Below are 57,671 nucleotides of genomic sequence, written 5' to 3' on the forward strand. Positions count from 1 at the left end.
CAGGGGCAGGGGCAGGGCATCGTGCGGACTGACCCGGTCAGGAGACAACGCGCGGTACGGCACCTCGTGGCCCGCATGATCGTGCTCGATCCAGGAAACAGGCCCCTCCCCACGCCACGAGGCCACTACAACCAGGATCCGGCGCGATCACGCGAGCCTGGAACCCCGCCGCGCCCCGATGTCACCTCACGCAGCGATGATCCACTGGGGAGGGGGGGGTCAGGCGCCGTCTGCCGGCTTTGCGGCGTCGCCAGCCTGGGCGTGGCGTTCCCGTAGGCGCTGTCGGATCTCCTCCGGGGTGTACGCGCGTCGACGCCGTTCGGCCCGCGCGATGACCACGCCGGAGGCCGCCACGCCAGCGAGGCCGGCCAGCCCGAGGATTTTCCACCACCGCAATCCTTGCCGCATCGGCCTAGGCTAGTCCCTCATGAGCATCAGCCTGGATGAGGCCGTCGAGCTGACCCGCACCGGCGACGTGTGGGTGTTCCGGGGGCGCAGCGTGCCGGACCGGGCGATCCAGTTCACCACCAACAGCCCGGTCAACCATGTCGGGATGGCGGTGGTGCTTGACGACATGCCCCCGTTGATGTGGCACGCGGAGTTGGGCAGGTCGTTGCCGGATCTGTGGTCGGGCACCCACCAGCGCGGCGTCCAACTGCATGACCTGCGGGACGCGGTCTGCGTCTGGGCCAACCGTTACGGCCAACGGGCCTGGCTGCGGCAGCTCGACCCGCCGGCCGACGGGGAGATGGAGCGGGCGGTGCTGCGGACGATCGCGCGGTTGGACGGCACGCCGTTTCCGTCGACGGCCCAGTTGGCGTGGCGCTGGGTGCGTGGCCGGGTGCCGTCGCTGCCCCGGCTGGGTCGACCGGCACTTCGGCCGGCCACGGCAACCCGGGCCACGGCAACCCGGGCCACGGCAACCCCGGCCACGCAAACCCCGGCCACGCAAACCCCGGCCACGGCTAGCCCGAGCGCGTCTGCGGGGGAGCGGGACCGGGCGCTGGAGACGGCGTACTGCGCCGAGGTGGTGGCGGTGACCTACGAGGCGATGGGGTTGCTGCCGGCGGGCCGGCGTCCGAACTGGTACGACCCGGGGCGGTTCTGGAGCGGGGACGACCTGGGGCTGGGCGGGGATGCCCGACTGGGTGCCGAGATCGAGGTGCGGGTGCCGCCGCGCTGAGGTGTGCGCCGACCGACCGGGATCGTCGGTTGGGTCGAACCGTTTTCCGTGGCTTGCCGGCCGGTCGGCCCGATCCGTACCCGCTGGGTTTGCGGTGGGGGCGGTGCTGGCTACGCTGTCGCGTCGGTGGGGACGAGGGGAGACCTGATGGCGGTGCGGCCGGACGGTGCGGCAGGGTCACGAGCGGCGCGGGTGTTGGCATCGATGCCGTGGATCGTGGTGCTGCTCGGTGTGTGTGCGCTGGTGGTGCTCCTGGTGATCGCGTTGCTGTCGTTCCGGACCAGGGAGCGGGACGCTCCGCCGCAGGCCGCGCCTTCGGTGTTCCTGCCGACGGTGCCCGCCGCCGCGTCGGCCACCGGTGGGCCGACTCCGGCCGCGGTGGAGCGCCGCTCGGTGTCGCCGCGGCCGTCGCGCAGTAGTCGGGCGCCGTCGCCCCGGGCCACGGTGACCAGTTCACCGACGCCGCCGCGAACGAGCGCTCCGGCGGCACCGGCCTCGCCCGCGGGCGGCACGGTCAGTGCCCGGTACCAGGTCGGCACGAACGGCTGGGACGGCGACGCGGCCGTGCTGTCGATCGCGAACGAGTCGAGTCGGTCGATGGACTGGCTGGTGGAGTTGACGTTCGACGACGACCTGTGGGCTCTGCGGGTCGCTGACGACTCGGGTGTTTCGGTGCGCGGTCGTGGGAACGGCCAGTTCGTGGTGCGCGGCACCAGTTCGCTGGCCTCGGGTGACTCCCGGACGCTGCGGTTGCGCGTCGGCTGGGGTGAGTCGGCGCAGCGGCCGCTGCGGTGCACGATCAACGGGGTCGACTGCCGGTTCGGCTGAGCCGGGTCGGGCCGGGGGTGCGGCGGGGCGTGTCGTCGGCGCTTTCGGCTCCGGCCGCCGATCGCTAGGCTGCCCGGACGGTGCGCTGAGGGAGGTACATGTCCGGCATGCGTCGTGCCCCGCGACTGTCGCACGGTCCGGCTGCGATCGTGTCGTCGCCCTGGATCGTGGTGGGCGCTGGTGTCCTCGTGATGGTGGTCCTGCTCTTCGTGGCCCTCGGCGCGTACCGGGGGCGTAGTCCCGCGCCGGACCGCGCGCCGGTGCCGCCGGTGTTGCCGCTGCCCACGGGGGTGGGTGCGTCGAGCGCTCCCGGCCCGGCGTCGTCGCCTCCGCCGGTGCGGCCGGGGTTGTCCGGGCGGGCGAGCGGGCTGCCGTCGAGCGCCACGGCCGGGTCGCGGTCACCGTCGGTCGGCGCGCCGGGGGGTGGGCCGGTGGTGACGCTGGCGCCGAGTCGGGCTCCGCAGGGGCAGCCGGCGATGAGCGGGCGGTACCGGGTGGTGCAGAGCTTCGACGGGGGTTTCATCGGCGAGGTGTCGATGGTCAACCGGTCGGCCGAGAGTCGTGGTTGGACGGTCAGGTTGGGGTTCTCCGGTGGGCGGTTGGTGACCGCCTGGGTGGAGGGCGTGCCACAGGGGACGCTTCGTCAGTCCGGGGACGGTTTCACGTACGTCAGTGGGGTGGATGTGCGGCCCGGTGGTTCGGTGTCGTTGCGGTTCCACATGGAGCGGACCTCCAGCACCCCGCGGGAGTGCACTGTCGACGGGGTGCGCTGCGGCGGGTTCTGACCGAGGCGAGCACGGCTCTTCCGCAAGGATGCTGCTGTGTTACGACCGTGTTTGCAAGGCATTGCAGAATGTTTCGGCAAGGGTTAGCGTGCGGCCAATCAGCGACCAGAGGAAGGCGTCGATGAAACCCCCGCCGATACCGCGCACCGCCCTGCTGGCCCTCGTCCCCCTGCTCACCCTCACTCTCGTCGGCGCTCCGGTCGCCACGTTCCCGGCCGCCGCCGCTCCCCGGTCGTCCGACAGCGCCCCGCCCGCCGTGGGCGGTGCGGCGCAGTGGCGTGCCGAACCCACCGCCGAGGCGCTGCTGAAGGCGGGCGGCAACTCGGCGCGGGCCGAGCAGTTCTACTTCGTGCTGCCGGACCGGTTCGCCAACGGTGACCCCCGCAACGACCGGGGCGGCCTGGCCGGTGACCGGTTGCGGACCGGGCTCGACCCGACCGACAAGGGCTTCTACCACGGCGGTGACCTCAAGGGCGTCATCGACAAGCTTGACTACATCCAGGGGATGGGCACCACCGCCATCTGGCTCGCCCCGGTCTTCAAGAACCGGCCGGTGCAGGGTGCCGGCAACGACATCTCGGCCGGCTACCACGGCTACTGGATCACCGACTTCACCCAGGTGGACCCGCACTTCGGCACCAACGAGGAGATGAAGCGGCTGGTCACGCTCGCCCACCGGCGCGGCATCAAGATCTACCTCGATGTGATCGTCAACCACACCGCCGACGTCATCAAGTACGCCGAGGACAAGTACGCGTACGTGGACAAGGCGACCTCGCCGTACACCGACGCGCAGGGGCGGGCGTTCGAGGACCGCAACTACGCCGACGGCAGTCGCGCGTTCCCGCAGGTGAACGAGGCGTCCGGACCGTACACCCCGGTCTTTGCCGAGCCGGGTGACGCGAGCGTCAAGGTCCCGGCGTGGCTGAACGACGCGACCATGTACCACAACCGGGGTGACTCGACCTTCGCGGGCGAGAACAGCGAGTACGGCGACTTCTTCGGCCTCGACGACCTGTGGACCGAGCGTCCCGAGGTGGTCCGGGGGATGACCAAGGCGTACGGGGACTGGATCGGCGCGCTCGGCGTCGACGGGTTCCGGTTGGACACGGTGAAGCACGTCAACATGGAGTTCTGGCCGCAGTTCAGCCAGGGCATCGAGCGGGCTGCCGAGAAGGCCGGCAAGAAGGACTTCTTCATGTTCGGTGAGGTGTACAGCGCCGACCCGGAGATCAGCTCCCGCTATGTGCGGCAGGGTGGGCTGCCGGCCACCCTCGACTTCGCCTTCCAGGAGGCCGCGCGCGGCTACACCGCCGGTGCCGGCTCGGCGAAGGCGCTCGCCGACGTGTACGCCCGCGACGACCTCTACGCCGCCCGGGACACCGATGCCGGCCGGTCGCCCACCTTCCTCGGCAACCACGACATGGGCCGGATCGGATCGTTCATCGCCGGTGGCGGCACCGACCCGGCCAGCCACCTGCGCCGCGACCAGCTCGCGCACCAGTTGATGTTCCTGACGCGCGGCCAACCGGTGATCTACTCCGGCGACGAGCAGGGCTTCACCGGCCCCGGTGGGGACAAGGACGCCCGGCAGGACATGTTCGCGTCGAAGGTGCCCGACTACCTCGACGACGACCTGCTCGGCACCGACCGCACCCACGCCAGCGACCAGTTCGACACCGGTCACCCGCTGTACCGGACCATCGCCGAACTGGGCCGGCTGCGCCAGGCGCATCCGGCTCTGCGCGACGGCGTGCAGGTCACCCGGTACGCCGCCGATGGGCCGGGGGTGTTCGCCGCGTCCCGGATCGCCCCCGCCGACCGCACCGAGTACGTGGTGGCGGTGAACAACGCCGACACCGCGCAGACTGTCACGGTGGACACCTGGTCGGCCGGCGCCACCTTCACCGGCATCTACGGCGGCACGGGCGGCGAACAGGCCGGCGGCGACGGGAGGCTGACAGTGACAGTGCCGCCGCTGTCGGCGGTGGTGTACCGGGCCGGCACCCCCATCGCGCAGGCGGCCGGCACGCCCACCATCACCATCACCGCCCCCGCCCCGGACGCGCCGGTCGCCACCCGGGCCGCGGTCACCGCCCAGGTGACAGGTGACCCCCTCGCCACCGTCACCGTCGCCGCCCGGGTCGCGGGTGGCCGGTGGACGTTGCTGGGCAGCGCCGACCACGCGCCGTACACCGTGCAGCACGACCTGACCGGCCTGGCCGGCGGCACCCGCGTCGAGTACAAGGCGGTGGTCCGCGACGGTCGGGGCCGTACCGCGACCGCCCGGTCCACCGCCACCGTGGGGACGCCCCCGCTGGGCGGGTCCCGGGAGTGGGCGGTGGTGCACTACCAGCGCCCCGCAGGCGGATACGACGCCTGGGGGCTGTACGCCTGGGGTGACCTCGACCCGGCGTACGTCACCGAGTGGCCCAAGGGGCAGCCGTTCGCGGGGGAGGACGCGTACGGCCGATTCGCGTGGGTGAAACTCAAGCCGGGCGCGACGTCGGTGAACTTCCTGGTTGTCGACAAGGCTGGCACGAAGGACGTCGCCCAGGACCGCAGCATCGACGTCACGTCCACCGGGGAGATCTGGCTGAAACAGGGAGACCCGGCGATCTACCCGAGCCGGCAGGCGGCCACCGGTGAGCCGGACCCGCCGGTCGAGGAGGGCACCGCCGTGATCCACTACCGGCGGGCCGACAACACCTACGACGGCTGGGGCCTGCACGTGTGGGACGGCGCGGCCAACCCGACCGAGTGGTCGACGCCGCTGCGGCCGACGTCGGTCGACGCGTTCGGGGCGATGTTCCGGGTGCCGCTGGCGGCCGGTGCGACCGGGCTGAACTACATCATCCACCAGGGCGACACCAAGGACCTGCCCGACGATCAGCGGCTCGACCTCGCCGGCGCGGGCCGGGAGGTGTGGCTGCTCGCCGCCACGCCGGGCCGGTTGCTGCCGACGACGGCCACCAGCGTCAACGGGGACACCGACATCAGTAAGCAGAGGGCACACTGGATCGACCGGTCCACCGTCGCGTGGCAGACCCCGCCGACCGACGGCAGGACGTACGCGCTCGTCGTCGCGCCCGAGGGTGGGGTCGGCGTGGTCGACGGGGAGCTGACCGGGACGTACACCACGTTGTCGCTGCGGGCGCAGCGCAACGGGCTCACCGAGGCTCAGCGCGCGCGGTTCCCGCACCTGTGGTCGTACCGCAGCTTCACGCTGGACCGGGGCGACCTGGCGAAGGTCCCAGCGGCGCTGCGGGGGCAGGTGCTGGTGACCGAGCGGGACGCGGCGGGTGCCCTGCTCGCGGCGACGGGTGTGCAGATCCCCGGGGTGCTCGACGACGTGTACTCCCGGGCCACCGACGCCGCCCTCGGCCCGACGTTCGTCGGCCGGACGCCGAGCGTCGCGCTGTGGGCGCCGACCGCCCGGACCGTGCGGTTGCAGTTGTTCGACTCGCCCACCGCGTCGCCCCGGACCGTGCCGATGCACCGCGACGACCGCACCGGCGTCTGGTCGGCGCGCGGCACCTCCGCCTGGGTCGGCAGGTACTACCGGTACGAGGTGCGGGCGTGGCAGCCCGCCGCGCAGAAGATGGTCACCGCCGTGGTGACCGACCCGTACTCGGTGGCCCTGGCGGCGAACTCCACCCACAGCCAGCTCGTCGACCTGAACGACCCGGCGCTGGCCCCGGCGGGCTGGCGGACGCTGCGCAAACCGGCTCCGGTGCCCCCGGCGAGGGCGCAGATCAGCGAGCTGTCGGTGCGGGACTTCTCCATCGCCGACGAGACCGTGCCGGCCGAGCGGCGGGGGACGTTCCTCGCCTTCACCGACCCGGCGACCGCCGGGATGACCCACCTGAAGGCGCTCGGCGACGCCGGTGTCACCCACCTGCACCTGCTGCCGGCGTTCGACTTCGCCACCATCCCGGAGCGGCGGGCCGACCAGCGTCAGCCCGCCTGCGACCTGGCCGCGCTGCCGCCGGACTCCGCGGAGCAGCAGAAGTGCGTGGCGGCGGTCGCCGACACCGACGGCTACAACTGGGGGTACGACCCGTTGCACTACACCGTGCCGGAGGGCGGCTACGCCGTCGACCCGGCCGGTGCGGCGCGGACCACCGAGTTCCGGCGGATGGTCGCCGGGGTGAACGGCGTCGGGCTGCGGGTGGTCATGGACGTGGTCTACAACCACACGTCGGCGGCCGGCACCGACGCGACGTCGGTGCTCGACCAGATCGTGCCCGGCTACTACCACCGGCTGCTGGAGGACGGCGCTGTGGCCAACTCCACCTGCTGCGCCAACACGGCCCCGGAGCACGCCATGATGGGCAAGCTGGTCGTCGACTCGCTTGTCACCTGGGCGCGGCAGTACCGGGTGGACGGTTTCCGGTTCGACCTGATGGGTCACCACCCGAAGGCGAACATCCTGGCCGTCCGCAGCGCCCTGGACCGGCTCACCGTCGCCCGCGACGGTGTGGACGGCAAGGCGATCATGCTCTACGGCGAGGGGTGGAACTTCGGCGAGGTCGCCAACGACGCCCGGTTCGTCCAGGCCACCCAGGCCAACATGGCCGGCACCGGCATCGGCACCTTCAACGACAGGCTGCGCGACGCGGTGCGCGGCGGCGGGCCGTTCGACGCCAACCCCCGCGTGCAGGGCTTCGCCTCCGGGCTCTACACCGACCCGAACGGCGACGAGATCAACGGGTCACCGGCCGAACAGAAGGCCCGGCTGCTGCACGCCCACGACCTGATCAAGGTGGGTCTGACCGGCAACCTGCGCGGGTACCGGTTCACCGACACCGCCGGGCGGCAGGTCACCGGGGCGCAGGTGGACTACAACGGCTCCCCGGCCGGCTACACCGCCGCGCCGGGGGAGGCCGTCACCTACGTCGACGCGCACGACAACGAGATCCTGTACGACGCGCTGGCGTACAAACTGCCGCAGGCCACCTCGGCGGCGGACCGTTCCCGGATGCAGGTGCTGGCACTGGGCACTGTGGTGCTGGGACAGGGCACCGGGTTCGTCACCGCCGGCAGCGAGCGGCTGCGGTCGAAGTCGCTGGACCGCAACTCGTTCAACTCCGGTGACTGGTTCAACCAGATCCGCTGGGGCTGCGAGCGGGGCAACGGGTTCGGGGCCGGTCTGCCGCCCGCGCCCGACAACGAGGACAAGTGGCCGTACGCGAAGCCCCTGCTGGCGGACCCGGCGTTGGTGCCGGACTGCGCGGCGATCACCACCACGGACGCCCGGTACGCCGAGCTGCTGCGCATCCGGGCGTCGTCGCCGGTGTTCGGGCTGGACACCGCCGAGCAGGTGCAGCGGCGGGTGGCGTTCCCGCTGTCCGGGGAGCAGGAGACGCCGGGCGTGCTGACCATGACGCTGGACGCCCGCGGGCTGGGCGGGTCGTGGAAGTCGGTGACAGTGGTCTTCAACGGCACCCCGTCCACGGCGAAGCAGACGGTGACCGACCTGCGCGGTGCGGACGTGGCCCTGCACCCGGTGCTTGTCGACTCGGCCGATCCGGTGCTGCGTACCGCCTCGTTCGACCGGGCGGCCGGCACGTTCAGCGTCCCGGCGCGCAGCGTGGCGGTGTTCGTGCAGAGGTAGTGACGTGAACCGGCCCCCTTCCGCGTGGTGCGGAAGGGGGCCGGTCCGTCGTGCTGTCGCTACACCGTCGTCACCCGAGGGCGATCAGGCGAAGCAGTTCTCGATGGCGCCGCCCGGAATGGCCAGGCAGTTGGTCGGGCGGTTCGCGGTGATGGCGGACTTGTCGTCCACGTTCACCGGACCGAAGAAGCTGAAGACACCGCCCGGCTCGAAGGTGGAGAAGTTGTGGGCGACCTTCGTCTTCGACAGGTTGATCTCGCCGAAGATGTTGAAGATGCCGCCGCCGACCCCGATCGGGCCGATGGCCCGGTTGCCGACGACCTCGCTGTCGCGCAGCGTGGTGATGCTGCCCGCGTTGAAGAGCCCGCCGCCGAAGAAGCCTGCGGTGTTGTCCTTGATGCTGCTCTGCTCGAACGTGACAGCGCTGTCGAAGGCGATGGCCACACCACCACCGACACCGGCGGTGCTGTTCTTCTCGATCGAGACGTGGTGCAGGTTGAGCTGGCTGTCCGCCGCCGCGAGGCCGCCGCCGGCGAGGACCGCGGTGTTCGAGGCGAACTTCGTCTCGTACGCCGTGGTGTTGCCCTCGATGTCGAGGTAGCCGCCGCCGAAGCCCAGCGTCTCGTTGTCGGTGATCTCGGCCTTCTTGAGCTCGACCGTTCCGCCGTCGACGTCGTCGGTGAAGATCTCCGCGGCGCCGTTGGAGATACCGCCACCACCGATGACGGCGGTGTTGTCGGCGATCTTCGAGTCCTCGACGCTGAGCAGGCCGGCGTTGAAGACACCGCCACCGAAGAAGAAGGAGGTGTTACGGGTGACGGTGCTGTGCCAGATCTTCGTGGTGCCGAAGTTGGCCACACCACCGCCGTTGCCGCCGGACTGGTTGAGGACGACCTCGGAGTCCAGGATCTCGGCGGTGCCGCCCGGCTGGACCAGGATGCCGCCACCGTCGTTCTCGTCCGGTTCCTCGACGAGCGGCGTGACGACGCCCGGCGTGACCTTCGGGGTGACCTTCGGCGCGGCCTTCAGGCCCGCCTTCGGGTTGGCCTGTCGGGTGCTGAGCGCCTGGGCCAGCGGGGTGCCGGCCTTCACCTGCGCGGCGATCGTCTCGGAGTCCGAGTAGGCCGCCCAGACCGCCGCCGGCTCGACGGCGTTGTACAGCTCGAGGGTCTGCCCGCCCTTGATGGTCAGGCCCTTGATCGTGAGGTGACCGCCGGGGCCGACGTTGAGGATGCGGAAGTAGTCCGCAGTGGCTTCCCGGGAGATCGTGGTGTGCTCACCCTTGAGGGTGATGTTCTCGGTGATCACCGGGAGGCCGTTGCCCTCGTAGTCGTTGCGGCTCAGGTTGTAGGTGCAGCCCTTGGCCAGCTCCAGCACACCGCCGTGCTTGTTGTTGGCGAACACGATCGCCTGGATCAGCTTGTCGGTGTCGCAGGGCACCTCCTTCCCGCGCTCGCGGTCCTTGTCCCGGTCCTTGTCCTTGTCCCGGTCCTTGTTGTTGTCCCGGTCCTTGTTGTTGTCGTGGTCCCGGTTCTTGTCGTTGTCCCGGTCGCGCCCCTCGTCACCCCGGTGGTCGCCGTCCTTGCTGACCTGTGCGGTGTTCCAGTTCAGGCCGACCGCTCCGGCGCTGCCCGCGACGCCCACCGCCGCGAGACTGATCACGCCCGTCAAACCGGCCACGCCACTGGCGAGCCAGAGCTTGCGGCGGCGCTTGGCCGTCGCCCGCCCGGAGGCTTCGTTGTTCGTTAGGTAGTTGGACATCGGAGCTCTCTGCCCTCTCCTCGTACCAGACAGGGTCGCCGCCGTCAGACGGGCGTCCCCTGCTACAAATCGGTTGTAGCTCCCAAAAACACCGTATGAGAAGGTTCCTCGCCTCGCGGGCTTATCCGAAAGAACCCCACATTAGGTTCATGTTGCGTCTGGAGAGGCCGGGACACCCCGCCGGGTCGACAGCCGCCCAGGACGGTCGTAGACCCCTCTTGACCTGCCAAAACGGGTACGCCCCTCCGAGCCGGCGACGGCACGGAGGGGCGTACCTCTCTATGTGGTTCAGCCCCACCCGGTCAGGCGAAGCAGTCCGAAACGTTGAAGCAGTTGTCCGGACGGTTGGCAGTGACCGCGGACTTGTCGTCAAGCGTCACGGTGCCGCCGATGCTGTTGAAGATGCCCCCCGGCGAGAGGGTGGAGAAGTTGTGCGCCACCGTCGTCCGGTGGAGCCTGACCTCGCTTCCCTCGCCGTTGACGATGCCGCCGCCACGGCCGAACGGACCGACGGCCCGGTTGCCCACCACCTCGCTGTCGCGCAGCGTGGTGACGCTGTCGTCGTTGAAGAGGCCGCCACCGGAGAACCCCGCGGTGTTGTCCTTGATCCTGCTGTTCTCGATCGTCGCCACGCTGTCGTTGGTCACGGCCAGGCCGCCGCCGTCGCGAGCGGCGCTGTTCCTGGACACCGTGGCGTCCTTGAGGGTGAGCTGGCTGTCGGCCACCGCGACGCCACCACCGTCGAGCACCGCGGTGTTGCCGCTGACCGTGGTCTCGTGCAGGGTCGTGGTGCCCTCGACATCCAGGACGCCGCCGCCGAAGCCGAGCGTCTCGTTGTCGGTCACCTCGCTCTTGTAGACCCAGACCGAGCCACCGTCGACGTCCTCGGTGAAGATCGAGGCCGCCCCGTTGGAGATGCCACCGCCACCGATGATCCCGGTGTTGTCATTGACCTTCGACTCGTCGACCTGAAGCAGGCCGGCGTTGAAGATGCCGCCGCCGAAGAAGAAGGCGGTGTTGTGCGCGACCGTCGTCTTGCTGAGCCTGGTGCTGCCGAAGTTGGCCAACCCGCCGCCGTTGCCACCGGACTGGTTGTAGAGCAGCTCGCTGTCCAGGATCTCCGCCCGTCCACCGGGCTGCACCAGCACCCCGGCGCCGTCGTTGAACCCCGGCTCCTCCACCAGCGGCACGACCGCCGGCCCGGCCGACACCGGCTTCGCCACCACGGCTACCGGCTTGACTGCCATTGCCGCTGCTGCCGCCTTGGCTGCTGCGGCCTTGGCATCAGCCGGCTTGGCTGCTGTCGCCTTGGCATCACCCGCAGCCTTGGCCGCCTTCGGCTTGGCCGCGGTTGGCTTGATCGCCGTGGTCGCCGCAGGCTTTGCTGCCGTTGCCGCGGCGGGCTTGGCTGCCGTTGCGGCGGCGGGCTTGGCTGCCGTTGCGGCCGCAGGCTTGGCTGCCGCGACGCCCGGTTCGGGTGCGGTGGTCGGCGTGCCGCCGGGTGCGGTCGTGACCGCCGGCTTGGCTGCCGCACCGGCCGCGACCGACCGGACCGGGGCCGAGTACGGTGCCCAGACCGTCGTCGGGTCGGCGGTCACCGATGCCTGAAGGGTCTGGCCGCCCCTGATGCTCAGGCCCTTGAGGGTGAGGCGTCCGCCGGGGCCGACGTTGAGGATGCGGAAGTAGTCGGCGGTAGCCTCACGGCCGATCGTGGTGTGCTCACCCTTGAGGGTGATGTTCTCGGTGATCACCGGCAGGCCGTTGCCGTCCTGGTTGCGGGTCAGCGTGTAGGTGCAGCCCTTGGCCAGTTCCAGCACGCCACCGTTCTCGTTGTTGGCGAACGTGATCGCCTGGATCAGCCTGTCGGTGTCGCACGGGACCTGCTTGGTGCGGTCCTTTTCGTCGCGCTTGTCGTCCTCGCGCTTGTCGTCCTGGCGTTTGTCGTCCTGGCGTTTGTCGTCCTGGCGTTTGCCGTCCTCGCGCTTGTCGTCCTTGCCGGACCGGTCGTCGAAGCCGCTCCAGTCGTCGCCGCTCCACTCGTCGTCCCGAGCGTCGGCTTCCTTCGCGGCGCCTTCGTCCGCGCCGCCGGCGTCGCTGACGGTCTGCCGGTTGGTCGACGGCTGCGCGTCGGAGACCTGGTCGGATTTGGGCTTGTCATCCCTGGCGGCCACGCCGCCGAGGGCCGCCAGGCCGACCACACCTGTCAGCCCGGCCACGCCGGCGACCCAGAGAGCCCGCCGTCGTCGTGTCGGCGGAGCCGTCGAGGCCCCGCCGTCGGTACTCGTTACGTCGTTGGACATCAGAGCCTTCCGCCCTCTCCTGCTACCAGACGGGGTCGCATCGCCTGAGGCGCCACGACCAGCTACAAATGGGTTGCAGCCTCTGATCCCCACCGTATGAGAACCATCTTCGCGACGAGGACGTATCCGAGATAACCCCACATTTGGCGCAGGCCGGATGAGGTCGGGCAAGGCGGCCGGGGCGGCGAAAAGGGCGTGAGCAGCGCAAACGCCAAGTCTGCCGGGTGAATGTCACCGCCATCGCGGGAACGGACATCGCCTATCCGGCCTACGTGCCGTCCCCCGCCAGCGCCCACCGCCAGCGCCCACCGCCAGCGTCCAGGGCCGCGCCGGGGCGTGCCGGGGGGTGATCCACTCGGGTTCCTGGATAGCGCGGTATCCGTAGGCCTGGACAGCGCGTTTTCCGTGAAGGCGAGTGGATCACGGGGGTGGGTCTTGGTCGACCGCCTCCGGGTGGGGTCGGCCGATGCCCGGCGGCCCGGGATGGGCGCTGGGCGGGTGCCAGGCGGCTATGGATGGGCGCTGGCGGGTGCCAGGTGGCGGTGGATGGGCGCTGGGCCGGTGCCAGGCGGCGGCGGAGCCCGCTGGGCTGGGCCGGAGGGCTTGGTCGACAGGCCGCACCGACGCCGCCGGGCCGTTGGTCGGCTGGCGGCGACGCCGGTGCGGTGCGGGTTGGTGCGGCGGTCAGCCGGGCAGGCGGGGGCCGGCCTCGCGCTGCTCGGCCAGCCAGGTCTCCACCTCGTCGGAGGTGCGTGGCAGCCCGGCCGACAGGTTCACCGCGCCGGTCGCGGTGACAAGTACGTCGTCCTCGATCCGGATGCCGACGCCGCGCAGCTCGGCGGGGACCAGCTCGTCCTCCGGCTGGAAGTACAGACCGGGCTCGACGGTGAGCACGTAGCCCTCGCCCAGCGCGCCGTCGCGGTAGGTCTCCTTGCGGGCGTTGGAGCAGTCGTGCACGTCGATGCCGAGCATGTGGCCGAAGCCGTGCAGGGTCCACCGCCGGTAGACCGTCGACTTCTCGTCCATCGCCTCGTCCAAGCTGACCGGCAGCAGGCCCAGCTCGGACAGGCCTTCGGCGAGCACCCGCATGCAGGTCAGGTGGACGTCCTTGAACTTCACCCCGGGGCGGATGGCCTCGATGCCGGCCTGCTGCGAGGCGTACACGATGTCGTAGACCTGGCGTTGCAGGGCGGTGAACCGCCCGTTGACCGGCAGCACCCGGGTCACGTCGGCGGTGTAGAGGTTGCGGCCCTCGACGCCCATGTCCATCAGCAGCAGGTCACCCGGCCGGGTGGCGCCGTGGTTGTGCACCCAGTGCAGGATCGTGGCGTGCTCGCCGGCGCCGACGATCGAGCTGTACCCGACGTCGTTGCCGTCGTGGCGGGCCCGCAGCGCGAAGACACCCTCCAGCAGCCGCTCGGAGACGGCACGGTCGGCCGGGAGGATCCGGGCCACGTCCTCGAAGCCGCGTACGGTGGCGTCGATCGCGTCCTGGAGTTGGCCGATCTCCCACTCGTCCTTGACCAGCTTCATCTCCGAGATGGCGATGGCCAGCTCCCGGTCGCGGGCCGGCTGACCCTCGGCGCGCGGCCCGTCGTAGGCACGGACGGCCGCGTCCACCTGGGCGTCGAAACCGCGCAACACCCGGGTACGCCCCGGCGCCAGGTCGGCGAGTGTCGCCTCCAGGCCGGTCAGGTCGGCGGTGGGCAGGCCCAGCTCGGTCGACTTCTCGCCGAGGGTGTGCCGCCGGCCCACCCACAGCTCGCCGTTGCGGCTGCGGAAGAACTCGTCGGTCTCCCGGGACGAGCGGGGCCGCATGTACAGCGTCGCGTCGTGCCCGGAGCCGTTGGGGCGCAGCACCAGCACGCTGTCGGCGTCGTGGTCGCCGGTCAGGTAGGCGAAGTCACTGCCCGGCCGGAACGGGTAGTCGGTGTCGTTGGCCCGGACCTTCTCGGTGCCGGTGGGGATGACAAGCGTCTCGCCGGGGAAGGCGGCGGAGAGCGCGGCACGCCGCTTGGCGTAGTTGGGCGTCTCCGGCCGGGGCGCCACGGGGAGCGCGGTGTCGTGCCAGCCCTGCCGCATGAAGGACAGGAACGCCTCCGGGAAGTCCGGATCGTGCGATTCCGTGCCGTCCGTCGGCGTACCGTCGGTTTGTCCCTCGGTCATTGCGCCGCTCCCTCCGCTTCGTTGCTGATCCCGACGGTACCGCGCGTCCCGGTTCGCGCTGACGCCCCCGGGAGCCGGGCGGATCGACGGACGGCTGCAAGGGCCGACAGCGCGCGTGGAAAGATGGCCTCCATGTGCGGACTTCTGGCCTTCTTCAGCGCGAACGGCAACGCCGCCGCGCATCGCGACCACATCGCCGGAGCGTTGGAATGCCTGCACCACCGCGGCCCCGACGAGACCGGGGTCGAGGTGGTCGGCGACGCTTCCGGCCGGTACGCGGACGGCGTGTTCGCCCACAAGCGGCTGGCCATCATCGACGTCGCGTCGAGCCACGAGCCGCTGCCCTACGCGAACGGTCGTTACCTGCTCACCTTCAACGGTGAGATCTACAACTACATCGAGCTGCGCGAGGAGTTGATCAGGAACTTCGGCGCGCAGTTCGCCACCGCCGGCGACGGCGAGGTGATCGTGGCGGGCTACCACTTCTGGGGCGAGCAGGTGCTCACCCGGCTGCGGGGCATGTTCGCCTTCGTCATCTGGGACCGGCAGGAGCGGCGCGCGTTCGGTGCCCGCGACTACTTCGGCATCAAGCCCATGCACTACCTGGAGACCGCCGACGGCCTCTACCTGGCGTCGGAGAAGAAGGCGCTGCTGCCGTTCGCGCACAGCAACTACCAGGGCGACGCGGGTGTCGACACGGCCAACCTGAGTCACTACCTGACGTTGCAGTACGTCCCGGAGCCCGGCACCCTGCACAAGGGCATCAGCCGGATCGGCTCGGGGGAGTACCTGAACTGGACCCCGGGTGGGCGCATCGACGTACGCCGGTGGTACCGGCCGGTGTTCCGGCCGGCGCCGGTCGACGACGAGCAGAAGCTGTACCACGAGATCCGGGAGACGCTGCGCGAGAGCGTGCGCATGCACATGCGCTCCGACGTGCCGGTGGGCTCGTTCCTGTCCAGCGGCATCGACTCGACGGCGGTGGTGGCGCTGGCCCGGGAGTTCAACCCGAACATCCTCACCTTCACCGTCGGCTACGACGTGCCGGGATATTCGGAGATCGACGTCGCCCAGGAGTCGGCGCGGCACCTGGACGTCACCACCATCCCCACCAAGATCGGTCCGCAGGACATGATCGACGCGCTGCCGAAGATCGTCTGGCACCTGGACGACCCGGTGGCCGACCCGGCGCTGGTGCCGCTCTACTTCGTGGCGAAGAAGGCCGCCGAGCACGTCACTGTGGTGCTCTCCGGTGAGGGCGCGGACGAGTTCTTCGGCGGTTACACGATCTACCGGGAGCCGCTGTCGCTCGGGACCGTCAACGGTCTGCCCGGCGGGGTGCAGAAGGGCCTGCGCGCGGTCTCCAAGGCGATCCCGCAGGGCGTCAAGGGCAAGAGCTTCCTGGAGCGTGGCACCACCCCGATCGAGGAGCGCTACTACGGCAACGCGCGGATGTTCACCGAGGAGGAGAAGCAGCACCTGATGCGCCGCTACGACCCCTCGGTGCGCTACACCGACGTCACCGCCCCGATCTACGCCGAGTGCACGGAGTTGGACGACGTCACCAAGATGCAGTACGTCGATCTCTACACCTGGCTGCGCGGCGACATCCTGGTCAAGGCCGACCGGATCTCGATGTCGCACTCGCTGGAGGTGCGGGTGCCGTTCCTCGACCGTGAGGTCTTCGACGTCGCGGCGAAGATCCCGGTGGACCTGAAGCTGCCGCCGCGCTCCGACGCCACGAAGTACGCGATGCGTCAGGCGTTGCAGGGTGTGGTGCCGCCGGCCATCGTCAACCGCAAGAAGTTGGGCTTCCCGACCCCCACCCGGGTCTGGCTGCGCGGCGAGATGTACGAGTGGGCCCGGCACGTGCTGAGCACCTCCGGCGCGGGTGACCTGCTCGACCTGTCGTACGCGCTGCGGCTGCTCGACGAGCACAAGCGGGAGGAGGCCGACCACTCCCGCAAGGTGTGGACGGTGCTGATCTTCTGCATCTGGCACGCCATCTTCGTGGCGAAGACCCTCGACCCGGGCATCCAGCGCAACCAGTCCGCCCTGCTCACGAAGCCGGTGGTCGGTTCCATGGTCCGCTGACACCCACGGTGACCAAGAGGTTTGCGTCACCGGGGAGCTGCCTCGGTGACGCAAACCTCTTGATCGACTAGCTGGTGGTGGTTAGCGGCGGGCGCAGGTGACAGTGGGTATTCCGTTCGTTCCTGTGGTGCTGGCCAGGAAGCCGAACGTGGTGGTGCCCTCCGGTGCGATCGTGCCGTTGTAATTGACGTTCGTCGCCGTCACCGACGAGCCGGACGACGTCTGGGTGGCACCCCAGATCTGACTTATCGACTGCCCGTTGGGCCAGCTCCAACTCGCGGTCCAGCCGGAGAACGGCGTACTGCCGTGGTTCATGATCGTGACTTCGCCCTGGAAGCCGCCCTGCCACGTGCTGCTCACCTTGTAGACCGCCATGCAGTCACCGCCCGGCGGAGGGGTGGTCGGGTTCGGCGGCGGCGTGGTCGGGTTCGGCGGAGGGGTGGTCGGGTTCGGCGGCGGGGTCGTCGGGTTCGGCGGCGGCGTGGTCGGGTCCGGTGACGGCGAACCGGTACCCGGACCCACCCCGGTCACCTGACCGCTGCCGCCGTCGAAGGTCACGTCGGAGCAGCCGAAGAAGTTCTCCTGCGAGTCCGAGCGCACCCAGCGGGAGTAGATGATGTGCCGGCCGCTCTTGCCCGACGGCAGGTTGCCGCTGAAGTAGTAGTGCCCGTCGTTGGTGCCGACCGCGCCGCGCTGCGGCGGGTTGGTCACCGTGAGGAACGGCTCCTCCAGGTCACTCCAGGCCAGCGCCCGGGTCGGGCTCCAACTGTCCTTGGTCACGTAGAAGTAGAACGTGCCCGGGTGGTGTGCCCAGTTGCTGTACTTGAAGTCCAGCCGGGCCCCGGAGGTCAGGTGGGTGAGCGGCCAGTCGGTGCGGGGCAGGTCGTAGCCGCGGAAGCCGGTGTTGCCGCCGCTGCACAACTGCCCGTCCGGGATGAAGCCGGTGGTCCGGCCACCGGCGTCGGAGCGCAGCACGCTGAACCAGTTGTAGAGCGAGTTCGCCCCGCTCTGCGCCACCGCGGCGGAGCACGCGGGGTTGTTCGGCCTGATCTCACCGGTCTGGCTGCGGCCGTCCTGCCAGCACAGGTAGGTACGGCTGCCCGGGGTCATCGCCGCGCCGTGCGCGGCGGCCGGCTGGGGACTGGACGCCAGGGCGACAGCGCCCAGCGCGAGGGTCATGGCCGCGGTGAGCAACGCGGCCGTACGGGAACGGTTCACGGGTTCTCCTGACTCGCGAGGCGTGCCGCCCGAGCCGCCCCGCCGCAATCGGGTGGGACGTGGCCTGCTCGCCCCGCTGAAGTGAGCGGTGCGACGATCACGGCGACGTGCCCCGGCGGGAGACCAGCCGGTGGACGCGTGCCATCAACGGTCCTGTCAGGGACCGGCGCCCTCGCGTGTGTCGAACCCGGCAACCGGTGGCGCGGCAGCCCTCGCACCGCCCGGTACCCGTCATCCCATCACGCCACGCCGTCGCGGCGCAATAGCTGAACCTCGATGGATGAGTTGACCCACCGGCCGCCGTCGCACGCCATATCCTGCGGACGGGGACGGCGGAACGGAGAGGCGGCGACCGGTGCCGGAGGTATTCGACGAGGTGCTCCGCCGGTGCCGCGCCGGTGAACCGGTCACGCTGGCCACCGTCGTGGACACCTGGCACTCCGCGCCGCAGCCGCCCGGCGCGACCATGGCGGTGGCGGTCGACGGCACGGTCACCGGCAGCGTCTCCGGCGGCTGCGTCGAGGCGGACCTCTACGAACGGTCCCGCCGCGTGCTCGACACGGGCGCGGCCGAGCTGATCCGCTACGGCGTCAGCGACGACGACGCGTACGCCGTGGGTCTGACCTGCGGTGGCATCCTCGACGTGTTCGTGGAGCGTGTCGACGCCAGCGCCCTGCCGGGGCTGGCGGCGGTCGCCGCCGCCCGCCGAGGCGGCCAACCGGCGGCAGTGGTCACCTGCGTGGCCGCCGATGCCGGCGACCCACCGGGCGCGGTGCCGACCGATCCGGCGCGGCGACTGGGCCGACGCCTGGTGCTGACCGGCCAGCGGCCCATCGGCTCGCTCGGTGACGACCGGCTCGACGACGCCGCCCGCGTCGACGCCCTCGGGCTGCTCGCCGCCGGGCACAGCGGGATGCTCCGGTACGGCTACCACGGGCAGCGGCGCGGCAGCGGCATCAGCCTCTTCGTGACCGCGTACGCCACCGCACCACGGATGATCGTCTTCGGGGCGATCGACTTCGCCGCCGCGGTGGCCCGGATCGGTGCGTTCCTCGGCTACCGGGTCACCGTCTGCGACGCCCGCGGGGTCTTCACCACCGCACGGCGCTTTCCCGAGGCCGACGAGGTGGTGGTGCAGTGGCCGCACCGCTACCTGCGGACGGAGTTGGACGCGGGCCGGGCCGACGGGCGGACGGTGGTGTGCGTCCTCACCCACGATCCGAAGTTCGACGTGCCGGTGCTGGAGCTGGCGTTGCGCCACCGGTTGGCGTACGTCGGCGCGATGGGTTCGCGGCGCACCCACGACGAGCGGCACAAGCTGCTGCGCGAGGCGGGGCTCAGTGCGGCGCAGCTCGCCCGGCTCGCCTCCCCGATCGGGTTGGACCTCGGTGGTCGTACCCCGGAGGAGACCGCGGTGAGCGTGGCCGCGCAGATCGTCGCGGCCCGCTGGGGCGGCAGTGGTCGTCCGCTGGCGGCGCTCGACGGGGCGATCCACCGGCCGGGTTAGCGCGCGCCCGTGCGCCGCCTTCGGCGCCCACCGGGCCGCGCGCTGTGCCAGCCTGGTGGCACGGCGACCGGCTCGGCTGGCGACGGCCGGTGGTTGGTGACGACGAGAGGATCGGCATGGGGTACGCGGTGGTGCTCGGCGAGGCGCTCGTCGACCTGCTCGACAGCGAGCGCGACGGGGAGCGGGTCTACCGGCAGGCGATCGGCGGCGGGCCGCTCAACGTCGCCGTCGGGGTGGCCCGCCTCGGCGGTGCGGCACAGTTCGTCGGTTCCCTCGGCGACGACGCGTTGGGCGGCCGGATCCGCGCCTTCCTGACCGCGGCCGACGTCGGGGTGGCCGGTGCGGTGACGGTGCCCGCGCCGACCACGCTCGCGGTGGTCACGTACGCCGGACCGGAACCCGACTTCCGCTTCTACGGCGAACCGGCGTCCTACGGCCTGCTCGGCCCCGACGATCTGGATCTCGCGCTGGTGGAGGGCGCCGACGTGCTCTCCTGCGGCTCGATCGCGCTGCTCCAGCCCGGCACGCTGGCCGCCGCCCGGCGTGCCTGGTCGCTCGCCACCGGTCTGCGGGTGTTCGACCCGAACGTGCGCCCCCGACTGCTCGCCGGGCCTGCCGCGCTGGACGGGCTACGCCAGGTGGTGGCCGAGTTCGCCGCCGGCGCGCACCTGGTCAAGCTGAGCGCCGCCGACGCCGGGCTGCTCTACCCGGGTGAACCGGTCGAGGGGGTGGCCGCGTACCTGCGCGAGCTGGGCGCCGCCACGGTGGTGGTGACGCTCGGCGCGGCCGGCGCGGTGCTGGCCGCCGCCGACGCCGACCCGGTCCGGGTACCGGCCCCGAAGGTCGACGCGGTCGACGCCACCGGCGCCGGTGACTCGGTGCTGGCCGCGCTCGTCGCCGACCTGCTCAACGACGGCGAACCGGACTCCCCGCAAGGTTGGGTCGAGCGGGTCGCGTTCGCGCTGCGGGTCGCGGGCCTGGTCTGCGAAAGGCCCGGCGGTGCCACCGCCATGCCCACCCGCGCCGACGTCGAACGTCGCTTTCCGGCCTAGCCCTCACCGTCGAGTTCGCGGTAGCCGCGCCGGGCGGCGACAAGCGCGGCGCGGGCGCCGAAGGGAGCCTCCGCGGCCACCCTCTCCGGCGGCGCGCCGCCGGTGTGCGCGGCCCGGATCAGCCAGGCCAACCTCACCAGGTCGGCGTGTTGGGCGCGGACGAACTCGACGTCCACCGGATCGCCGTGACCCGGCACCACCACCGTGCGCGCGGTGGTCAGCCGCAGCAGGTCCGCGACCGCGTCCGGCCACCGCAGGGGGTACGCGTCCTCGAAGGCGGGCGGCCCGCTCTGCTCCACCAGGTCCCCGGCGACGAGCACGTCGGCGTCCGGCACGTGCACCACCAGGTCCGCGTCGGTGTGCCCCCGCCCCGGGTGACGCAGCAGCACCCGCCGGCCACCCAGGTCGAGCGACGTCTCGGTGTGCACCGTGTGCGTCGGGGCGAGCAGTGGGGTGTCGACCAGCTCGGCGGCGAGCGCCGGATGCTCCTCGCGCAGCTCCGCGTACGCCTCCCGGCGCAGCCGCTCCGGGTCGGTGCGCAGCGCTGCGGCGGCCAGTTCGTGCGCGTACACCGGGCGGGGCGGGTCGCCGGCCAGGACGGCGTTGCCGAAGCAGTGGTCGTAGTGGTGGTGGGTGTTGACAATTGTCAACGGGCGGTCGGTGACCGCCCGGACGGCGGCGGCCAGCTCGGCGGCCTGAGCGGCCGAGGAGAGCGTGTCCACCAGGAGCGCCTCGTCGTCACCGACGACAAGTGTGACGTTGACCCGCAGCAGTGGTTCGCGAAGCACGTGCACCCGGTCGGCGACCTCGACGAAACCGGTGCTCACGACGACCGCCCGGCGCGCTCGACGAAGCGTTGCCGGTCCACCAGGATCCGGTCCACCCGGCCCCGGGCCACCGTCTGGTCACCGTCGCTGACCGTGACCTCGAACGACAGTCGGCGGCCGTCGACCGTCGCCAGCAGGGCCTGGGCCCGGACCGTCCGACCGACCACTGTCGGGGCCAGGTGCTCCAGCTCGACACGCGTCCCCACGGTCGTCGACCCCGCCGGCATCCCGGTCGCCGTCGCCGCGACGGTGGCGGCCTCGGCCAGCGCGAGCACCCGGGGAGTGCCCAGCACCGGTACGTCCCCGGAACCGACCGCCTGGGCGGTGTCCGCGTCGGTGACTGTCAACTCGACCTGGGCGGTCAGACCCGGCGCGAAGGCCGGCTCGGGCTGCTCCTGCATGGTCGTCAGCCTAGGTGCTCACCGCAGGTGTCGGGCACGCGCCCGGTGATCCGGGCGCACCCACCCCGAACGGCCGGCGGGTGGTCCCCGTCGGTCGATGCCGTACCCGTCGTTAACCTTGACGACGATGGCCGTCGTGACTGACCCCCAGCCCCCCGCCCGGACCGACCCGCCCGCGTCCGGCGACGGGGGTCGTCGGCGTGTCGTCGCCATGAGCGTGTGGGCGGTCACCTTCGTCGCCGCGTGGCTGGCGATCGGGCTGCCCACCGACCCCGCGTACGCCTTCGTCTGGATCTGGCTCGCGACCATCGCCTGGAACAGCGACCGGCCGTGGCGCAGTCATCTGCGCTTCGCCCGGGACTGGGTGCCGGTGGTGCTGCTGTTCGTCGTCTACAACCTCTCGCGCGGGTTCGCCGACAACGGGGCCACACCGCACGCGATGGAGCTGATCGTCGCCGACCGGTTCATGTTGGGCTGGGCCACCGGCGGCGAGGTGCCCACCATCTGGTTGCAGCAGCACCTCTACCACCCGCAGGTGCACTGGTGGGACGTCGCGGCGAGCTGGGTGTACTTCTCGCACTTCGTGGTGGCGTTGACCGCCGCCGCGGTGCTCTGGCTACGGGACCGGCACCGCTGGGCGGCGTACATGCGGCGTTGGGGTTTCCTCTGCGCCGCCGGCCTGGTGACCTACTTCGCCTACCCGGCCGCCCCGCCCTGGTGGGCGGCGCAGAACGGGCTGCTCACCGAGGTCGCCCGGATCTCCACCCGGGGTTGGAAGGCGTTCGGCATGCACGGTGCCGGCAACGTGCTCAACGCCGGTCAGATCGCCTCCAACCCGGTCGCCGCGATGCCGTCGCTGCACACCGCGTGGGCGCTGTTCGTGGTGCTGTTCTTCCTGACCACCACCCGCCGCCGCTGGTGGCCGCTGCTGCTCGCGTACCCGCTGGCGATGACCTTCACCCTGGTCTACTCGGGTGAGCACTACGTGATCGACGTGCTTGTCGGCTGGACGTACGTGGGGTTGACCTTCCTGGTGGTCGGATTGGCCGAGCGCGGCTGGGCCGCCTGGCGGGTGCGTCACCCGCGGGTCGAGGCGAAGCCGGCCACCGGGGCACCACCCGAGCGGGCCGTCGCCCCCGACGGCGCGACCGCTGCCGCCGACCACCCGGCGATCCCCGCCGATCGCTGACGGAGGTTACCGCCCCTCCGGCCCAGGGGACCGGGCGACAACGTCCTGATCATCGGGGGGCAGCGGGGCGGGGTGCTGGGCGCGGTGGGCGCGGGCGTTCAGCTCGGCTGCCATCGCCCACGCCTCGGCCAGGTCGCGGTCCTGGGCGGTGGCACCGGAACCGCCAGCGGTGTCGGCGTGCACGGAGGCCAGCCCCAGGCGGCGCTGCACCGGCCCCTGCACCACCCGCACACTCTGGATGCGGGCGTACGGCAGGATCACCAACTGCCGGGTGAGCCTCCCGGACCGGGTGGCGAACACCCCCTCGAACAGCCCCGCGCCGAACGCGCGACGGCCCAGCGGGTGCAGCCATCGGGTGCGGGTCGGTGGCGGGGTGAGCACCAGGGTGTCGAGGCGGACCCCGGGCAGCACCTCGGCGACGATCATCGTCGCCGTCGGCAGGTCACCGACCGGCAGCAACCGGTCGGGCCGGTTGCGGTCGTCGGCGTCGGCGAGGGAATACCCCGCCACCTCCAGGCGCAGCCGCAGCCAGCCGTTCACCCGCCAGAGCAGCGGCCAGGTGGCCCGCACGGTCTGCACCCGCGCCAGCGGCACGGCCTGCGCCCGCGTCTCCAGCAGACCGTTGTGCACCCGCAGCGTGCCGCCGTCGCGGGCCAGCCGGAAGTTCCAGTCGTCGAGGACCCGGCGGACCGGTTGCAGCAGCACGCCCGCCATCGCGGTGAGCGTGCTCGCCACCGCGACGAACGACCACGACCCCGCGGTGACGAACTGCACCACGACGAAGGCCACCCCGAACGGGAGCAGGAACGCCTGCGGGGTGAGCAGTTGGCTGACCAGCAGGTTCTGGTTGCGTACCGCGTGCAGTGGCCGGCCCGGCGCGGCCGTCACCGGTGACGCCGCCGCGCCCGGGACCACCGCGGGCGTCGCGTGGCCCGGCCCGGTCGGCTGCGTCACCCGCCCGGCCAGCGCCAGCAGCCGCTCGCGCAACCGGGCCGCGTCGGCCACCCCGAGGTACGCCAGTGGCGCCTCGGTCTTGCCGCCGCCGACCACCTCCAGCCGCAACTCGGCCAGGCCGCTGAGCTGGGCCAGCAGTGGCCGGACCACCTCGACGGCCTGCAGTCGCTCCAACGGGATGGCCCGGGTGCGCCGCCAGAGCAGCCCCTCGTACACCCGCAGTTCGCGGCCCACCACGTGGTAGCCGGTGTTGTACCAGCTGATCACCGACAGCACTGTCGCGCCGAGCGCCAGCACCGCCACCATGGCGGCGAACCAGCCGAAGCCCACCCGGGACAGCGTCGACCAGGACAACCCGGCGATGACCACGGCCAGGGACTTGGCACCGTGCAGCAGTGGGCTGAGCGGATGCAGTCGCTGCCGGGGCTCGCCCTCGCCCGGGGGCGCCGGCCAGGCGGCGGGCTCCGCCGACGGCACCGGCCCGTGCGGTGCCATGTCGGCTGGTCGCACCGGCCCGTGCGGCGCCGCGTCGGCGGGTGGCACGGTGCTCGGCTCGGCGGGACCGTCGCTCATCGGGCCGGCCCCCGGCCCGGCCGGTGCTCCGCGCCGGACCTGCCAGGTCTGTCCCGGTACGGCCCGCAGCGCCACCCCGCTCCAGCGTTCACAGGCCCTCCGCCCGGTCCTCGCCGAGCGCGGTGAGCCGGTCACGGAGCCGGGACGCCTCCGCCGGGCGCAGCCCGGGCACCCGGGCGTCGCTCGCCGCCGCGGCCGTGTGCAACTGCACTGTGGCAAGGTCGAAGGCGCGCTCCAACGGCCCCGCGCTGACGTCGACGAACTGCATCCGCGAATACGGGACGATGGAGAGCCGGCGGACCAGCAGCCCGTGCCGGACCAGCAGGTCGCTGTCTCGTTCGGCGTACCCCCAGGCCCGGACCGCGCGGACGATCGCGACAGCCCGCCACCCGCCGAGCACCAGCACGACGGCGACGGCGAGCCCGAACGACCAGTGGCCGCTCAACGCCCAGCCGACCCCGGTCCCCGCGAGCCCGATGGCGACCACGACCGCCAGCCGGATCAGCTCCACCCAGATCAGGTCGGTGGAGATCGGCTGCCAGTGGACCGTGTCGGGCCAGGGCTCCAGCGGCCCTCGGCCCACCGGGGTGGCCGTCGAGGCTTCGGATCCGGGAGGCGGTGGGGCGCCGGGGGTGCTCACGTGTCGAGCGTAGGCGATCCGGGCACCGCAGTGACGCCACGCAGGAAGCCGCGAGCGTCCAGGAAGTCACCGAGGCTGGTCCGGTGTTCGGCACACGCCAGCCAGGTCTTGCGCCGATCGGCGTTGTGCAACCGGGGATTGTTCCACTCCAGGGCCCAGACAGCGGCGGCCCGACAGCCGCGGGCCGAGCAGACAAGGGCGTCGTCGGCGCTGGAGGGGATGCTCATCCGGGCCAGTCTAGGGTGGCCGCGCGGAAAGTTTGATCGCCGGGCGACCACGGGGGGAGCCGCCCGGCGACGGGGTGAATCGTACACGCGGCAGGCCGGTCCTTGTACACCCTCGTCGGGCGATTCTGCTGCTGGGGGCGGCGCGGCGAAAATCGGCTTCTCCCCACCTCGACACTCAGCAAGGCATGCGAGTCTTGATACCGCACAAGCCGCGACGACCGACAAACGCTGTGGAGGACCGGTGGCCCAGCCGACCATGCCCGACGCCCCGACGCCGAACGGGGCGGCACCGCAGACGCCCGCGGCGGTGACCACACCCGCGCAGGACGCCACCCTGTTGGAGCGGGCGCTGTTCGAGATCAAACGTGTGATCGTCGGGCAGGACCGGATGGTGGAGCGGATGTTCGTCGCGCTGCTCGCTCGCGGTCACTGCCTGCTCGAAGGGGTGCCCGGCGTCGCCAAGACCCTGGCGGTGGAGACCCTCGCCAAGGTCGTCGGCGGGTCCTTCGCCCGGGTGCAGTTCACCCCGGACCTGGTGCCCGCCGACATCATGGGCACCCGCATCTACCGGCAGTCGAGCGAGAAGTTCGACGTCGAGCTGGGCCCCGTCTTCGTCAACTTCCTGCTCGCCGACGAGATCAACCGGGCACCGGCGAAGGTGCAGTCCGCGCTGCTGGAGGTGATGAGCGAGCGGCAGGTGTCCATCGGCGGCGAGAGCCACCGGGTGCCCGACCCGTTCCTGGTGATGGCCACCCAGAACCCGATCGAGCAGGAAGGCGTCTACCCGCTGCCCGAGGCGCAGCGCGACCGGTTCCTCATGAAGATCGTGGTGGGCTACCCGACCGACGCGGAGGAACGCGAGATCGTCTACCGGATGGGTGTGACCGCCCCCGAGCCGACCGCTGTGTTCGACACCCCCGAGCTGATCGCCCTGCAACGCAAGGCGGACCAGGTCTTCGTGCACAACGCCCTCGTCGACTACGCGGTCCGGTTGGTGCTGGCCACCCGCGCCCCCGCCGAGCACGGCATGCCCGACGTCGCCCAACTGATCCAGTACGGGGCCAGCCCACGCGCCTCGCTGGGCCTGGTCCGGGCGACGCGCGCGCTGGCGCTGCTGCGCGGGCGCGACTACGCCCTGCCGCAGGACGTGCAGGACATCGCGCCGGACATCCTGCGGCACCGGCTGGTGCTCAGCTACGACGCGCTCGCCGACGACGTGCCCGCCGACCACATCGTGCACCGGGTGATGTCGACGATTCCCCTGCCGGCGGTCGCGCCCCGGCAGCAGGCCACCCCGTCGTCGACCGTGCCGCCGCCGGGCGCTGGATGGCCCGGGCAGCGGCCGTGACCTCACCCACCCCTCGTCCCGCCCCCGATCGCAGCGAGGCCGTGCTGTCCCGGCTGCAACTGCTCGTCACCCGCAAACTCGACGGCCTGCTCCAGGGCGACTACGCCGGTCTGCTGCCCGGACCGGGCAGCGAGGCGGGCGAATCCCGCGAGTACCGCCCCGGCGACGACGTGCGCCGGATGGACTGGCCGGTCACCGCACGGACCACCACACCCCACGTGCGGCGTACGGTCGCGGACCGGGAACTGGAGACCTGGCTGGCGGTGGACCTCTCCGCCAGCCTGGACTTCGGCACCGGGCAGTGGCTCAAACGGGAGGTGGTGGTGGCCGCCGCGGCCGCCATCACCCACCTGACCGTGCGCGGCGGCAACCGGATCGGCGCGGTGATCGGCACCGGCGGCGGGGTACCCGCACCGGCCCGCCGTTGGCGTGGCTCAGCACCACCGCCGGCCGGGCCCGGGGTGCTCACCCGGCTACCGGCCCGCTCCGGCCGCAAGGAGGCGCAGGGCCTGCTGCGTACCCTCGCCGGCACCGCCATCCAGCCGGGTCGCGGTGACCTGGGCGCCCTGATCGACATGCTCAACCGTCCGCCCCGCCGACGCGGGGTGGCCGTGGTGATCTCGGACTTCCTCGCGCCGGCCGAGCAGTGGGCCCGGCCGATGCGCAAGCTGCGGGTCCGCCACGACGTGCTCGCGATCGAGGTGATCGACCCGCGCGAGCTGGAGTTGCCCGACGTGGGTGTGTTGCCGGTGGTCGACCCGGAGAGCGGCGAGCTGCACGAGGTGCAGACCGCCGATCCACGGCTGCGGCAGCGCTACGCCGACGCCGCGACCGCCCAACGGGCCACCATCGCCGCCGCCCTGCGTGGCGCCGGGGCGGCCCACCTGCGTCTGCGTACCGACCGAGACTGGCTGCTGGACATGGTGCGATTCGTGGCCGCGCAGCGGCACGCGCGTACCCGGGGGACGACACGATGATCCGTTTCATGCAACCGTGGTGGCTGTTGGCGGTGCTGCCGGTGCTCGCACTCGCGGCGTTCTACGTCTGGCGGCAGTTGCACCGCCGGGCGTTCGCGATGCGGTTCACCAATGTGGACCTGCTGCGTACGGTGGCGCCGAAGGGGCTCGGCTGGCGTCGGCACGTCCCGGCTACCGCGTTCCTGCTCTGCCTGCTGGTGCTGGCCACCGCGCTGGCCCGGCCGGCGGTGGACACCCGGGAGCCGTTGGAGCGGGCCACCGTGATGCTCGCCATCGACGTGTCGCTGTCGATGCAGGCCGACGACGTGGCACCGAACCGGCTGGAGGCGGCCCAGGAGGCCGCCAAGCAGTTCGTCGGTGAGCTGCCGAAGAGCTACAACCTGGGTCTCGTGTCGTTCGCCAAGGCGGCGAACGTGCTGGTGCCGCCGGGCAAGGACCGCGACGCGGTGACAAGTGCCATCGACGGTCTGGTGCTGGCCGAGGCGACCGCGACCGGCGAGGCGGTGTTCACCTGCCTGGAGGCGATCCGGTCGGTGCCGGCCGACGGTGCGGCGGGCATCCCGCCGGCACGGATCGTGCTGCTCTCCGACGGGTTCCGCACCTCCGGGCGGGCGGTGGAGGAGGCGGCGGCGGCCGCGCAGGCGGCGAACGTGCCGGTGTCCACCATCGCGTTCGGCACCGACACCGGTCAGGTCGACATCGGCGGGCAGTTGCAGCGGGTGCCGGTGGACCGGTTGGCCCTGGCCGAGCTTGCCGAGACCACCGAGGGCTACTTCTACGAGGCGGCCTCGGTGAGCGAGCTGAAGCAGGTCTACCAGGACATGGGCAGCTCGATCGGCTTCCGGACCGAGCCGCGCGAGGTGACCCAGTGGTACGCCGGGGTGGCGTTGCTGCTGGCGCTCTGCGCCGGCGCGCTCAGCCTGCTGTGGTCGTCGCGGATGCTCTGAGCGGTGGACCGGCGGCGGTCACCGACCGCCGCCGGTCGGCACCAACCTCAGTGGCCGCCGCCGGCGAGCACGAAGACGATTGCCACCCAGACGGCGGCGAGGGTGAAGCCCAGTGGGGCGACGTAGCGGCTCATGGACGGCTCCGGGTGGCGGCTGGACGGTCCGCGTGCGGGGGCGGACCGCAGGGGGTGGGGACGCGCACACGAAGTCGTGACCGGGCGGCTCCCGGCGACCGCCGGCGAACCGGACGGCGCGGCACACACCTCGGCGGGTGCCGAGGGGCGGGGGAGCGGAGCTGGGTCAGCTCACCAGACTGAGTCGTGGCTCAGCGGGGCTGACCATCGGCCCGGCCACGACTGGGAGGATCGCTATCTCGCACAGCGATCACCTCCTGCAAGTCGGGCGGGCCGGAACGTTGATGATCGTACACCTGCGGTGCCGACGCGACGCACTCGGCCGACCGGCCGGCGACCCCTCCACCGCCCGGTTGGCGCCGCGACCGTGGCTGGCCCGTCCGCACGACCGTGACCAGCACCGCGGCGAGCAACGGCAGCCAGCAGAAGCGCGCCAGCACCCAGCCCGGGTCGTCCGGCACGGTGTGCAACCCCGGCAACGCCAGCCCGCCGCGGGCGGTGAGCGCGGTCACCCCCACCAGCACCGGCTGGTGGCACAGATAGATCCGGAACGCGCAACGGTTCACCTCGGCCACCGCCCGGCCCGGCAACGGCCGAACCAGCAGCCGTTCCAGCGCCGGCCGGGCGAGCAGCCCCAGCCCGACCTGGGTCACCGCCAGCGCCACGGCCAGCAGCGACGGCGGGTTCAGGTTGGACACCCCGGCCCCGGGCACGCCGACCGCGCTCACCGGATAGCCCACGGCCAGCAACGCGGTGAGCGCGACCACCCCGCCGGCCGCGAGCGTGCCCGCCGCCCGTCGGCCGGCCAACCGCCCGTCGGCGTGCGCCACGCCCAACAGGTACGGCACCGACCAGGCCGCCACCACGCTTACCGGCGGCAGGTGGCTGCCGGCCGGCAGCAGCCGCACCGCCAGGTCCGCCGCGGCGACCACGACCACCGCCGGTACGACGCAACGGCCCAACCCCCAGCGGCGTACGGCGGTGCGCAGCGCTCCGGTCACCGCGATCAGGAACACCAGAGGCAGCAGGAACCACAACGGACTGATCGCGAGCCGCAGCGCGACGGTCAGCGTGTCGTCCGGGGTGCCGGCGACGGTGGCGGCGAGCAGCACGGCCGCACCCACCCCCAGCAGCGCCACCGTCGGCAGCAGCAACCGGCGCAGCCGACCGGCCAACCAGCCACCCGGACCGCCACGGTGGCCGGCGAGCGACCGGGCCGAGCCGAAGCCGGCGGTGAAGAAGAACAGCCCGAGCGTCTGCAACACCCAGGTCACCGGGGCCAGAGCGGGCAACGCGGTGAGCGGGCTGGCCTGGTGCAGCCCGCCGTCGCCGGTCAGCACCAACCCGGTGACCAGCCAGTGCCCCAGCACCACCCCGCCGATGGCGTACGCCCGCAGCGCGTCGACGGTACGGTCCCGGCTCACCGCGCGTCCCCGACCCGGTCGGCGTCGACACCGTCCCGCACGACGGCCGCCACCGCGACGAGCGTGGCGCTGCCCGGGGCGAGATAGCCGTCGTGCCCCTCCACCCCGTCCACCGGCAGGCCGCGGGCGCCGAACGCCGGGTCGCCGGGGCGGCGGCCGAAGCCGAGGCCGAGCAGTCGCACCGGCGGAACCCGCCGGATCCAGTCGGTGGTCGCCTCCGCCGCCCAGAACCGCCGCCCGCCGGGCAGGTCGCCGGCGCGCTGCACTCCCGCGCCGACGCCGCCGAGACTCACCACGTCGGTGACCTGGGCCGGGGCGTCCGCCGCCGCCAGGGACACCACGAGCGCCCCGTAGCTGTGCCCGACCAACGTGATCGTCGCCGCCGGACGGCGCGCGGCCAGTTCCCGCAGCAGCCCGGCCAACGCGGCCGCGCCGCGCCGGGCGCTGAGACCACCGGCGGCCGTCACCACCCCGTCGGGCGGGTCGTAGCCGAGCCAGGCCAGCACCGCGACCCGCGCCGACGGCTCGCTCGCCCGCAACTCCCGGTAGAGCTGCCCGGCCTGCACCGCCGGCGCCCGGCGGGCCACCCCGCCCAACCCCCTGTCGAAGTCGGCCAGGGTGCTGCCCACCCCCGGCACCAGCACCGCGATCCGGTCCGCGTCGGCCAGGTCGCCGAGCACCTCGACCGCGCGGCCGTCGCCACGCCTGTCGAACGACAGGAACCGACGCCCGTCGGCCACCCAGTCCGCGTACGGCGGGCCCGCCGCGCGCATCGCCGCCGCCGTGACCGGGTACGCCTCCACGAACCCGGTCGCCGCGACCGGATCCGCTCGATTCGGCAGGACCAGGTTCACGCCGAGCAGCGTGGCCACCGCCACTCGGCTGGCACCTCGTCGTCGCATCTCGTTCTCCCTCCGGAATGTCGTCCGGAGGCACAGTGCGCGGGTGGGCGGTGCGCGGTCGTCGTCCCGGGGAGCCGTCTGCGGGGTGGCTCCCGGGGGCTACTCGCCGGCGGCCACCAGACCCGTCTCGTACGCCAGCACCACGGCCTGGGCCCGGTCGCGCAGCCCCAGCTTCGCCAGGATCCGCCCGACGTGCGTCTTCACCGTCTGCTCGGCGACCACCAGGTCGCCAGCGATCTCCGCGTTGTTGCGACCCCGGGCGATCAACCGCAGCACCTCGGTCTCCCGGGGGGTGAGCCCGGCCAGGTCGGTGGGGCGGGGCCGGCGGCGGTCCGGGCGGGCCGCGAACTCGGCGATCAACCGGCGGGTGACCGCCGGCGCGAGCAGCGCGTCCCCGGCCGCCACCACCCGCACCGCCTGCACCAGATCGGCCGCCGGGGCGTCCTTGAGCAGGAAACCGCTGGCCCCGGCACGCAGCGCCTCGTACACGTAGTCGTCGAGGTCGAAGGTGGTGAGGATGAGCACCCGGGGCCGCTGCGCCGACCGGTCGCCGAGCAGCTTGCGGGTGGCGGCCAGACCGTCCATGACCGGCATCCGCACGTCCATCAGCACCACGTCCGGGTCGAGCCGGCGGGCGGCGGCGACGGCCTGCGCGCCGTCGGCGGCGTCCCCCACGACCAGCAGGTCCGGTTGGGCGGCGAGCAGCGCGCCGAAGCCCTGTCGGACCATCGCCTGGTCGTCGGCGATCAGCACCTTGATCACGCGTCCCCGCCCTCCGGCTCGTACGGCAACTCGGCCGCCACCGCGTAACCCCCGTCGGGCAGCGGCCCGGCGGTGAACGTACCGCCCAGCGAGGTGGCCCGCTCCCGCATGCCGGTCAGGCCATGCCCGGCCCCGGCCTCGGTGGCCGGGGCGCGCACGTCGTCGGGTGGCGCGTTGCACACCCGTACCGTGAGGGTGGACCCCTCGGCGCGGACGGTGACGCGCACCGCGGCCCCGGCCGCGTGCCGGGCCGCGTTGGCCAGGCCTTCCTGCACGATGCGGAACGCGGCCAGCCCGACCGGCGCGGGCACCCGCCCGTCGTCCACCGTGGCGGCGTCGAGGGTGACCGGCAGGCCGGCCCGGCAGGCCGTGTCCACCATCGCGCCCAGGTCACCCAGGTCCGGCTGCGGGGCGGTCTGCGGACCGGTCGACTCGCTGCGCAGCACCCCCAGCAGTCGCCGCATGTCGGTGAGCGCGTCGCGGGCCGAGGCGGCGATCGCCACGAACTCGGCGGCTGCCGGCGCCGGCACGTCGGTCAACCGGTACGGCGCGGTCTCCGCCTGCACCGCGATCAGCGACATGTGGTGCGCCACCACGTCGTGCAGCTCACGCGCGATCCGGGTGCGTTCCTCAAGGACCGCGCGGCGCTCCTGCTCCCGCTCGCTCAGCTCGGTCTGCGCGGCAAGCGCCCGTCGGGACAGCTGGTTGCGCCGGATCAGGTCACCGACGATCGCCAGTGCGCCGAGCAGCAGCAGGACCGGGACCTGGTTCGCGGGGTTCACCAGGGTGAGCACCGGCACCGTGGTGATCGCCACCACCCAGAGCAGCACCGGCCGGTCGACCCGCGCGACGACCACCGCGACCACCGCGACCGACCCGAGTGCCAGCGGCGGAGTCCACGGCCAGGACCGGACGGCCGGCGCGTTGAACGTGCAGATCAGCAGGGCCAGCACGGTCAGCCGCCAGGCCAGCAGCGGACGCCGGGGCAGCGCCAGCAGCGGCGCCACGGTCATCGCCGCGAACAGCACCGCGACCGGCATCGGTAGGCCCCACCCGCTCTCCACGTTCAGCGTGATCAGGAAGAGGCCGAGCACGGCGAGCAGCCCGACGGGGGCGGCGTACGGGGCCAGCGTGGGCCAACGGGTCAGCAGCGGCCGTTCGACCGGGGCGTCCGGGCCCAGCAGGGTCTGCCGCAACGCCCGCAGGGCCACGACGATCGGTTGCCGGTTCACCACCGGGAGGCTACGGGCCGACCCCGTCACGGGGCGTGCCACCAGGGGTTGATCCCGGTGTCGTACCTCAGTGTGACGCGACTCCCGTTAGCGCTTACCTGCCGGTAACGCCTAGGCTCCGACGCGTCCGTGCTGACCATTCGCAAGGGGGAACAGTGGCCCGTACCGTGCTGGTGACCGGGGGTAACCGGGGGATCGGCCTGGCCATCGCGCAGGCCTTCGCCAAGCAGGGCGACCGGGTCGCGGTCACCCACCGCAGCGGCGACGCGCCCGAGGGCCTGTTCGGCGTCCGCGCCGACGTCACCGACGCCGCCTCGATCGACGCCGCGTTCACCGCCGTCGAGGCCGAGCTGGGGCCGGTCGAGGTGCTTGTCGCGAACGCCGGCATGACCGCCGACACGCTGCTGCTGCGGATGACCGAGGAGCAGTTCACCGGGGTGTTGGACACCAACCTCACAGGTGCGTTCCGGGTCGCCAAGCGGGCCTCCGGCAAGATGCTCCGCGCCAAGTGGGGCCGCATGATCTTCATCTCCTCGGTGGTCGGCCTCGCCGGCGGTGCCGGGCAGGTCAACTACGCCGCCAGCAAGGCCGGTCTGGTCGGCGTGGCCCGCTCGATCACCCGGGAGCTGGGCAGCCGCAACATCACGGCCAACGTGGTGGCGCCCGGCTTCATCGACACCGACATGACGGCCAGCCTGCCCGAGGACCGCAAGGCGGAGATCCGCAAGTCCATCCCGGCCGGCCGGATGGCCAGCCCGGACGAGGTCGCCGGGGTGGTCACCTGGCTGGCCTCCGACAGCGCCGGGTACGTCTCCGGCGCCGTGATCCCGGTCGACGGCGGCCTCGGCATGGGCCACTGACCTTATTCAACTACGGAGGAAATCTGCGATGTCCGGACTGCTCGCCGGTAAGCGGCTGCTCGTCACCGGTGTCATCACCGACGCCTCGATCGCCTTCTCGGTGGCGAAGCTCGCCCAGGAGAACGGCGCGCAGGTCGTGCTCACCGGCTACGGCCGGCTCTCCCTTGTCGAGCGGATCGCCAAGCGGCTGCCCGAGCCGGCCCCGGTCATCGAGGTGGACGTCACGAACCCCGACCACCTGGCCAGCCTCGCCGACCGGGTGCGCGAGCACGTCGACGGCCTCGACGGCATCGTGCACTCGATCGGCTTCGCGCCGCAGAGCTGCCTGGGCGGCGGCTTCCTCGACGCCCCCTGGGAGGACGTGGCGACCGCGCTGCACGTCTCCACCTTCTCGTACAAGTCGCTGGCCATGGCGGCGCTGCCGCTGATGTCCCCCGGCGGCGCGGTGGTCGGCCTGACCTTCGACGCGACCGTGGCGTGGCCGGTCTACGACTGGATGGGCGTGGCCAAGGCCGGTCTGGAGTCGGCGTCCCGCTACCTCGCGATGCACCTCGGCAAGCAGGGCATCCGCAGCAACCTGGTCGCCGCCGGGCCGCTGCGCACCATCGCCGCGAAGTCCATCCCCGGCTTCGACGAGTTCGAGGACGCCTGGTCCGAGCGGGCCCCGCTGGGCTGGAACCTCAGCGACCAGGTGCCCGCCGCCAAGGCCTGCCTGGCGCTGCTGTCCGACTGGTTCCCGGCCACCACCGGCGAGATCGTCCACGTCGACGGCGGCTACCACGCCATCGGCTCCTGACGTTCCCCCGACGACGCCCCCGACCGCCGCCGACGTGACAGACACGGCCGGAGCAGGGGGCGTCGCCGGGTGGTCCCGGCCGACCGGCAAGAATGACCCCATGTCGTACGACGCGGTGGTGCTGGTGTCCTTCGGCGGGCCGGAGCGGCCCGAGGACGTGATGCCGTTCCTGCAGAACGTGACCCGGGGTCGAGGCGTGCCGCCCGAGCGGCTGGCCGAGGTCGCCGAGCACTACCAGCACTTCGGCGGGGTTTCCCCGATCAACAGGCAGAACCGCGAGCTGCTGGCCGCGATCCGCGCCGACTTCGCCGCGCACGGCCTCGACCTGCCCGTCTACTGGGGAAACCGCAACTGGGACCCGATGCTCGCCGACACCGTCACCCAGATGCGCGACGACGGGGTCACCCGGGCACTGGCCTTCGTCACCAGCGCGTACGGCGGCTACTCGTCCTGCCGGCAGTACCAGGAGGACATCGCCGCCGCGCGGGCCGCGGTCGGCCCCGACGCCCCGGTGATCGAGAAGCTGCGCCAGTTCTGGGACCATCCCGGCTTCGTCGAGCCGCACATCGACGCGGTCCGGGCGGCCCTGAGCCACCTCGACCCGGCGAAGCGGGACACCACCCGGCTGGTCTTCACCGCCCACTCCATCCCCACCTCGATGGCGGCGAACGCCGGCCCGCACGGCGGCCGGTACGAGGCGCAACTGCACGAGACCGCCCGGCTCGTGGCCGCGGCCGCCGCCCCCGACCTCGCGTACGACCTGGTCTGGCAGAGCCGCTCCGGCCCACCGCAGATGCCGTGGCTGGAGCCGGACATCAACGACCACCTGACCACCCTCGCGCAGGGCGGCACCACGGCGGTGGTGGTCAGCCCGATCGGGTTCGTCTCCGATCACCTGGAGGTCGTCTGGGACCTGGACACCGAGGCGCTGGAGACGGCCAAGCAGCTCGGCCTGGACTTCGTCCGGGCCGACACCCCGGGCACCGACCCGCGCTTCGTGACGATGGTGCGGGAGCTGGTCACCGAGCGGACCGACCCGGACGGCGCGCAGCTACGCCGTCGCCTGGGCGAGCTGCCGATGTGGGACACCTGCCCGACCGTCTGCTGCGTACCGACCCGCCGTCCGACGCCTGCTGGGGGCACCGATGCATGACCGCAAGCCCGTACAGAGTTGGCTGACCGACATGGACGGTGTGCTGGTGCACGAGGGCCAGCCGGTGCCCGGGGCACCGGAGTTCATCAACCGGATGCGTGCCTCCGGCAAGCCGTTCCTCGTGTTGACGAACAACTCGATCTACACCCCGCGTGACCTGACGGCCCGCCTGAGCCGGATGGGGCTGGACGTGCCGGAGGAGTCGATCTGGTCGTCCGCGCTGGCCACCGGCCAGTTCCTCGCCGACCAGCGGCCGGGCGGCACCGCGTACGTCATCGGTGAGGCCGGGCTGACCACGGCGCTGCACGCGGTCGGGTACGTGCTCACCGACTTCGCGCCGGACTACGTGGTGCTCGGCGAGACCCGCACCTACAGCTTCGAGGCGATCACCAAGGCGGTCCGCCTGATCAACGACGGGGCGCGGTTCATCTGCACCAACCCCGACGTGACCGGCCCGTCCGTGGAGGGTGCGCTGCCGGCCGCCGGCTCGGTCGCCGCGATGATCTCCAAGGCGACAGGGGTGGAGCCGTACTTCGTCGGCAAGCCCAACCCGATGATGATGCGCTCGGCGCTCAACACGATAAACGCGCACTCGGAGAGCACCGCGATGATCGGCGACCGGATGGACACCGACATCCTCTGCGGCCTGGAGGCCGGGTTGGAGACGATCCTGGTGCTCACCGGGATCAGCAGCCGTACCGAGGCGGAGCGTTACCCGTACCGCCCGTCCCGGATCATCAACTCGGTCGCGGACCTGCTCGACGAGATCTGACGCTGGCGGCCTGGGCTCGGTGCCGGCGGCGGAACGCCACGAACGCCCAGCCGAGGAACACCACCTCGATGGCGGCGAGAACCCAGCCAACTGCGGTCTCGACCACGGGTGCCTCCAGTCAGGGGCGCAGGGGGGCGTTGCAGGCGGCCACCAGAGCCTGGCGGCAGGCCGTGGTGAGGGGGCGCAGTGCCGCGTCGCGTTGCTGGGCCTCGTAGTTGTTGATCGCGCCGCCGGGCGCGGCGTGCCCGGCCAACGCGAGCACCCGGTCGAGCACCGCGGCGCGGGCGAAGAGCCGGCGGGCTCGCGGGTCGAAGCCCGGTGGCAGATCGGTGGCGCCGTCCGGGCGGCGCAGCGCGGCCAGCGCACCGGCCAACTCGGGCCGCCACTGGGCCACGTCGAGCCGGGTCAGCGCGGCTGTCGTCTCGGCAAGCGCGGCGGCCAACTCGGCCTCCGCCTCGGCGGCGCCGGGCAACGAGAGTGACGCGGCTGGCGCGTTGGCCGGCAGCGGGTAGACCCGCCACAGCACCGTCTCGAAGCAGTCGCCGGAGCCGGAGGTGTGCGAGCGGACCTCCGGGATCAGGCCGAGCCCGCCGGCCACCACCGCCTCGCCCGTGACCAGCGCCGCGCCGGCGAAGTCGCCGGGGCCGGGCAGCCCCCGGGGGTCGCCGGGCGCGGGCAGCACCAGGCGGATGTCGTCCGGGGAGAGCTTTGCCAGGGTGGGCAACGCGGCGCCCAGCGGGACGTCGGTCCAGGTGCCGGGGGCGTCCGCGACGAGGTGCTCCTCGTCGCCGGCGATGGCGTCGGCGACCTCGTCGTACGGCACCAACCCGGCGCGCCACGCGCGCACCCAGGCAACGAACCGGCTCGACCGGCGCGGCGTGAGTGTGGCCGCGCCCGTTGCGGGGGTGGACATGCCGAAAGGGTACGTGGTCCCGACCGGCCCTGTCTCGACTGCCGCTCCGGTCGCCCGGCCTGCCCCGGACTGCCCTGTTCGCCCCATCTTCGCCTGCGGCACGGTCCCGGCGGGGGCCTCCTGACCGCTAGCGCCGCCGCAAGCCAGCGATGACCAGTCCGACCATGAGGCGCGCGTCGTAGTCGGGGCTGTCGGCGCCGATGCAGAGGTTGCCGATGCCGTGCATCAGGACGAGGGCGTCCATGTCGGGAATGATCTCGCCCGCCGTGCTGGCGGCATCGAGCAGTTCGGCGCAGACGGGGACGAGCCGGTCGAGGAAGTAGGCGTGCAGCGTCTGGAAGGCGGCATCGTCGGACCGCATCGCCTCGGCCAGGCCGTGCTTGGTGACCAGGAAGTCGACGAAGAGGTGGATCCAGCTCGCCAGGGCGGCGTGCGGTGTGGCGCTCGTGGTCAGTAGCGCCGGGCCGGCCTCGGCGCATGCCTCGACCTGGTGTCGATACACAGCGACGATCAGGTCGGCCCGTGTCGGAAAGTGGCGGTAGATCGTCCCGACGCCGACGCCCGCCCTGGCGGCGATGTCGCGCACCGGCGCATTGACTCCGGAGGCGACGAATGCCGCGGCGGCCGCCTCCAGTAGCGCCGTCTCGTTGCGTCGCGAATCAGCCCGCTGCTTGCGCGGGGCACCCGACTGCGTGTCGGTCACCGTTGCCTCCGTCACATCCCTTGGAAAACGGAACCGTGTTCCGTATGTTTTAACGGAACCAGGTTCCACATACGCAGCATGCCAGAACGGCAGGCCATTCCCAACTCACGGAGGAACGATCATGCACGCGATGCCAGCGCCCACCCCGGTCGTCTCGGTTCATCCCATCACGGTGCCGACCCCGGATCGCGGCGACGATCTGCAGGTACGGGTCTCCGCACCCACGACCGGCCACGAGCTGCCCGTCATCGTCTTCTCGCACGGCTTCGGCGGTTCGGCCACCCTCTACGGTCCGCTTGTCGACTTCTGGGCCTCGCACGGCTTCGTCGTCATCCAGCCCACCCACCTCGACTCACGGCGACTGAACCTTGCGCCCGACGACGCCCGGACACCGCTGATCTGGCGAATCCGGGTGGACGACCTGAAGCGGACCCTCGACCAGCTCGACCTGCTGGAGTCGGCCGTCCCCGGCCTCGCTGGACGCCTCGACCGCACCCGAATCGCCGTGGCCGGTCACTCCTGGGGTGCCCAGACGGCGAGCACCCTGCTGGGGGCCCGGGTCCTCGACGCCGACGGGAACCCCGGAGAGGACATGTCCGACCCACGGATCAAGGCAGGCGTCCTGCTGGCTGTGACCGGCCGGGGCGGAGGCGATCTCTCCCCGTTCGCGGCCGAGCACTTCCCCTTCATGAGCCCGAGCTTCGCGGACATGAACACTCCGGCCCTCGTCGTCGCGGGCGACCGGGACGACTCCCCGTTGTCGGTCCGCGGGCCGGACTGGTTCACCGACGCGTACCACCTGAGCCCGGGGAGCAAGAGCCTGCTCACGCTTCTCGGAGCGGAGCACTCGCTCGGCGGCATCTCCGACTACGAGGCCAAGGAGACGACTGACGAAAGCCCCGAGAGGGTGGCTCTGCTCCAGCGGCTCACCTGGGCCTACCTTCGCGACGCCCTCGGCCTCAAGGACTCCGTCTGGCCGGCACCGGTCGAGAGCACCCTGGCCCGCCTCGAAACCACTCCCTGATCGACGAACTGGTGAGGTGACGTGCGGCGGTGTGTCGGGGCGCGGGGTGCTGGCGGGGGAGCTAGCGTGATCGACATGGCGGGGCGATACGGCGAGGACGTGTTGGCGGGGGACTGGCGGCGGCGGAAGGTCACCCCCGAGGTGGACGCCGAACCGGATCTCGTGGTCGAGGATGCCGACTCCGGGTTCTGCGGAGCGGTGGTGGGCTTCGAGGCCGGCGCTGTCGTGCTGGAGGACCGGCACGGCCGACGGCGCAACTTCCCGCTGCTGCCGGCGGCGTTCCTGCTCGACGGCCGCCCGGTGACGCTGCGCCGCCCCACCCGCGCGCCGGTGCCGGCGGCCCGTCGACGCACCGCGTCCGGTTCGGTGGCGGTGGACAACGTCCGCGCCCAGGTGGCGAAGGCGAGCCGGATCTGGGTGGAGGGCATCCACGACGCCGCCCTGGTCGAGCGGATCTGGGGCGACGACCTGCGGATCGAGGGTGTCGTCGTGGAGCCGCTGGACGGCATCGACGCCCTCGACGTCGACGTCCGCGACTTCGGCCCCGGCCCGACCCGACGCCTCGGCGTGCTCGTCGACCACCTCGTGCCGGGCAGCAAGGAGAGCCGATTCGTCGCCCGGGTGAACTCGCCGTACGTGCTGGTGACCGGCCACCCGTACGTGGACGTCTGGCAGGCGGTGAAGCCGGCGGCGCTGGGCATCGCGGCGTGGCCGGTGGTGCCACCGGGGCAGCCGTGGAAGGAGGGGGTCTGCGCGGCCCTCGGGGTGGCCGAGCCGGCGGCGATGTGGCGGCACATCCTCTCCCGGGTGGACAGCTTCGCCGACGTGGAGACGCCCCTGATCAACGCGATGGAACGCCTGATCGACTTCGTCACCGAACCAACCTGATCCGCCCCGCCCCGCCCCCGCCTTGGCTCGCCCCCGCCCCCGCCTTGACTCGCCGCCGCCTCGCCCCGTCCCGCTGCCACCCCGCCGCCCGACTTAGTTGATCGACTCGGTTTTCCTGAAGTCGGGGTGTCGGATCGTCCGGGACACCCCGACTTCCGAAAAACCGAGTCGATCATGCGTGGAGCGGCTGGCCTCGGGCGCAGGTGCCGGGTGGAGGCCGCCGCAGCGGCTCCCGCCGGGCAGCGCGCCGTGGGCATCCCTCAGTCCGCGGCGCGCGCCCGCAAGATCCGCGCAGTTTCCCCGATATTGCTGCCTCCGCACGCGACGAGACAGCAATATCGGGGATGTTGCGCGGATCTTGGACGGGGAGCGCGGGGGTCGCGTTGACGACGCGCGGATCTTGGACGGGGGAGCGCGGGGGTCGCGTTGACGACGCGCGGATCTTGGACGGGACGGTGCTGGTTGGGGGCGGTGCTGGTCGGGGCGGTGCTGATCTCAGGGTTCCTGGTCGGGGGTGCGGGTGTAGACGAAGGTGGCGATGTCAAGCGCGACCGCCCGGCCCTGCTCGTCGCGGCGCACGGTGAGGATCTCGCCGTCCTGCCCGCCGGCCCGGCCCCGCCAGCGATCCGGACCCTCGGCGACGAAGCGGAGGGTCGGCGCGCCGACCGGGCCGGCGTGCAGGTCGCCGGCGGCGTCCGCGTACACCTCGATCGTGGTGCCCATCCACCACCAGCGGCCGGTCAGCTCCGCCAGTTCGGCGGGCGGCGGGGCGGCGGCCGGCCGCCATGGGGTGACCGGCGTGGGTTCGGCGTCCAGCACCAGGGTGAGCAGCTGTCGTCCGAGCGCGCCGAGGTGCACGTTGCGCAGGGTGTACGCGTTGACCAGGCCGACCACGGCGGTGCGGGTGGGTCGGTGCACGGCCAGCGAGGCCCCGTAGCCGGGCATCGAGCCGCCGTGGCCGACGTACACCCGGTTGCCCTCCCGGAAGAGTTCCAGCCCGAGGCCGTGCCCGTGGGTCCAGGACTCCAGGTCGCTGATCACGACGGGGGAGCACATCTCGGTAAGCGTCTCGGCGGCCAGCACCGACGGGTCGGGGTCGGCCAGGAACGCGGCCCACCGCCCGAGGTCCTCGATCGTCGACCAGAGCTGCCCGGCGGGGGCCATCGCACCGGTGTCGGTACGCGGCTCCTCGCGCAGCGTGTCGTGCCAGGGGTGGACGACGTAGCCACGGGCGAACGGTTCGGTGGCCGCGTACGTGGTGCGGCGCAGGCCCAGCGGGGCGAGGATCCGCTCGCCGAGCAGGTCGGCCCAGGGTGTTCCGGTGAGCCGTTCGAGGACTCCGCCGAGCAGCCCGTACGCCAGGTTGGAGTAGTGGTAGGTGGCGTGCGGCGGATAGGCGATCTTGTCGGGGGTGACCCCGGTCAGCAGGGTGGTCAGGTCTACCCCCGCGGTCCGCTCCCACCACTCGCCCTCGGGCTCGCGCTGGATGCCGCTCGCGTGGCCGAGGAGTTGGCGCAGGGTGAGCGCGCCGACGCTGGTGCCGGGGAGGTGCTTCTCCAGCGGGTCGTCGACGGCGAGACGGCCGGCGTCGCGCAGTTGCATGATCAGGGTCGCGGTCATCGTCTTGCTGATCGAGCCCAGCCGGTACTGCAGGTCGGCGTCCGGGCGGGGGTGCTCGCCGGCGGTGGCCAGGTGGACCAGCGCGCCGTCGCGGACCACGCCCAGCACCAGCGACGGGGCGTGCCCGTCGAGCTGCGCCTGGGCGACCTGGGCGTCGATCCGTCGGGCGGTCTCGGGCAGCAGGGTCAACGGGATCTCCTCGGGTCGGGCCGCCGGATCATTGCCGAAATGGGCGTCGCCGAGCGTACTGATCTTCGTGGGGAGGCCGCGCGTGCATTTGCGTGTCACGATCGTGGTGTGGACGCCGTGGTGTGGATCGTATTGGGTGTGCTGCTGGCCGTCGCCGAGATCTTCACGACGACGCTATTTCTGATCATGTTCTCGGCTGGCGCGTTCGCCGCTGGCGGTGCCGCCGCTCTGGGCGCGCCGGTAGCGGTGCAGGCGCTGGTCTTCGCTGTGGTGTCGGCGCTGAGTCTGGTGGTGGCCCGGCCGGCCCTCCGGCGGCACCAGCGCTCGTCGCTGGAGAGCGGCGAGCAGCCGTTCGGTCTGGAGGCGATCGAGGGTGCCACGGCGCTGGTTCTGGAGCGGGTCGACGCGGACCACGGTCTCGTCAAGATCGACGGTGAACTGTGGAGTGCCCGCTCGTACGACACGACGCAGACGTTCGATCCCGGTAAACGGGTGCGGGTGATCAAAGTCCGGGGCGCGACCGCCCTGGTGTGGCAGGACGATATTTCTTCCGCCGGCGAGTTGCCGGAAGCGAGAGGGTGAACGGGATGACCTTAATCGGGGTGCTGGTGATCGCGGTGGCGTTGATCGCCGTGATAACGCTGGCCAAGGCGGTGCGGATCGTGCCGCAGCAGCGCCAGGACGTGGTGGAACGGCTCGGCAAGTACAAGCGCACCCTCAGCCCCGGCCTCAACCTGCTGGTGCCGTTCATCGACGCGGTGCGTACGAAGGTCGACATGCGGGAGCAGGTGGTCAGCTTCCCGCCGCAGCCGGTGATCACCTCGGACAACCTCGTGGTCTCGATCGACACCGTCCTCTACTTCAAGGTGGTCGACTCGGTCCGGGCGACCTACGAGATCTCCAGCTTCCTCCAGGCCATCGAGCAGCTCACGGTCACCACGTTGCGTAACGTGATCGGCTCGCTGGACCTGGAGCGGGCGTTGACCAGCCGGGACGAGATCAACCGGCACCTCTCCGGGGTGCTGGACGAGACCACCGGCCGGTGGGGCATCAAGGTGACCCGGGTCGAGATCAAGGCGATCGAGCCGCCGGCCAGCATCCGTGACTCGATGGAGAAGCAGATGCGCGCCGAGCGGGATCGTCGCGCGGCGATCCTCACCGCCGAGGGCCACAAGCAGTCGGTGATCCTCACCGCCGAGGGTGACAAGCAGTCGGCGGTGCTGCGGGCCGACGGTGACCGGCAGGCGCGGATCCTGCAGGCCGAGGGTCAGGCGAAGGCGATCCGGACGGTCTTCGACGCGATCCACCAGGCGAACCCGAGCCAGAAGGTGCTCGCCTACCAGTACCTGCAGGCCCTGCCGCAGATCGCCCAGGGCAGCGCCAACAAGGTCTGGATCATCCCGGCCGAGCTGACCAAGGCCCTGGAGGGGATGGGCGGCGCGCTCGGTGGGCTGAGCCAGATGGTGGGGGACCTTCCCTCGCCGGAGGCGGCAGACCACGCGAGCCAGGTGGAGCGCGAGGCCGCGGAGGCGGCGCAGGCCGCGGCGGACGCCGCCCAGCAGATCCACGACGAGGTACGCGTCGCCGAGGCGCAGGCCACCGGCGGCAGCAAGCCGCAGGGGCTGCCCGCGCCGGAACCGGTGTCCCCGGCCAGCCTGACCGAGGACCCGGCCGACCAGCGCGAGCGCGGCTGATCCAGCGCGCCGGCCGCCCGGCCGGCTAAATACGAGAAAGACTCATGGGGCGCTCCGACGCCTGCCACGATCGGTCCTAGGACGGGTGGTGACCAGGCAATCGGGGCGCCCCGGCGCGTCTCGCACCACTCGTGGACAAGCGAGGTGACGCATGAAGGATCCGGCGAATCGGATGTGGTCCTCGGCCCCGGTGCCCGGCGCGCACGACCCGCTCGCCCCACTGGGATCCCGCAGCACCGGTGGCGGGTTCGGCGTGCTGCCGTTCGTCGGCGAGCCGACCCCGGGTGCCCCGGCCACGAACGCCAGCTGGGCCTGGTCGGTGCGCCGGTTCGCGCGTGCTGCCGTGTGGCTGCTGCCCGCGTACGCCATCCTCTACGGCGCGGTGGCGATGGCCAGTGACGGCGGGGTGGGCAACGACCCCTACCCGGCCGACGGCCAGGCGGTGTACCTGATCGGTTGGGTGGCCGCGGTCTGGCTCGGCCTGCTCGCGCTGCTGGCCCTCACCGGGCTGCTGGCGGCGACCCGCAGCCGCCGGGTGGCAGCCGCCGGGCTGCTGGTGAGCATCGCCGGCACCGTACTGATGCTGCCCTTCGCCGGGCTCGCCGAGCAGACGCCCGTCTTCGGGACCACCGCGCGGTCGCTGGTCCTGCTCGGCGCGACCTTCTACAGCGTGGGCTGGTTCCTCACCGGGTGGGCGGTGGCGCGCTCGGGCACCTTCAGCCTCGGCGACGGCGTCATGCTGATCATCGCCGCGCCCCTGCTCGGCCTCGGCGGTGCGCTGATCGGTTCGCTCCAGACGTTCGGTGCGATCTTCGTGCTGATCGCCGGCATCGGCATCGGCTACCGCTCCGGCCGCCTGATGCCCCGGGAAACCGCCCGCGACGCGGCCAGCGCCAGCCTCTCCACTCCGGTCCCGCCACCCACTGCCCCCGGGGGCCCCATTTCCGCCGCCTGATCCGTTCGGCGGAAACCGGCCACGGCCGTCCGGCGACGGCGTCCGGCGACGGTTCACCGGGTACGACGAAAAGACGTTGTCCGTCGAACTGCGCATCGACGGAAATGGTCGTCCCCCGAACTGTCGGATCCTTGACCTCTGCGCCGGCTGGTGCGGTCCGCCGGCTGCCGTTGTCGACGTCGTCACCATCCCCGTCGATAGCGGCGAGGTGACGGACGGGATCGCGGCGGACGGCGAGTCCAACCGGGTGCCGCCGCACACGACGACGCGCCGTCGCAGGTGAAAGCGCATCTCGGCGGTCCGGGTGACGCCACGGCAGTGGTCGAACATATGTCCAATCGCCGCGACACTTACTCCGCCGGGCGGGGATCTACCCGCACTCCAGGCGTGTGACCCGGGAAAGCACACAGCCCATGCCGCCCCATCCCAACGGCGTGGGACGGGTCCGTTTGGTCATTGTCGGCGGACGCAACGTGGAGGTGATCCGTCGACGGACCATGCCACCATTGGTGCTCAATTCCCCGGCGATGTCGACATTCATGGAGCAATATCGTGGCTGCGCTTCCCCGATTGACCGTGCTGCTCTGCGATAGTGATAACGCCGCTGCGGGGCGGCTCTACGATGAACTGACCACCAGCCCACTGGTGGAGCGGGTGGTCGCGGTCGAGAGCCTCGCCGACGCCGCCCGCGAGGCGGCAGTGGGCACATTCGACGTGATCGTCGTCGATCCGCTCAGCACCGATCTGGCGCAGGCCGGCCGATTCGTCCTCACCCAGACGGGCGAGGGGGCCGCCGCGGTGCTCTATGTCGATCTGGCTCAGGTGGAGAAGCAGGCGGTGACGTTCTACCACGGAGATCGGGGCCGCCTTCGCGATGCCTTCACGCTCGACAAGCGGACCCCGCCCGGAATGCTGGCGGCGGAGGCCGACGTGGTCCTGACCAACTGCCAGGCGTTCCGGCTGCTCGCCACCAGCAAATCCCGGGCGGACCGGCTCATCGACGAGGTGCGTGACCGGGCGACAAGCAGCGGCGACAACGAATTGGAACAGCTCGTCGACGACGTCGATCAGGTACGCATTCTGGAGCACGTCCGGCCCGACCCGGGCCTGGTCCGGCCGAAGGTCGCCAGCAACACCGTTTTCCTGTCGTACCGGTTCAAGGAGGAAGACGGGTACGTCCGGGGCCTCAGTGGATTGTTGGAGGACCACGGTTTCACCGTGATCACCGGTCGGGCCGCGGACGGGTACGTCGGAATGGCGGTACTGAACCGGATTCGCGAGTGCGAGTTCTTCGTCTCGTTAATGACGCGCGCCCGGCAGTTCGCCGAACCCGGAGAGAAGTTCGCGACCAGCGCCTGGCTGATCGAAGAGAAAGGTGCCGCCCTCGCCTTCAGCAAGTACATGGTGCTGCTGGTGGAGGAGGGGGTGGACGACATCGGCGGGCTGCACGGCGACTGGCAGCGGCACCAGTTCACCGCGCCGACGTTCACCACGGCGGCCCGCGCCGCCGTGCAGCAGTTGCGCAACCGCAGCGCCAGCGCGGACTGAGCCGGCCCGAGACGATATTTACGCTCGGGTGACGGGAGATAGCCGTTCGGTCGGATAACGCAGTCTGATGGCCGGTGGTGGTGGGCCTTTATGTCTGCTAGTCCTAGCAAAGGAGGTGCGGTGCTTGCAGATCGTGAAACAACCAGGCGGCAAACGAGCCATTGTCCTGCGTCATTGCCCTACTATCGGGTCGACGGCAGCTCTGACTTCGTCGGAGGGCGTTGTGGCGGAAACGATCGGTGCGGCGGGCACGGGTGCCGTCAACCTGCGAGCGCAATCCGGTTCGGCCCGTGACGCGGGTCGGTGCCGGTCACCGCACTTCGAGTGTGAGCGGCACCGCCGCGCCGCGTTGGCGGCCATCCACGCCGGCCAGCTGCCACTCAAGTTCGCGTACGCCGGAAGTGCCGCCCACACCCACGACGCGTACGCCCGCACCGACGACTACCTGAGCATGCTCGTCTCCGCCCGGCACGAAGCCGAAGCCCTGTTGGCCGCCCGGACGCTGACCGCCGGCGCGCTGGCGGTGGCGGAGATCGGCCCGGGCAACGGCAAGCGCAGCAGCGCCTTCCTCAACCGGCTGACCAGCCTTGGCCACCCCTGTCGGCGGTACCTCGCGTTGGATTTCAGCGCCACCCTGCTCGCCATCGCCTGTCACCGGTTGGCCCACTTCGCGGCCGGGCAGATGAGCGTTGACTCCTACGTGTGGGACATCGAGTCTGGCGCGTCCACGGGCGTCGAGCGCTGGCGGCCCGGCCCCGAACCGGTGGTCGCCTGCCTGCTCGGGCACACCCTCGGCAATCTGGAATGCCCGACCGTCGCCCTGGCCAACATCCGGGCCTCGCTGCGCCCGCACGACGTGCTCGTGCTGAGCGTCGTGGTGGGGCGGCCGGACGAGCCGGCGGAGACGGTGCTGGCGCCGTACCGGTGCCCGGAGTTCCGCACCGCGGCCCTGGAGCCGCTGCTCGCCGCCGGCCTGACCGAGGTCGACCTGGCTTTCGTCCTGAGCTGGAGGGACGGGGCGGTGACCGGCGAGGCAGTGCTGCGACGACCCGGAGTCCTGGACGGCACACCGCTGCCGGCCGGTCATCGCATCCGCTGCTTCCAGTCGCGCAGGTTCAGCTATCCCGACGTCATTGCCGCCGTCCGGGACGCAGGTTGGCATATCCGGCACGCCGCGTTGGCGCCCGGGAGCCACCATTTGGTGATCACGGCGTCGCGAGGGTGAGGGAGTGCCGGACATGACCGAGCGAAAGGGGGCGCCTGGAAGCGTCTCGCCTGCCGACCTGATCGACCGGGCGCGTCGGGCCAGCCTCTTCTATCGGGCCTCCTACGAGGGGACCGACCCCAACTGTGTGCGGCTACCCGGTGCGGCGATGGACGAGTTGGTGCAGGGGCTGGTCTCCGGGGTGCACGACGAGCTGTGCCAGATCGTCCCGTACACCACTGCCGGTCGTCCCGCCGATCCGTTCTCCCGGGCGATGTTCCGCCAACTGGCGCGGCGCGTGACGGTGCGCCGCATGTACCTCGTGCCGGGGGAGGACGTGGGCACGGGGGACATCGACAAGCAGTTGGCCGAGGACCGTGAGCACGATCTGGACGCGGTCATGGTGCCGGTGTTCATCGCCGGTGAGGCCCCGTTGGTGCCGATGACCGACATGTGGCTGATCGATGGCCAGGTGGTGGTCCGGCAGGAGGTGGGCGGGGACGGTCTGGCGTCCTGGGTGGTCAGTGGACACTCCGAGGAGGTGGATCGGGCCCGCCTGCTCTGGGATCGTCTGATGAGCCGGTCCTGCCTCCCCGACCGGGGCCGGCGACGTCGATCCGGCCCCGAGCTCACCCGCTGGCTGCTCCAGTCGGCCAACATGTTGTACGCGATGGCGCCGATGTCCTGCGGGCCGTCGCACCTGGACAAGACCAATTGCTCCTGGTACCACCAGTCGTGGCAGTACCTGCGCCTGTTCGACATGGTCAGCAGCCCGCAGTGGCACGCCGAGTTCTACGCGCACCAGTTGACCGAGGCGATCCGCGGGGGCGCGCGCCGGGTGATGATCAGCGGGACCGCCGACTACACCCTCCTCGCCTTCCTGCTGGAGGCGGTTCGGTCGGCGATCGGCACCATCCCCGCCGACCTGGACGTGCACGTGCTCGACAAATGCCAGACACCACTACTGGCCTGCGCCTGGTACGCCAAGCAGATCGGTGCCCGAGTCCAGGTGCACCAGGCCGACGTGACCTCTCCCGACGCGGTTGCCCGGCTCGTCGAGGACGGCCGGTTCGACCTGGTGTTGGCCGACGCCTTCCTGACCCGCTTCAACCGCGCCTCGGCGGACGCGGTGATCGACAGCTGGTCCGCGCTGCTGAACCCGGGCGGCTCGGTGATCACCACCGTCCGGCTGCATCCTGGTAACGAGTGGCCGAGGGACGACGACGAGCAGGACGGCCGCCACCGGGTGTCCGATCTCGTGGACGACTTCGAGCTCAGGTTCCGGGAACGGGCCGCTGGTTGGCGTGGACTGCTCTCGGTGGAACTCGACGATCTCGCCGAGGCTGCCCGCCGCTATGCGACCCGGATGGCCAGCCACGACCTCGGTGACGCCGAGGAGGTGCGGGCGGCGTTCAGCCGGGGTGGTTTCCAAGTGTCCGAATCGGACGTCAAGGCCGTCGACGGTGAGTTGGTGCGGACCCAGTACCTCCAACTGCGCGTGGACCTGCCCTGCGACAGCGGAGGGACTGGCGGTTAGCATCAACATGTCGTGGTGACCTCGTTGACCCACGGTGATCGCCGAAGGGGGGGTCGGTGCCCGACTATTCGCCCTGGCCGGCCGTCAACGCTCTCAGCCCCAAGGTGGGCGCGTACGAGTTGCTCATCGCGGCCCACAAGGACCTCAACGCCCAGACCGCCATGCTGGACGAGCGGCCCGCCGCGCTGCGGGTCGTCAGCGCCTCGCCGGAGTTCCGCGAAGGCGTGGGGCACGAGTTGCTCATCCGGGTGGAGGCGATGGGGCACACCACCGAGGTGCGCCTCTCCGAGAAGGTCGTCCGGGCCGCCGCCTTCGGGGCAGCACAGCACGGCGTCACGCCGCTGGTGCTGCTCTCGTACGCCCTGCAGAAGGATCCGTTCGCCTCCGGCTGGCAGCCCCGGCGGGTCGGGCACGCCGAGCCGCCCTCGGCCAGCGCGATGGAGTACTACGCCCGGCTGGACCGGTTGACCGACAGCTCCACCCAGGTGGAACAGCAGCTCGAGGCCGGCCGGGACGTGGTGGTGATCGGCGAGCACGGCTGCGGGAAGTCGGCACTTGTGGCGAACGTCGCCGACAAGCGGCTCGCCGCCGACGACGGCGTCGTGTGGCTCAACCTCGCCGACCCGGCCGACGGTCCAGAGTCGATCGTGTTGGCCCTGCTGGAGCAGTCGCGTAGTCGCACCGGCCGTTACCTGCTCGTCCTGGAGAACCTGCACGCGAACCCGCTGGTGCTCAACGAGTTGTTCGACTGTGTGACCCGGCTGCGCTCGGATTTCGGGCTCCAGGTGCAGGTGCTCGCCACGAGCTGGAAGTCGGCAGGCCCCAACCTCGCTGGCGGAGAACCCACACGCGAGCTGCGCCAGGTCCTCGCCGAGGGACGGTCGTTGATCAGCCAACTGCTTGTGGAAAACAGCATCAGCGAGGCGCACTGGCCGACGCTCCGGCGGCTGGCCCAGGACGACGTGCACATCGCGTTGACCGCGATCGACCTCTACGGCGTTCGCGGCACCGTGCCGACCGAGGCGGACCTGGAGGTGTATTACACCCGGCAGATGACGAGCGACGACCAGCGCGAGGTGCTGTACCGCGTGGCCTGCCTGGGCGTCCTGGAGCTGCAGATGGCCGCCCGGGAGGCGGGTCCGTTACGGGCGACGCTGCAGCGGTTGCGTGACGACGGCCTCATCTACCAGATCGACGGCGCGTATTTGATCGGCTCCCGCCGCCGGGCGCAGCTCGTGATGAACCACGCCTGCCAGCACTGGGACGCCGCCCGCCGGTGGAACAGCCCCGAGCGCAACGTGTGGCTGCACCTGCAGCGCGGGGGCGAGCGCTTGATGAAGGCGACGCTGAGCCGGCTGGACCAGCTCGTCTCGCCGGACACGGCGCGTACCGAGACGCTGCACCTGCTGAGCACCTGGGAAACGCTGATCCGGCTCGGCCGGACGATGCGGAAACGAAGCGCCGACGACCCGTCCTGGGGGGACAATTCCGGGGCCGCCGTCTTCGCCGCGAGCGCGCTCAACCAGCTCAACCATGTCGACTCCTGGTTGAAGATCGCCGGCCAGGTGCGGACCCGCTGGAGCTACGACGCGCCCGACTGCGGCCTGCCCGAGCCCGTGGACGGTGTGACAGCCGACTATGCCGACTTCGAGGAGATCCGGCAGTCGATGGCGAAGGAAGACGCGATCTTCGGGCCGGCGCCGCACCTCGCCGGCATGCCCGCCGAGCAACTGGACACCGGGCGGATGTACCGCAGCTGGGTGCTCGGTCTCCTGCTCGGTTTCGAGGGCTCCGCGCCGGCCGTCCACCAGGACCAGAAACGGATCGACCGGCTGGTCGAGGTGGCCCGCGAGGCCCAGGAGGAGGACGGCAACTTCTACCCGGCCCGGGTGCCGTGGGTGACCGCGCGGGTGGTCCTCGGTCTGTGCCAGGCGAACCTGCGTGTGGACCACCCGGTGGTCCGGGACGCGTGCAACTGGCTCCTGCGGCCGGTGGCCGAGGGTGGGCCGTTCGACAACTGGTGGCGCAGCGGCACCGGCTCCTGGAACCGCGAGGAGGCCACCACCGCCATGTGCCTCAGCGCCCTGGTGCGCGCCAGGGTGCAGATGCGGCCGGAGATGAAGACCGCGCATGCCCGGCTGATGGGTCGCGAGGGGGAGTGGACCACCGAGGGGCGGGAGATCGACATGGCTCAGGTGCTGGAGGCGACGCTGCTCTGCACCGGAGCCGCCAACGGCACCCGGGAACACCTCAAGACGCTGTTCCACCGAATCGCCACCGAGCGGAAGAGCCCGGCGCTGCTGTCCACCGCGCCCGAGGAACGGCTGCGCATTCCCTTCGTGGCCGCCCAGCTCGCGGACATCGTGTGGCGGATCGTGCAGTTGGAGAGCCTGAAACTGTTCGGCGACGTCATCAACCAGGGTCGGCCGGAGCCGTCCGAGCCTTCGGAGGTGGCCGTGGTGCCGGAGACTGCCGCGTCGTCCTCCAATGGTGCGACCCTGAGCAGCCGCGATCTGCGTGCCTGGCAGAAGGGATGCGAGCAGATCGAGGGGACCATCCGCGAACGGATCGCCAAGCGCGACGGACCGATGCGGACGCCGGCGGTGGAAAGGGTGATCGAGGAGCATCTGTCCTACCGGGCTCAGCTCGCGAAGCTGACCAGCCGCCTGGACGAGCATGCCGACCGAGAGTCGCTGGAGCAGATCGACAAGCTCGGACGTAAGGTCTGCGGCGTCGCCTGGCCGGATCTGCCGTGGCCGGACGCGGGATCGGACGGCGGCTCGTGAGCATCGCGGTGCCAGCGCCGTCGACGCTGAACTTCCTTGCCGGGCTCTTCGCCGGAGCTGGGATCAACATGCTGACGTCCGTCTCCACCGGCCCCCCGGGCACTGACGTCTCCACCGGCAAGATCGCGTTGGATTCGGCGCTCTGGGTGATCGCGGCCGGCTTCCTGACCTGGGCGGCGCACCTGTTCCAGGCGGCCGAACGCGACGCCGACCTGTACATCGATCGGGACTTCAGCGAGCCCGAGAAGCAGGAGATCCGACAGGAGTACCTGCGCCGGGCGTTGCGGCGCGCACGGCTGCCGTTGACGATGACGGTTCTGGCGCTGGTGTGCGCCGTGCTCCTGTTGCCCGGGTTCATCCGGTGGAGCGGCGTACTGGGTGGTTGACGGTCGGACCGCTGCCACGGTTGGCGGTGAATTGCCTGACAATTGCCGCCCAGGCTGGCCGATTTCGACACGTCGTGGCAATCCTGGGGAGCATGGCCGCCTCCCGCTCGCCGCTGTCGCGGCTGTTCACCGTGCTGCTCGCCGGCGTGTTGGCCGGGCTTGCCCTGGCAGTCGCCGCGCTCCCGGGCAACCTGCTGCTCGGGCTCAGCGCCCGCGCCGCGCTCGGGTCGTACGCCGCGTTGCCGGCCTCGCTGAAGACCCCGGCCACTCCGCAGCGCTCGTACCTCTACGCCAACGACGGCAAGACGCTGATCACCACGTTCTACGACGTGAACCGCACCGACGTCCCGTTGTCGGAGATCGCCCCGGTGATGCGGCAGGCGATCGTGGCGGCCGAGGACCGGCGCTTCTACGACCACGGTGGGGCGGACCTGCGCGGCCTGGCCCGGGCACTTGTCGCCAACGTCAAGGGCGGCGGCACCGAGCAGGGCGGCTCGACGCTCACCATGCAGTACGTCCGTAACGTCCTCAAGACCGACCCCACCCGCACGGCCGAGGAGCGCGCCGCCGCCACCGACCCCACCGTCGGGCGCAAGATCCAGGAAATCCGGTACGCGAGCGCGCTGGACAAGAGCCTCGGCAAGGACGAGATCCTCGACCGGTACCTGAACATCGCCTACTTCGGCTCCGGCGCGTACGGGATCGCGGCGGCCAGCCAGCGGTACTTCGGCAAGCAGCCGGCCCTGCTGACCCTGGCCGAGTCGGCGCTGCTCGCCGGCCTGGTGCAGTCCCCGGACGCGTACAGCCCGATCAGCGGCGACAAGGACGCGGCGCTGGCCCGTCGGTCGTACGTGCTGGACTCGATGGTGGCCACCGGCGCGATCACGGCCGCGCAGGCCGCCCAGGCCAAGGCGGAGCCGTTGACCCTGCACCCCACCGCCCAGCCCAACGGCTGCACCGCCGTGTCCCAGGGGCACGACGACTGGGGTTACTTCTGTGACTACCTGCGGCGCTGGTGGGTCGCCCAGCCGGCGTTCGGGGCGACCGTCGCGGAGCGCGAGCAGGCGCTGCGCTCCGGGGGCTACACGGTGGTCACCTCGCTGGACCCGAAGATCCAGGCCACCGCGCAGCAGCAGGCCACCAAGGTCTACTCCTACGACAACAAGCGAGCCCTGCCGATCGCGGCGGTCCAGCCGGGCACCGGGCAGGTGCTGGCGATGGCGGTCAACCGGCACTACAGCCTGGCCGACAACCCGGGCGGGCAGCCGAACCACCCCAACACCGTCAACCCGTTGATCTCCGGCGGAGCCAGCGTCGACGGGTACCAGGCGGGTTCGACGTTCAAGCTGTTCACCATGCTCGCCGCGCTGGAGTCGGGCCGTACCCTCTCCACCGGCTTCGACGCGCCCGCCAAGCTGCCCACCCGGTACGCCGCCGAGGGCCCGGGCACCTGTGCCGGCCACTGGTGCCCGGCGAACGCCAACCCGGACTGGATGGACGGGTACCGGATGATGTGGGACGGCTTCGGCCGCTCGGTGAACACCTACTTCGTCTGGTTGGCCGAGCAGGTCGGCCAGGACAAGGTGGTCGAGATGGCGCAGCGGCTCGGCATCACCTTCCGCGCCGACTCGGACGCCGCCTTCGCGAAGAACAACGCCGCGAACTGGGGTTCGTTCACCCTCGGCGTGGCCGCCACCACCCCGCTGGACCTGGCCAACGCGTACGCCACGGTGGCCGCCGAGGGCACCTACTGCACGCCGGTGCCGGTGGTCTCGGTGACCGCGGCGAACGGCGAGAAGGTGCCGGTGGGGCAGCCGTCCTGCAAGCGGGTCCTCGACGCCGACGTCGCCCGTGCCGCGACCGACGCCGCGCGCTGCCCGGTGGGCCAGCAGTCGGCGTTCGGGCAGTGCAACGGCGGCACCGCCACCGGAGTGAACGACATCCTCGACGGCCGGCCGGTGGCCGGTAAGACGGGCAGCTCGGAGCAGAACTCCACCGAGACGTTCGTCGGTTTCACCCCGCAGGTAGCGGTGGCCGGCATCGCCGCCAACCCCGACGACCCGGCCGACTCGGTGGGTTCGGGGGTGCAGAGCAAGGTGATCGACGCGGTGGCCCGGGTCATCGCCACCGCCGTGCAGGGTCAGCCGGAGAAGGCGTTCGTGGCGCCCAGCCACGAGTTGGCCGGCGACCCGCACCGCCCGGTGGAGCGTCCCGCGGTCCCGGACCGTCGGGAGCCACCCACCGAGGACCCGCGCTCGGCCCTGCAACGCTGGCTCGACCGCCGCGGCTGACGGTCTCAGCGGTCGCGGCGGCGGGGGCGGTAGCTGGCGAGCGTCGACGGGATGCCGCGGCGGATGATCCCGGCCCAGTCGGTGTCGCCGCGCAGCACCGCCGCCGCGGTCTTGCGGGCCTGTTCGACTGTGAAGTGCGGCGGCAGCATCAGCTCGGCCGGGTCGACCAGGGCGTTGATGACCACCGGTCGATCGGCGGCGAGCGCCCGGTCCCAGACCCCGGGCACCTGCTCCGGGGAGTCGACCAGCTCACCGTGCAGCCCGAGCACCTGGGCCCACTGGTGGTAGGCGATGTCCGGCAACTGCTGGCTGTCCGGGAACATCGGCGTGCCCTCCGTGGAACGTTGCTCCCAGCTGACGAACGCCAGATCCCTGTTGTTCAGGACCAGCACCACGAACCGAGGGTCGGCCCAGCCGCGCCAGTACTTCGCCACGGTGATCAGCTCGTTGACGCCGTTCATCTGCATGGCGCCGTCACCGATCAGCGCGACGAGCGGCCGGTCCGGGTGGGCGAACTTGGCGCTCAGCGCGTACGGCATGGCACCGCCCATGGACAGCAGGGTGCCGGACAGGCTGGCCAGCATCCCCGGGCGGACCTGGAGGTGGCGGGCGTACCAGGCGGTGGTGGTGCCGCAGTCGACGGCGAGCAGGACGTCGTCGGGCAGCCGCTCATTGAGGGTGTGGAAGAGCAACTGCGGGTTGACCGGGTCGGCGGTCTGTTCGGCAAGGTCGCGTTGCACGCGACGCCACGCGGAGGTGGCCTCGGCGATCTCCGCCCGCCAGGCGGTCGGCCCGGGGCCGGGGCCCAGCTCGTTCAGCAGAGCCCGCAACGTGGGGCGGGCGTCGCCGGTCAGGTTCACCTCGGTCGGGTACCGCAGCCCGAGCTGGGTGCCGTCCAGGTCGATCTGCACCGCGCGGGCCTGTCCGGGCGGCGGGTAGAACTCCGAGTACGGCATGTTGCTGCCCACGATCAGCAGTCGGTCGCAGCCGCTCATCAACTGCCAGCTCGGTCGGGTGCCCAGCAGCCCGATCGCCCCGGTGACCCACGGTTCGCGATGGTCGACGACTGTGAAACCGAGCAGGGCGGTGGCCACCCCGGCGCCGAGTCGGTGGGCGATCTCGCGGACCTCCTCCTGCGCGCCCAGCGCGCCCTGCCCGACGAGCATGGCCACCCGCTGCCCGCCGCGCAGCACCTCCGCCGCCCGGCGCACGTCGGCCTCCGGCGGCACCGTCGGCGTGCTGCTCGGGACGTTGCTGGTGTGGTAGTAGCCGTGCGCGTGGGGCGGGTCCGGGATGGCCGGCTCGTCCTGGATGTCCAGGGGAAGGATCAGGGCGGTGACCGTACGCCGGGCCAACGCGGTGCGGCACGCCCGGTCCACCAGGTGGCGTACCTGTGCCGGGTGGTCGAGCTGAGCGAGGAACGCGGCCGCCACGTCCTTGTAGAGGGCGAGCAGGTCGACCTCCTGGTAGTAGCCGCCGCCCTCGGCGGTGGTCGCGGTGTGCCCGACCAGGGCGATCACCGGTTGGTGGTCGAGCTTGGCGTCGTACAGGCCGTTGAGCAGGTGGATGGCGCCGGGGCCGCTGGTCACCAGGGCGCAGCCCAGCGGCCCGCCGCCGTACTTGACGTGCGCCGACGCGGCGAAGCCCGCGGTCTCCTCGTGGCGGACCTGGATGAACTGGGCGCGACCGGTTGTGCGTTGCAGCGCGGACGTCAGGCCGTTGATGCCGTCGCCGGGGTAGCCGAAGTAGCGGTGTACGCCCCAACTGAACAGTCGCGAGACGATGTGGTCCGCGACGGTGGGGTGCCGGGGGAGAGCGCCGGCTTCGCCCGGTCCGGTGTGCTCTGTGCTCACCTGGCTGGTCCTTCCCGTCGGGTCCGCTACTCCGCCGGTCGTTCCCCTTCTCCTCGGGACAAAACACCCCACGGGTGGGCATCGGTGGGCGAGGTGCGCCGTCCGGCAGAATCGTCGGGTGCCCGTCCACCAGATCACCGACCCTGACGACGACCGCATCGCCGACTACCGTGCGCTCACCGACGTCGAACTGCGCACCCGCTGGGAGCCGCCGCACGGCCTGTTCATCGCCGAGGGGGAGCTGGTGCTGCGCCGGGCGTTGCGGGCCGGCTACCCGGCCCGGTCGTACCTCGTCGACGCCAAGCGGATCGACCAGCTCGCCGACCTCGACACCGGCGACGCGCCGGTCTACGCCGCGACGCAGGACGTGCTGGAGCGGGCCACCGGCTTCCACGTACACCGGGGGGTGCTGGCGTCGTTCCACCGCCGGCCGCTGCCCACGGCGGACGAGGTGCTCGCCGCCGCGCGCCGGGTGGTGATCCTGGAGGACATCAACAACCACACAAATCTGGGTGCCGTCTTCAGGGGTGCCGCCGCGCTCGGCATCGACGGGGTGTTGTTGTCGCCGACCTGTGCCGATCCGCTCTACCGGCGCAGTGTCCGGGTCAGCATGGGCGAGGTGTTCGCGGTCCCGTACGCCAAGTTCAGCCACTGGCCGGCGGGCCTGGAGCAGGTGCGGGAGGCCGGCTTCACGGTGCTGGCGTTGACCCCGGCGGCGGAGGCGTTGCCGATGCAGCGGCTCTCCCCGGCCCAGCGGGCACGGGCGGCGCTGCTGTTCGGTGCCGAGGGCCCCGGGTTGACCGGCGCGGCGCAGAGCGCCAGTGACGTACGGGTGCGGCTTCCGATGCGACGCGGGGTGGATTCGTTGAACGTCGCCGCCGCCGCGGCTGTCGCGTTCTGGGAGCTGGGGCGCGACGATCCGCTCGACGGCGGCGATTAATTCACCACGGCTTGCATGTCCATGCGCTCTGTTGCATAATTTTCCCCGTGTCCAAGGTTCTCACCTCCCTGCCCACCGGCGAACGTGTCGGCATCGCCTTCTCCGGCGGCCTCGACACCTCGGTCGCGGTCGCGTGGATGCGCGACAAGGGCGCAGTGCCCTGCGCCTACACCGCCGACATCGGCCAGTACGACGAGCCCGACATCGACTCGGTGCCCGGCCGCGCGCTCAGCTACGGCGCCGAGGTCGCCCGGCTCGTCGACTGCCGCGCCGCCCTCGTCGAGGAGGGCCTGGCGGCGTTGACCTGCGGGGCCTTCCACATCCGCTCGGGCGGACGGGCGTACTTCAACACCACTCCGCTCGGCCGGGCCGTGACCGGGACCCTGCTGGTACGGGCGATGATCTCCGATGACGTCCAGATCTGGGGCGACGGCTCGACGTTCAAGGGCAACGACATCGAGCGGTTCTACAGGTACGGCCTGCTGGCCAACCCGATGCTGCGCATCTACAA

General features: G+C 71.7%; 46 protein-coding genes (1 of these 46 running past the window's edge). 28 read left to right on the top strand and 18 right to left on the bottom strand.

Annotated features, from left to right (window positions below; translation table 11 throughout):
- Positions 1-219: 219 nt before the first annotated feature.
- A complete protein-coding gene (locus tag AB0F61_RS05855) occupies positions 220-408 on the bottom strand; it encodes a hypothetical protein (protein ID WP_357803694.1) in 189 nt (62 codons plus the stop codon).
- Between the two features lie 19 nt (positions 409-427).
- Here AB0F61_RS05855 and AB0F61_RS05860 point away from each other — a divergent pair, with 19 nt between their 5' ends.
- The 4 genes from AB0F61_RS05860 (at position 428) to pulA (ending at position 8,413) form a co-directional block, all read left to right on the top strand.
- Complete coding sequence (locus AB0F61_RS05860; RefSeq protein ID WP_357803696.1) at positions 428-1,183, top strand: hypothetical protein; 756 nt, start codon at positions 428-430, stop codon at positions 1,181-1,183.
- Between the two features lie 147 nt (positions 1,184-1,330).
- Positions 1,331-2,011, top strand: a complete 681-nt coding sequence (locus AB0F61_RS05865) for a hypothetical protein (RefSeq protein WP_357803698.1) — start codon at positions 1,331-1,333, stop codon at positions 2,009-2,011.
- 98 nt (positions 2,012-2,109) lie between these two features.
- Complete coding sequence (locus AB0F61_RS05870) at positions 2,110-2,796, top strand: cellulose binding domain-containing protein (RefSeq protein WP_357803700.1); 687 nt, start codon at positions 2,110-2,112, stop codon at positions 2,794-2,796.
- Positions 2,797-2,917: 121 nt separating this feature from the next.
- Positions 2,918-8,413, top strand: a complete 5,496-nt coding sequence (pulA, locus tag AB0F61_RS05875; RefSeq protein WP_357803702.1) for a pullulanase-type alpha-1,6-glucosidase — start codon at positions 2,918-2,920, stop codon at positions 8,411-8,413.
- 84 nt (positions 8,414-8,497) lie between these two features.
- Here the strand turns inward: pulA and AB0F61_RS05880 are convergent, their stop codons facing one another.
- The 3 genes from AB0F61_RS05880 to AB0F61_RS05890 form a co-directional block, all read right to left on the bottom strand.
- The gene (locus AB0F61_RS05880; protein WP_357803704.1) at positions 8,498-10,174 is read right to left on the bottom strand and encodes a hypothetical protein; all 1,677 of its coding nucleotides are present in this window, start codon (positions 10,172-10,174) and stop codon (positions 8,498-8,500) included.
- Between the two features lie 302 nt (positions 10,175-10,476).
- Complete coding sequence (locus AB0F61_RS05885) at positions 10,477-12,645, bottom strand: right-handed parallel beta-helix repeat-containing protein (protein ID WP_357803706.1); 2,169 nt, start codon at positions 12,643-12,645, stop codon at positions 10,477-10,479.
- Positions 12,646-13,158: 513 nt separating this feature from the next.
- Complete coding sequence (locus tag AB0F61_RS05890) at positions 13,159-14,640, bottom strand: aminopeptidase P family protein (protein ID WP_357803708.1); 1,482 nt, start codon at positions 14,638-14,640, stop codon at positions 13,159-13,161.
- 132 nt (positions 14,641-14,772) lie between these two features.
- On the opposite strand from AB0F61_RS05890, the gene asnB reads away from it, so the two are divergent.
- Complete coding sequence (asnB, locus tag AB0F61_RS05895) at positions 14,773-16,734, top strand: asparagine synthase (glutamine-hydrolyzing) (protein WP_088951893.1); 1,962 nt, start codon at positions 14,773-14,775, stop codon at positions 16,732-16,734.
- A gap of 81 nt (positions 16,735-16,815) precedes the next feature.
- Here the strand turns inward: asnB and AB0F61_RS05900 are convergent, their stop codons facing one another.
- Positions 16,816-17,913: a lytic polysaccharide monooxygenase gene (locus AB0F61_RS05900; protein ID WP_357804098.1), complete on the bottom strand. Its 1,098-nt coding sequence runs from the start codon at positions 17,911-17,913 to the stop codon at positions 16,816-16,818.
- A gap of 394 nt (positions 17,914-18,307) precedes the next feature.
- On the opposite strand from AB0F61_RS05900, the gene AB0F61_RS05905 reads away from it, so the two are divergent.
- Together AB0F61_RS05905 and AB0F61_RS05910 are read left to right on the top strand one after the other, a co-directional pair.
- Entirely contained in the window at positions 18,308-19,459 is a 1,152-nt protein-coding gene (locus tag AB0F61_RS05905) for an XdhC/CoxI family protein (protein ID WP_357803709.1), read from the top strand.
- A gap of 116 nt (positions 19,460-19,575) precedes the next feature.
- Positions 19,576-20,511, top strand: a complete 936-nt coding sequence (locus tag AB0F61_RS05910; RefSeq protein WP_357803711.1) for a PfkB family carbohydrate kinase — start codon at positions 19,576-19,578, stop codon at positions 20,509-20,511.
- On the opposite strand, the gene AB0F61_RS05915 is transcribed toward AB0F61_RS05910, so the two are convergent.
- Both AB0F61_RS05915 and AB0F61_RS05920 read right to left on the bottom strand, forming a co-directional pair.
- Entirely contained in the window at positions 20,508-21,338 is an 831-nt protein-coding gene (locus AB0F61_RS05915) for an MBL fold metallo-hydrolase (protein WP_357803713.1), read from the bottom strand. The genes AB0F61_RS05910 and AB0F61_RS05915 overlap by 4 nt on opposite strands.
- Complete coding sequence (locus AB0F61_RS05920) at positions 21,335-21,739, bottom strand: hotdog domain-containing protein (protein ID WP_357803715.1); 405 nt, start codon at positions 21,737-21,739, stop codon at positions 21,335-21,337. Before AB0F61_RS05920 ends, AB0F61_RS05915 begins: the two co-directional genes overlap by 4 nt.
- Before the next feature lie 127 nt (positions 21,740-21,866).
- On the opposite strand from AB0F61_RS05920, the gene AB0F61_RS05925 reads away from it, so the two are divergent.
- Entirely contained in the window at positions 21,867-22,928 is a 1,062-nt protein-coding gene (locus AB0F61_RS05925; RefSeq protein ID WP_357803717.1) for a phosphatase PAP2 family protein, read from the top strand.
- A 6-nt stretch (positions 22,929-22,934) separates the two neighbouring features.
- Here AB0F61_RS05925 and AB0F61_RS05930 read toward each other — a convergent pair whose 3' ends face one another.
- The 3 genes from AB0F61_RS05930 to AB0F61_RS05940 form a co-directional block, all read right to left on the bottom strand.
- Positions 22,935-24,377, bottom strand: a complete 1,443-nt coding sequence (locus AB0F61_RS05930) for a PH domain-containing protein (RefSeq protein WP_357804101.1) — start codon at positions 24,375-24,377, stop codon at positions 22,935-22,937.
- 166 nt (positions 24,378-24,543) lie between these two features.
- Positions 24,544-25,038: a PH domain-containing protein gene (locus tag AB0F61_RS05935; RefSeq protein WP_357804103.1), complete on the bottom strand. Its 495-nt coding sequence runs from the start codon at positions 25,036-25,038 to the stop codon at positions 24,544-24,546.
- A 53-nt stretch (positions 25,039-25,091) separates the two neighbouring features.
- Positions 25,092-25,322, bottom strand: a complete 231-nt coding sequence (locus tag AB0F61_RS05940) for a hypothetical protein (RefSeq protein WP_357803719.1) — start codon at positions 25,320-25,322, stop codon at positions 25,092-25,094.
- Positions 25,323-25,563: 241 nt separating this feature from the next.
- Here AB0F61_RS05940 and AB0F61_RS05945 point away from each other — a divergent pair, with 241 nt between their 5' ends.
- Genes AB0F61_RS05945 through AB0F61_RS05955 form a run of 3 tightly spaced genes read left to right on the top strand, consistent with a single transcriptional unit; the run spans position 25,564 to position 28,594 of the window.
- Positions 25,564-26,670 carry a MoxR family ATPase gene (locus AB0F61_RS05945; protein ID WP_357803720.1) on the top strand — a complete coding sequence of 369 codons (1,107 nt, stop codon included), beginning with the start codon at positions 25,564-25,566 and terminating at the stop codon, positions 26,668-26,670.
- On the top strand, positions 26,649-27,647 hold the full coding sequence (locus AB0F61_RS05950) for a DUF58 domain-containing protein (RefSeq protein WP_357803722.1): 999 nt from the start codon (positions 26,649-26,651) through the stop codon (positions 27,645-27,647). Before AB0F61_RS05945 ends, AB0F61_RS05950 begins: the two co-directional genes overlap by 22 nt.
- The gene (locus AB0F61_RS05955; protein ID WP_357803724.1) at positions 27,644-28,594 is read left to right on the top strand and encodes a VWA domain-containing protein; all 951 of its coding nucleotides are present in this window, start codon (positions 27,644-27,646) and stop codon (positions 28,592-28,594) included. Before AB0F61_RS05950 ends, AB0F61_RS05955 begins: the two co-directional genes overlap by 4 nt.
- Before the next feature lie 325 nt (positions 28,595-28,919).
- Here the strand turns inward: AB0F61_RS05955 and AB0F61_RS05960 are convergent, their stop codons facing one another.
- The 4 genes from AB0F61_RS05960 to AB0F61_RS05975 form a co-directional block, all read right to left on the bottom strand.
- Positions 28,920-30,152, bottom strand: coding sequence for an acyltransferase (locus tag AB0F61_RS05960; RefSeq protein ID WP_357803726.1), 1,233 nt, complete (start codon positions 30,150-30,152; stop codon positions 28,920-28,922).
- Positions 30,149-31,054 carry an alpha/beta hydrolase gene (locus AB0F61_RS05965; RefSeq protein ID WP_357803727.1) on the bottom strand — a complete coding sequence of 302 codons (906 nt, stop codon included), beginning with the start codon at positions 31,052-31,054 and terminating at the stop codon, positions 30,149-30,151. The genes AB0F61_RS05960 and AB0F61_RS05965 overlap by 4 nt, the downstream gene beginning before the upstream one ends.
- A gap of 99 nt (positions 31,055-31,153) precedes the next feature.
- Positions 31,154-31,816, bottom strand: a complete 663-nt coding sequence (locus tag AB0F61_RS05970; protein WP_357803729.1) for a response regulator transcription factor — start codon at positions 31,814-31,816, stop codon at positions 31,154-31,156.
- The gene (locus AB0F61_RS05975) at positions 31,813-33,048 is read right to left on the bottom strand and encodes a histidine kinase (protein WP_357803730.1); all 1,236 of its coding nucleotides are present in this window, start codon (positions 33,046-33,048) and stop codon (positions 31,813-31,815) included. Before AB0F61_RS05975 ends, AB0F61_RS05970 begins: the two co-directional genes overlap by 4 nt.
- Positions 33,049-33,203: 155 nt before the next feature.
- Here AB0F61_RS05975 and fabG point away from each other — a divergent pair, with 155 nt between their 5' ends.
- From fabG to AB0F61_RS05995, 4 genes are all read left to right on the top strand, one after another.
- The gene (gene fabG, locus AB0F61_RS05980) at positions 33,204-33,908 is read left to right on the top strand and encodes a 3-oxoacyl-ACP reductase FabG (RefSeq protein ID WP_357803732.1); all 705 of its coding nucleotides are present in this window, start codon (positions 33,204-33,206) and stop codon (positions 33,906-33,908) included.
- Between the two features lie 28 nt (positions 33,909-33,936).
- Positions 33,937-34,704: an enoyl-ACP reductase FabI gene (gene fabI, locus AB0F61_RS05985; RefSeq protein ID WP_357803734.1), complete on the top strand. Its 768-nt coding sequence runs from the start codon at positions 33,937-33,939 to the stop codon at positions 34,702-34,704.
- A gap of 100 nt (positions 34,705-34,804) precedes the next feature.
- Entirely contained in the window at positions 34,805-35,857 is a 1,053-nt protein-coding gene (locus tag AB0F61_RS05990; RefSeq protein WP_357803736.1) for a ferrochelatase, read from the top strand.
- A complete protein-coding gene (locus AB0F61_RS05995; protein ID WP_091403868.1) occupies positions 35,850-36,629 on the top strand; it encodes an HAD-IIA family hydrolase in 780 nt (259 codons plus the stop codon). Before AB0F61_RS05990 ends, AB0F61_RS05995 begins: the two co-directional genes overlap by 8 nt.
- Before the next feature lie 118 nt (positions 36,630-36,747).
- On the opposite strand, the gene AB0F61_RS06000 is transcribed toward AB0F61_RS05995, so the two are convergent.
- Both AB0F61_RS06000 and AB0F61_RS06005 read right to left on the bottom strand, forming a co-directional pair.
- Positions 36,748-37,542: a hypothetical protein gene (locus AB0F61_RS06000; RefSeq protein ID WP_357248653.1), complete on the bottom strand. Its 795-nt coding sequence runs from the start codon at positions 37,540-37,542 to the stop codon at positions 36,748-36,750.
- A gap of 127 nt (positions 37,543-37,669) precedes the next feature.
- Complete coding sequence (locus tag AB0F61_RS06005) at positions 37,670-38,245, bottom strand: TetR/AcrR family transcriptional regulator (RefSeq protein WP_357803738.1); 576 nt, start codon at positions 38,243-38,245, stop codon at positions 37,670-37,672.
- Positions 38,246-38,366: 121 nt separating this feature from the next.
- Between AB0F61_RS06005 and AB0F61_RS06010 the strand changes: the two genes are divergently transcribed.
- Both AB0F61_RS06010 and AB0F61_RS06015 read left to right on the top strand, forming a co-directional pair.
- Positions 38,367-39,269, top strand: a complete 903-nt coding sequence (locus AB0F61_RS06010; protein ID WP_357803740.1) for a chlorophyllase — start codon at positions 38,367-38,369, stop codon at positions 39,267-39,269.
- A gap of 75 nt (positions 39,270-39,344) precedes the next feature.
- Positions 39,345-40,157, top strand: a complete 813-nt coding sequence (locus tag AB0F61_RS06015; RefSeq protein ID WP_357803742.1) for a DUF3097 domain-containing protein — start codon at positions 39,345-39,347, stop codon at positions 40,155-40,157.
- 495 nt (positions 40,158-40,652) lie between these two features.
- On the opposite strand, the gene AB0F61_RS06020 is transcribed toward AB0F61_RS06015, so the two are convergent.
- On the bottom strand, positions 40,653-41,966 hold the full coding sequence (locus AB0F61_RS06020) for a serine hydrolase domain-containing protein (protein ID WP_357804106.1): 1,314 nt from the start codon (positions 41,964-41,966) through the stop codon (positions 40,653-40,655).
- 108 nt (positions 41,967-42,074) lie between these two features.
- On the opposite strand from AB0F61_RS06020, the gene AB0F61_RS06025 reads away from it, so the two are divergent.
- The 9 genes from AB0F61_RS06025 (at position 42,075) to AB0F61_RS06065 (ending at position 54,367) form a co-directional block, all read left to right on the top strand.
- The gene (locus tag AB0F61_RS06025) at positions 42,075-42,548 is read left to right on the top strand and encodes an NfeD family protein (protein ID WP_357803744.1); all 474 of its coding nucleotides are present in this window, start codon (positions 42,075-42,077) and stop codon (positions 42,546-42,548) included.
- A 5-nt stretch (positions 42,549-42,553) separates the two neighbouring features.
- Positions 42,554-43,660 (top strand): SPFH domain-containing protein, encoded by a 1,107-nt coding sequence (locus tag AB0F61_RS06030; protein WP_357803746.1) that lies wholly within the window; start codon positions 42,554-42,556, stop codon positions 43,658-43,660.
- A gap of 151 nt (positions 43,661-43,811) precedes the next feature.
- A complete protein-coding gene (locus AB0F61_RS06035; RefSeq protein WP_357803748.1) occupies positions 43,812-44,615 on the top strand; it encodes a hypothetical protein in 804 nt (267 codons plus the stop codon).
- 552 nt (positions 44,616-45,167) lie between these two features.
- Positions 45,168-46,163 (top strand): hypothetical protein, encoded by a 996-nt coding sequence (locus AB0F61_RS06040; protein WP_357803750.1) that lies wholly within the window; start codon positions 45,168-45,170, stop codon positions 46,161-46,163.
- Positions 46,164-46,386: 223 nt separating this feature from the next.
- Positions 46,387-47,388: an L-histidine N(alpha)-methyltransferase gene (locus tag AB0F61_RS06045; protein WP_357803752.1), complete on the top strand. Its 1,002-nt coding sequence runs from the start codon at positions 46,387-46,389 to the stop codon at positions 47,386-47,388.
- Between the two features lie 13 nt (positions 47,389-47,401).
- Positions 47,402-48,904 (top strand): class I SAM-dependent methyltransferase, encoded by a 1,503-nt coding sequence (locus tag AB0F61_RS06050; protein ID WP_357803754.1) that lies wholly within the window; start codon positions 47,402-47,404, stop codon positions 48,902-48,904.
- 56 nt (positions 48,905-48,960) lie between these two features.
- Positions 48,961-51,690, top strand: coding sequence for a hypothetical protein (locus AB0F61_RS06055; RefSeq protein ID WP_357803756.1), 2,730 nt, complete (start codon positions 48,961-48,963; stop codon positions 51,688-51,690).
- The gene (locus AB0F61_RS06060; RefSeq protein WP_357803758.1) at positions 51,687-52,076 is read left to right on the top strand and encodes a hypothetical protein; all 390 of its coding nucleotides are present in this window, start codon (positions 51,687-51,689) and stop codon (positions 52,074-52,076) included. The genes AB0F61_RS06055 and AB0F61_RS06060 overlap by 4 nt, the downstream gene beginning before the upstream one ends.
- A gap of 26 nt (positions 52,077-52,102) precedes the next feature.
- The gene (locus AB0F61_RS06065) at positions 52,103-54,367 is read left to right on the top strand and encodes a transglycosylase domain-containing protein (RefSeq protein ID WP_357803760.1); all 2,265 of its coding nucleotides are present in this window, start codon (positions 52,103-52,105) and stop codon (positions 54,365-54,367) included.
- Positions 54,368-54,372: 5 nt separating this feature from the next.
- Here the strand turns inward: AB0F61_RS06065 and AB0F61_RS06070 are convergent, their stop codons facing one another.
- The gene (locus tag AB0F61_RS06070; RefSeq protein WP_357803761.1) at positions 54,373-56,220 is read right to left on the bottom strand and encodes a thiamine pyrophosphate-requiring protein; all 1,848 of its coding nucleotides are present in this window, start codon (positions 56,218-56,220) and stop codon (positions 54,373-54,375) included.
- A gap of 118 nt (positions 56,221-56,338) precedes the next feature.
- On the opposite strand from AB0F61_RS06070, the gene AB0F61_RS06075 reads away from it, so the two are divergent.
- Positions 56,339-57,160, top strand: a complete 822-nt coding sequence (locus AB0F61_RS06075; protein ID WP_357803763.1) for an RNA methyltransferase — start codon at positions 56,339-56,341, stop codon at positions 57,158-57,160.
- A gap of 47 nt (positions 57,161-57,207) precedes the next feature.
- Positions 57,208-57,671, top strand: the 5' portion of a protein-coding gene (gene argG, locus AB0F61_RS06080; RefSeq protein ID WP_357803765.1) for an argininosuccinate synthase. Its footprint extends 988 nt past the window's final position; only the first 464 of its 1,452 coding nucleotides appear in the window; it begins with the start codon at positions 57,208-57,210; its stop codon lies off the right edge, out of view.

The organism is Micromonospora sp. NPDC023888, assembly GCF_040639415.1.
GTDB lineage: Bacteria > Actinomycetota > Actinomycetes > Mycobacteriales > Micromonosporaceae > Micromonospora.

Bases quoted from the DNA above. Each gene is read 5' to 3' on its own strand.
- AB0F61_RS05955 (WP_357803724.1), top strand. From the start codon at position 27,644: ATGATCCGTTTCATGCAACCGTGGTGGCTGTTGGCGGTGCTGCCGGTG.
- AB0F61_RS05890 (WP_357803708.1), bottom strand. From the start codon at position 14,640: ATGACCGAGGGACAAACCGACGGTACGCCGACGGACGGCACGGAATCG.
- AB0F61_RS05950 (WP_357803722.1), top strand. From the start codon at position 26,649: ATGGCCCGGGCAGCGGCCGTGACCTCACCCACCCCTCGTCCCGCCCCC.
- AB0F61_RS05870 (WP_357803700.1), top strand. From the start codon at position 2,110: ATGTCCGGCATGCGTCGTGCCCCGCGACTGTCGCACGGTCCGGCTGCG.
- AB0F61_RS05865 (WP_357803698.1), top strand. From the start codon at position 1,331: ATGGCGGTGCGGCCGGACGGTGCGGCAGGGTCACGAGCGGCGCGGGTG.
- AB0F61_RS05880 (WP_357803704.1), bottom strand. From the start codon at position 10,174: ATGTCCAACTACCTAACGAACAACGAAGCCTCCGGGCGGGCGACGGCC.
- AB0F61_RS06000 (WP_357248653.1), bottom strand. From the start codon at position 37,542: ATGTCCACCCCCGCAACGGGCGCGGCCACACTCACGCCGCGCCGGTCG.
- AB0F61_RS05990 (WP_357803736.1), top strand. From the start codon at position 34,805: ATGTCGTACGACGCGGTGGTGCTGGTGTCCTTCGGCGGGCCGGAGCGG.
- AB0F61_RS06010 (WP_357803740.1), top strand. From the start codon at position 38,367: ATGCACGCGATGCCAGCGCCCACCCCGGTCGTCTCGGTTCATCCCATC.
- asnB (WP_088951893.1), top strand. From the start codon at position 14,773: ATGTGCGGACTTCTGGCCTTCTTCAGCGCGAACGGCAACGCCGCCGCG.
- AB0F61_RS05910 (WP_357803711.1), top strand. From the start codon at position 19,576: ATGGGGTACGCGGTGGTGCTCGGCGAGGCGCTCGTCGACCTGCTCGAC.
- AB0F61_RS05860 (WP_357803696.1), top strand. From the start codon at position 428: ATGAGCATCAGCCTGGATGAGGCCGTCGAGCTGACCCGCACCGGCGAC.
- AB0F61_RS05900 (WP_357804098.1), bottom strand. From the start codon at position 17,913: ATGACCCTCGCGCTGGGCGCTGTCGCCCTGGCGTCCAGTCCCCAGCCG.
- AB0F61_RS05940 (WP_357803719.1), bottom strand. From the start codon at position 25,322: ATGAGCATCCCCTCCAGCGCCGACGACGCCCTTGTCTGCTCGGCCCGC.
- AB0F61_RS06030 (WP_357803746.1), top strand. From the start codon at position 42,554: ATGACCTTAATCGGGGTGCTGGTGATCGCGGTGGCGTTGATCGCCGTG.
- AB0F61_RS05995 (WP_091403868.1), top strand. From the start codon at position 35,850: ATGCATGACCGCAAGCCCGTACAGAGTTGGCTGACCGACATGGACGGT.
- fabI (WP_357803734.1), top strand. From the start codon at position 33,937: ATGTCCGGACTGCTCGCCGGTAAGCGGCTGCTCGTCACCGGTGTCATC.
- AB0F61_RS05965 (WP_357803727.1), bottom strand. From the start codon at position 31,054: ATGCGACGACGAGGTGCCAGCCGAGTGGCGGTGGCCACGCTGCTCGGC.
- AB0F61_RS06050 (WP_357803754.1), top strand. From the start codon at position 47,402: ATGACCGAGCGAAAGGGGGCGCCTGGAAGCGTCTCGCCTGCCGACCTG.
- AB0F61_RS05855 (WP_357803694.1), bottom strand. From the start codon at position 408: ATGCGGCAAGGATTGCGGTGGTGGAAAATCCTCGGGCTGGCCGGCCTC.
- pulA (WP_357803702.1), top strand. From the start codon at position 2,918: ATGAAACCCCCGCCGATACCGCGCACCGCCCTGCTGGCCCTCGTCCCC.
- AB0F61_RS05925 (WP_357803717.1), top strand. From the start codon at position 21,867: ATGGCCGTCGTGACTGACCCCCAGCCCCCCGCCCGGACCGACCCGCCC.
- AB0F61_RS06015 (WP_357803742.1), top strand. From the start codon at position 39,345: ATGGCGGGGCGATACGGCGAGGACGTGTTGGCGGGGGACTGGCGGCGG.
- AB0F61_RS05920 (WP_357803715.1), bottom strand. From the start codon at position 21,739: ATGCAGGAGCAGCCCGAGCCGGCCTTCGCGCCGGGTCTGACCGCCCAG.
- AB0F61_RS05930 (WP_357804101.1), bottom strand. From the start codon at position 24,377: ATGGCACCGCACGGGCCGGTGCCGTCGGCGGAGCCCGCCGCCTGGCCG.
- AB0F61_RS06035 (WP_357803748.1), top strand. From the start codon at position 43,812: ATGAAGGATCCGGCGAATCGGATGTGGTCCTCGGCCCCGGTGCCCGGC.